Below are 50,637 nucleotides of genomic sequence, written 5' to 3' on the forward strand. Positions count from 1 at the left end.
AAACCCGAACAAAAGTATGGCAGATAAAATGCTCATCTAAATTAATTTTCCTCCTTTATTTCTCAACTTCTTATATTCTTAATTTCTTGTCTCGCTGTTTCCCTTGCCCACCTGTCTGCCTCTAAGATAACATCGATATCATCGGCAGACTGCAGTTTGCCGATGGCTCGATTAGAGTGGGAGTCCATCACTTTTTTTATTATAACAGGTATGCTGTTAAAACCGATAATGCCGTCAAGGAATGCTGCCACAGCAATCTCATTGGATGCATTAAGCACAGCAGGCAGTGTGCCGCCTGTCTTTAGTGCAGAATATGCGAGGGAGAGGCATGGAAATGTCTTGTGATCCGGTTTCTGGAAGGTCAGTCCTGAAAGGCTTTCCCAATCAATGGGCTCAATCGCATCATATAGTCTTTCGGGGTATGAGAGGGCATAAGCGATCGGACCTTTCATATCAGGCTTCGAAAGCTGGGCTATATAGCTTCCATCAATGAACTCCACGACGGAATGCACGATACTCTGGGGATGGATAAGGACATCTATCCTTTCCGGAGGAAGACCGAAGAGATAATGCGCCTCTATGACCTCAAGCCCCTTGTTCATGAGGGTTGCGGAGTCTATGGTTATCTTTCTGCCCATGTTCCAGTTGGGATGCTTGAGGGCGCTTTCAGGAGAAACCTTCTCCAGCTCCTCTATGGTTTTACCCACAAAGGGGCCACCTGATGCCGTAAGTATTATCTTTTTTATGGAGCATTTTTCATATCCCCTTATGCATTGAAATATGGCGCTGTGTTCGCTGTCCACAGGTAAAAGGGTTGCACCGTACTTTTTAACCGATGACATTACAAGATCGCCTGCCATTACGAGCGTCTCTTTATTTGCAAGGGCTATGACCTTGCCTGCCTTTATTGCTGCAATGGTGGGCAGAAGTCCGGCAGAGCCTACTATTGAGGATATGACTGTATCGGCATCCGGCATTGCAGCCACACGGCTTATGCCCTCTGTGCCGAAAAGTATTTCTATATTTTGGGATTTAAGATTTAAGATTTGAGATTTGAGATTTTTGTATGTATTTTCATCGGAAACAGCAACTATTTCTGGCCTGAACTGTTCTATTTGTTTTATCAGCAGCGATATGTTCCTTCCCGCTGCCAGTCCGATTATCTTGAACCTGTCAGGAAACTTTGAAACAACATCCAATGCGCTTTTGCCTATGGAACCTGTAGAGCCGAGGATTACGATGTTTTTCATAAAATTAATGTTATCCAGTAAAGTACAGGCCCTGCAAAGAGGACGCCGTCTATTTTGTCGAGGATGCCGCCGTGTCCAGGAATAAAGGAGCCGGAGTCCTTAACCCCTGCGTCTCTCTTGAACATGGATTCAACGAGGTCTCCCACAATTGTGACAGAGCCTATTGCACCGCCCATTAAGAGTAAGGCAGGGATATTACCATGTTCAGGAATAAGCAGCAGCCTGCCCAGCAAGAGAGCGGAAAATATTCCTCCTGCTACCGAGCCGAATGCGCCTGCCACAGTCTTGTTCGGGCTTACCTCTTTATAGAGTTTTCTCTTCCCCACGCCCTTGCCTATGTAATAGGCAAGACTGTCAGATGCCCACACGCAGCCGTATAAAAATAGTATCCATTCATGGCCCTGAAGCCTCAGATACCACTGGGTAAGCAGAAGGTTAGGAATGTACAGAAAACCTGTGACAGCCGGAGATATATCTCTTAATGATGATGAAGGGTCTTTTACGAGGAACAGTCGAGTTGATGACATGAGCATGAATGAGAATATGAATATCATTCCGGCAGCAAAGATGGAATAATCGGCATTGAAAAGCGATGAGACAAAGAGCAGGATACCGCTGATTATTCCTGTAAAAGAGAGCCATCTTTTTGTTTTATACATTGCATGGAACTCCATCTGTGCGAGAGCCGAGACCGCGGTTAAGAGAAAAAGGAAAAAAACAGGCGGTAATTTTGTTATATAGAGATAAAAAATGGGCAGTGCAATGACAGCAACAATTATCCGCTTCAGGTTCTCTTGACTAAAAAGCACTCCGAACTCCGAATCCCGAACCCCCTGAACCTGCCAATGGGCCTGCCAATGAGCCTGAAGAATTAGAAACCTTTCCGAACCTTCTATCCCTCATCTGGTATTCGTGTATTGCCTCTAAAAGCTCTTCCTTTGTGAAGTCAGGCCATAATGTGCTGGTGAAATAGAACTCGGAATAGGCTGATTGCCAGAGCAGAAAGTTACTCAATCTCTGCTCTCCGCTTGTCCGTATTATGAGATCGGGATCAGGCGTTCCTGCGGTATCCAGAAGTCCGCCTATGTGATCTTCCGTAATATCTTCAGGAATTAACTCTTTGTTTATTGCTTTTCTCATTGCCCTTATTATTTCGTCCCTTCCGCCGTAACTGAGTGCGCATTGTAAAATCAGCCTGTTGTTCTTCTCTGTTGCCTGTTCCACGGTTTCGATAATTGACTTAATATTTTCGGGCAGCTTATCCCTGTTGCCGATGACCTTGAAGCGGATTCCCTCCTTTATGAAATTCAGGAACTCTCCTCTCAGGGATTCCTCAAGCAGTCCCATGATCACGGAAACCTCATCCTCGGGCCTCATCCAGTTTTCTATGGAAAAGGCATATAGTGATAAGACCTCTACCCCTATGCCGCTTGCCGCCTCTGTGATTTCTTTTACCCTTTGCACTCCCATTTTGTGTCCTTCAAAACGAGGCAGGCCTCTCATCTCTGCCCATCGGCCGTTTCCGTCCATTATTATGCCGATATGTCGTGGAATAGTCCTTTTTTCCAAAGTAAAAACCTCCTATAATAAGTCCAATAAGACGTATAAGACCTATTATCTTCCTTTCAGTGAAAATATATACAGCATAGTGCCGAATGGACTTTCGCCTTTCAGTATATTCTGAGCCCTTATGCCGAACAGGGGTTTTGAAAGTACTGCCAACCTGTCGCCCACAACAGCATAATCGAGGATTTCCCCGCCTATCTCCTCAAGCAATCCCCTTTCCTCAACTGTAATGCCGTTCCACCAGAAGCTCCGTATTTCCGAGGACTTGTATCCAAGACCCTTTGCTATGCCGAGCAAAGGCTTCCGTTTCGGTGCAAGGACTTCGTTGCTTTTAACAAAGAGCCTGTCCTTTACAGACCAATCTCCCCTGTCGACCATCACTGTTGGGGACTCCCTTTTAAATTTTGCTGAGAAACCTCCGAAATCCTCCCTGCTGATCCATATCCTTACCCCCTTCTCATTGTAAAGGTTAAGATAACCTTTTTCGTCCCATGATAGGATGGCCTGTTTTCCGTCCGAGGAATTGACAGGCTGGAAATCATAGATATCTACACCTTCCGGAAGTTTGATATTGTCGCCTTTTTTGTATGTCCCGCCGGAATATACGAGGTAGAACACACTTCCATCATAACCGTTACTTTTAGTGTATCCCTGACCTGCAATTGTAATATTATTATCTACTCTGGTGAGCTTTCTTATGAAGGTATCCTTTACCTTGTAAAGCTGGACAAATCCTGAATCCTTTAATTCGTATATATATGAATTAACCTCTCCACCCTGTATGGATGTGACAACTATTTCGTCTCTCTTGTTCTTGTTAGCGTCAACAACATCGAGCCAGAGTACCTCACTGGTTGACGGCACTTTGAATTCCCATAACAGCTTCAGGTCAACACCAAGCTTGTAAACCCTTATGGCGTCTCCAGATGCAATGACTATATCCGGGTTCTCATCACCGTCCATGTCTCCAACTGCAATGCGGCTTGCTCTAAAGGGAAGTTGGAAGGACAGGAGTACCTCTCCTTCTCTGGGCCCGAAAAATCCTGATTTAAATCTCAGTTCTTTGACATAGGCGGTGTTCACCGGGATCTTTTTTTCCGAAAAATGTTTTGAATCGCTTGCCCAGAAGAGTTTCTGTGTCAGATTTATATGGTCTGTAAAGTCCTCTGCGTTCAGGACTAACACCGCCTCTGCGCCCTTTGCCCTTGCCTCAGAGACTATCTTCTGCATGTCGTCGGTTTCGACCCCTGTATCCATCAATTCGAATCTCCCGCTGTCCTTGAGCATCTGGTAATAGGCATCCCCCAAAAACCAGTCGACATTTCCCTGAAAGAATAATACCTTTATCTTTGTCCCGGGGATCTTGATCTTTGCATTTAAAAAATCCTCGGGTTTTCCTTTGGTTATTATGCCTGAAGCATCATTCGGCGTTGTTGCTGTGATTTCAATACTTCCAACTGGTATTTCAATCCTGCCCAGGGATTCTTTCGTAACAGGATGGACGAAGCTCACACCCTCCTTGAAGGCATGAAGCCTCATTCCCGCCTTGACGGATTTTTGTGCCCCGACGTCTATTTTAATCGAGTTTCCATCAACGGAAATAATCTTACCTGTAACAGGTTCGAAGTAAGAGAGGATTTCGTTTTTCAAGGCATCCAGGGATGCCTCTTGCCCCGCTTTCGGTTCCTTTGTCTGGGCATTGACAGGCTGCGTATTGAAATACAAAATGCAAAATGAAAAAATCAAAATTATGGAATACATTAATTTTGCATTTTGTATTTTGATTTTTGGTTTTATGGTTATCACCAAATTTACCCTCCTGCAATTAGTTCATGGTGCTTATGAACATGGACGATGAGCCAAGAACCATGTTAGACAGTTTAAAATATAGGTCGTCTATAAGTCAAAACCCCCTTGACTAAAAAGGACGTTAAAGGTTTTAATAAACACTATGAAAAAATGGCAAATGGCAAATGACAAATGGCTTTTTCTTTTCTTTGCTCTCTGCTCTCTGCTTTTTATTCTTACCTCATGCGGGGGCGGCAAGGCGGTGAAGAAGGAGGAGGGCTTTGATCCCGAAAGGTACCTGTCGCGGGCTGATATCCTTATTAATGACAAGGAATACGAGGAGGCGAGGAAAGTTCTCCTTGAAGTGAAAAACAGGGACAATACGAAAAAGCATGCACCGCAGGCACAGCTTAAGATTGCCGAGTCCTACATAAGGGGTGGCGACATAGATATCGGCATTGAGGAGTACAGGAAATTCATGGAGCTTTATCCGGATAATCAATATGCCTCATATGCCCAGTATCAGATCGGCATGGCATATTTTTCACAGATAGAATCTCCTGACAGGGGATCCGGGGCAGCACAGAAGGCACTGCTGGAATTTATAAGATTAAAGGAAATATATCCGAGAAACCCTTACAGGGAGGTATTGGAGCTCAGAATAGAGAAGTGCAGGAATGTGATTGCAGACGGCGAACTCATGGTCGGCGAGTTCTACTATAAAAAGAAATCGTATAATGCAGCCATAAACAGGATTGAAGGTCTGCTCAAACAATTCCCTGAATATAAAAGAGGTGATGAGGCATTGATTCTCCTGGCAAGGGCCTATAAGTCGGCTAAGATGGACGAGAAGGCCAGAGAGGCATTTAATAAATTAATCGAGAAATACCCTTCAAGCAGATTCGCCCCTGATGCAAAAAAAGAATTAGAGAAGTTTAAGGGCAAATAACCGTTAACCGATGACTAACTACTATCCTGCCTTCATAAATTTATGCGGAAAAAATTGCATTGTCGTTGGCGGAGGAAAGGTTGCTGAAAGGAAGGTTGCAAGTCTTCTCGGTACAGAAGCCGAGGTTACTGTAATAAGCCCTGACCTTACCGATACCCTTGAAAAGCATAAAAAGAATGGAAGGATAAAGCACGTAAAGAGGGATTATAAAAAGGGAGATCTGAAAAACGCATTTTTGGTTATTGCTGCTACATCCGACGAAAAAATAAATAGCAGGGTATCAGGGGATGCCCCATTTCTTGTCAATGTTGTTGACAGGCCTGAACTGGCGAATTTCATTGTTCCTTCTGTTGTGAGCAGGGGGCCTATGATTATAGCAATTTCGACTTCGGGTGCAAGCCCGGCTATGGCAAAGGCAGTGAGAAAAGAGCTTGAACTCCTTTATAATAAAGACTTCGGGCACTTCCTTGCATTTTTAAGGCAATTACGAAAGAAGGCAATGAGAGACATTCCTGATAACAAAAAAAGGGAGAGGCTTTTAAAGGAAGCTGGTTCAAAGGAGATTTTGAGTATTTTGAGAAAGAACGGCTTTAAAGCGGCAAAAAATAAGGTTTTGGAGAAGATAAAGATTTAAACATGATAAATGTCGGTGTAATAGGCGTTGGGTATCTGGGGCAGCATCATGCCCGTATTTATTCAGAGCTTGGCTCTGAGCTGGGCAGTGTCAGGCTTGTGGGCATTGTTGACACGGACAGGAACAGGGCCGGGGAAATATCGGATAAATATGGGTGTGAGGTGTTCAGCGATTACAGGGACATCCTCGGAAAGGTTGATGCATTGAGCATTGTTACTCCCACGACAATGCATTATCAGACAGCTCTGGACTGCATAAAGGCTGGCAAGGATATCCTTATCGAAAAGCCCATTACCGCAACCGTTGAAGAAGCGGATAAGTTGATAGATGCAGCCGATAAGGCAGGGACAATAATTCAGGTTGGACATCTCGAACGGTTTAATCCGGTGTTCCCTGCTGCCTGTTCACTGGTGGATAAACCGATGTTTATCGAGACAGAGAGGTTATCCCCTTTTCTTGGCAGGGGAATAGATGTGGATATAACCCTTGATCTGATGATACATGACATTGATATAATCCTTGCCCTGATAAGTCAGAAGCCAGAAAAGAACCCCGATTCACCCATTCACTTATTTGCCCATTTACCGATAAAGGACATGAAGGTAACAGGAGCAAAGGTGCTGACCGACAATATCGACATTGCCATGGCATGGCTTGAATTCAGCAACGGTATCCAGGCCTTAATGAAGGCGAGCAGGGTCTCGTTTGAAAAATCCAGAAAACTGAAGATCTTTCAAAAGGACTCGTACCTGCTCGTGGATTACCAGAATATGGAGATGAAGAGGTTTTATAAAAAAGGGTCAAATGAAATTATTCAGGAGACCATAAATATCGAGAAAAAGGAGCCTCTGAAGGAAGAGCTAAAGGATTTTACTGAATGTGTTATTTCAAGACGCAGGCCTGTGGTTTCTGCAACTGAGGGCAGGGATGCACTAAAAATTGCACTACAGATAGGAGAAAAAATAAAGAAATGAAGCCGATGATCGACCTTAAAAAACAATACATGGAAATCAAGGATGAAGTCCTTTCAATGCTGAATGAAGTACTGGAGAGTTCCCAGTACGTACTCGGCAAGAAGGTCGTGGAATTCGAAGATCATATTAAAAAATATCACGGCGTGCAGGAGGCCATAGGCGTTGCATCCGGAACGGATGCACTGCATCTCTCTTTAAAGGCGCTGGGCATAGGAGAAGGGGATGAGGTTATAACCACGCCTTTTACATTCTTTGCTACGGTAGAGGCTATTTTGCATACGGGTGCAAAACCGGTTTTTGTCGATATAGAGCCGGACACATACAATATTGATGTATCTCTTATCGAACAGAGGATAACAGAGAGAACGAAGGCACTACTTCCTGTTCATATATTCGGCCATCCGGCTGACATGAAGAATATTATGGATATTGCAGCGAAATATAATCTCAAAGTGATAGAGGACTGCGCACAGTCTTTTGGTGCATATTTGAATGGAAAGAAAACAGGAAGTTTTGGTGATGCCGGATGTTTCAGCTTTTATCCGAGCAAAAATTTAGGGGCGTACGGTGATGGCGGTATGGTTACGCTGAACGACCTCCAAGCTGCCGATGAGCTAAGGAAGCTGAGAAACCATGGCTCCAGAGGCGGATACAGGCATGAATGTCTCGGATATAACAGCAGGCTCGATGAGATACAGGCCGGGATACTTCTTGTCAAGCTCAAGAGGATCGATGCATACAACAAGAAGAGGCGTGAGAATGCCTCGCTGTACAACAGCCTGCTTTTAGATGTGGTTGGTTGTCCTAAGGAGAAGGAAGGTGCTTATCACGTTTATCACCAATACACTATTAGAAGCAACAAAAGGGACTTTATACAGCAATGTCTGAAGGAACATGGCATACCATCGGTTGTTTATTATCCTATCCCCCTTCATCTGCAGGAGGCTACTCGATTTTTGGGGCACAAAGAGGGAGATTTTCCGGTGACAGAACAGGTCTCACAGGAGGTTCTTTCCCTGCCGATCTATCCTGAGCTGGGGAGGGAAGATATTCGCTTTACCTCTGAAATAATCCGCAAATGCTTGAAAGGTTAATGATAGTCTCAGGGGAGAGCTCCGGAGAGCTCTATGGCGCCTTACTCGCGAAGACACTGAAGGATAGAAATCCCGATATAACCATTATTGGTGTCGGAGGGGATAGGATGCAAACCGCAGGAGTTAATCTTATATCGAGGATATCCAGTTCATTTGGCATTACAGAAGCGATAAAGACTTACAGTGAGATCAAGAGGACATTTAAGAAGGTCGTATCTGCCCTTAAATCTTTCAATCCACAGGTTATTGTCTTAATAGATTATCCTGATTTCAATATGAAGGTTGCGAGGGAGGCTAAAAAGCTCGGGATAAAGGTGCTTTATTATGTGAGTCCACAGGTATGGGCATGGAGAAAGGGAAGGGTAAACACCCTCGGTAAATTGGTTGATAAAATGGCCGTGATATTGCCGTTTGAAGAGGAAATATACAGAAATGCCAATATCCCATGCGAATTTGTCGGGCATCCTATCCTTGACGAAATCAGGGAAGATATTCGGACTACAGGCTACAGCTTACAGGATACTGGAACCACTGAACTAAAAGCAGCGGTCAGGAAAGAGCTTGGACTCATACCTGACAGGCCTGTGATGGCACTCATGCCCGGCAGCAGGGCGCATGAGATTAAAAAGCTTCTCCCTGTAATGTCTGATGTTATCAGGGAAATGAAGGAACGCTATCCTGACTACCAGTTTGTGATGCCTATTGCGCCGAATTTAAGTCATGATGCATTATCCGGAATGAATGAATTAGAGAAGAATACCCATCACGCATTACGCTTCACGCATCACGCAATAAAGACCCTTATCGCATCGGACCTTGCGGTTATTGCATCAGGGACATCTGCCCTGCAGGCTGCCCTCGTGGGAGTTCCCACTGTGGTTGTATATAAGCTTTCGCCGCTGACGTATTTCATAGGCAGGCTTATTGTGAAGGTGAAACATATATCCCTTGTGAACATCCTGCTCGATTATATAGAGGGTCAAGGGTCAAATCGAAGACCCATGGGGGTCAAGGGCCAAGGGGAATTTTTCCATGGCCTCCGCATTAAAGAACTATTGCAAAAAGAGGCCCATAAAGAGAATATTATAATGGAACTGGATAAAATTATGTACGATGCAGACTACAGGAATGAGATGGCATCACAGATGAAAAGGGTGAGGAAGTTGTTCCTGGACAGAGAGGCATCTTCAAGGGTTGCGGGTATTGTAGAGGAACTGGGGGCCTATAGCAATGTTTAAAAGGATACTGCTCCTTGTAAAGCCATATTGGGGCAGGATAGCTGCTGCCGCTCTGATGAGTCTTCTCATTTCAGGAGTGAATGGCGGTCTGGCATGGCTTGTCAAGCCTGCGCTCGATGGGATATTTGTTAAAAGAGACACAGTCCTTCTGACCATCCTGCCGTTTGCAATTCTTGCGCTGTATTTGCTGAGAGGGGTCTTTTCATTTTTTCAGTCTTATCTTATGAGGTCGGTAGGAGCAAAAGTTGTAAGAGATATAAGAGGCGAACTGTACGGACACTTATTATATTTGCCGGTTAATGATTTTAAAAAGGAGTCATCGGGTTTATTGTTGTCAAGAACAATAAACGATACAGGCCAATTGCAAGGACTTCTTGCGCATACTGTTAAAGACATTTTTGTAGAAGGCGCTACAATAATAGTTTTGCTTTTCATTGCATTTTACAGGAGATGGGACCTTTCATTGATAGCAGTTACCGTTCTTCCATCAGCTTTTTATGGGGCACAAAGGCTCGGAAAAAGACTTAAGAAGATCAGTAAAGAGGCCCAGAAAAAGATTTCAGTAATAACGGAATTTCTTTCGGAGACATTTTCTGGGATAAAAATGATAAAGATTTTTGGCAGGGAGAGTTCTTTAATAGAGATATTCAGGCATAGAAATCAGGATTACTACAGGGAACTCATGCGCTCTACAAGGGTTATAGAATTTACATCATTAATGATGGAGATAATCGGCGGGCTTGGAATTGCCTTTGTCTTGTGGTATGGCGGAAGACTCGTGATAAAAAATGTTATTACACCCGGAGAATTCTTTTCCTTTTTAACAGCGATATTTATGATTTATACGCCTGCAAAGCGGCTTGTAGCGGCAAATAACGGCATTCAGCAGTCAAAGGCAGTAATTGAGAGACTCGATGAACTCTTTAAGAAAGAGAAGGAATCCGAGGGAAAGGGCGATATAAAGCCCATGAACGGCTACATAGAATTCAAGAATGTATCCTTTAAATATCCAACATCAAAACATTATATTCTCGATGACATAAATCTCACCGTAAAAAAAGGGGAGATTATCGCCATTGTGGGAAGGAGCGGTGCAGGAAAGACAAGCCTTGTTGATTTGATACCGAGGTTTTACGACCCTGTGAGCGGTGCTATTTATATAGACGGAGTAAATATTGCAGATGTCAATCTTAAGTCATTAAGGCAGCAGATAGGGCTAGTCAGCCAGGACGTCATACTCTTTAATGACACGGTAAGGGCAAACATAACCTTCGGCAATCCGGATGCCTCAGAGGATGATATAATCAGGGCTGCAAAGGCAGCGTATGCCCATGACTTTATCCTTGAAATGCCCAAGGGTTATGACACAGTAATAGGGGAGAGGGGAATTATGATTTCAGGCGGCCAGAGACAGAGGCTCTCCATAGCGCGCGCAATACTCAAAAACCCGCCCATATTGATCCTTGATGAGGCAACATCAGCCCTCGATGCAGAGTCAGAAGCAATGGTTCAGAAGGCACTGGATACCCTTATGGAAAACAGGACTACCTTTGTTATTGCACACAGGCTTTCCACAGTGCAGAAGGCAGACAGGATTATAGTACTGGAAAAAGGCGGAATATTGGAGATGGGAACGCATGAGGAGCTTTTAAAGAATGGCGGTATTTATAGGAAACTTTACGACCTCCAGATTTCATCATCAGGACATGCTATTTAACCTAAATTGAGCGATTTTATATGTCAGGCACGGCTCAAAGACTTTAAAAAGTGTTGATTCAAGTGTATATGAGAGATAATAAATGCGTTATCCATCAAGTATCCAATGTAGTAGATGACGGATACAAGATAAAAGTTTTAACAAGTGCGGAGTTTAAAGTCTTTTCGTCGCACCTGACATATATTTTCTAAATTAGAATCGCCTAATTGGTGTTAAAAATGTATCTGGCATATAGCATACTGTATCTGATAGCCCTTCTTTTTTTATTTCCGTTTGAATATCTGAAACGGCCGAAGGAATTGCGCAAGAGATGGATCAGGGAGAGATTCGGTCTTTATAAGACAACACTCCAACACTCCAATACTCCAGTCTCTTCTGTCTGGATTCATGCAGTCTCTGTCGGAGAGGTAATAGCAGCAGTGCCGTTAATAAAGAAGATAAAGGAAAGGCATCCTGCTACAGAGGTTATCGTTTCAACTGTTACGGATACAGGACAGAAAATCGCAAGGGAGAAAGCAGGCGATACAGCAAGAATTATTTATATGCCTTTTGACCTGCCGTTGTCAATAAAAAATGCTGCCAATCGCTTCAATCCTTCAATTTTTATTATCATGGAAACCGAGTTATGGCCCAATGCTATCAGGACACTGAACAAACTCAATGTTCCTGTACTGCTGATGAACGGAAGGATATCTGAAAAGTCATTTATAGGCTATAAGGGAATAAGATTTTTTATAAAAAATACTTTGAGAGACATGAGTCTTTTTTGTGTACAGAATGAGTTGTACGCGGATAGACTTAAAGCACTGGGTGCAAAACCTGAAAAGGTAAGGGTAATCGGCAGCCTTAAATTTGATACAGGACATTCTTCTCCTGTTCCTGAATGGACAAAGATATTCAGAAGACAGAAGGGGACTGTCCCAGATTTACGGACTGAGCAAAGCGAAGTCGTAGAATCGGGACTGTCCCCGAACAGACAACAGATAATAGACAACAACAAAGAGTTTGTGATTGTTGCAGGCAGCACGCACAGGACAGAAGAAGACATAATTCTTGACGCATACATAAAATTGAAAAAGGATTTTCCAGAAACAAATCTTATAATTGCACCCAGACATCCTGAAAGGTTTAAAGAAGTGGAAGAACTGATTAAGAAAAAAGAGCTGGAGTATATAAAGAGGTCGGATGTCACAGGTCACGAGTCACGGGTCACTGGAGTCGTTATTCTCCTCGACGTTATTGGAGAGCTTTCATCTGTTTACAGTGCATGCGATGTTGCAATAATGGGAGGGAGTTTTATTGAACATGGCGGTCAAAACCCCCTTGAGCCTGCATATTGGGGGAAAGCCATTGTCTGCGGCCCGCACATGGAGAATTTCCCTTTTATAGATGATTTTTACAGAGGCGGCGGGGCATTAAAAGTAAATGCAGAAAATTTGTATCAAACAGTGAAGGAACTTCTTAATTCGCAGGAAAAAATATTATCGATGGGTAAGATCGCAAAAGAGCTGTATGAAAAAAATGCAGGTGCAACAGACAGGGCAATGGAGATAATAGGGAAATATCTATGATGCTATTGGAATTTTTTTACTACATCGGCTATTTTCTCGACAAGCGTTATAAGCTGAAACGACAAAAGCGCCTTCCTCATAAAGTCATCAGCATAGGAAATATAACAGTCGGTGGCACTGGCAAAACACCAGCAACTATTGCCATTGCAGAGGAGGCAAAAAGGAGGGGCTTCAGTCCAATAATATTGACAAGGGGATATAAGGGAAGGGCAAAAGGGCCGTGTTTTGTTACTCCATCACTCCACCACTCCATCGCTCCATCACTGCTTTTTGGCGACGAGCCGGTATTAATGGCAGAACGGCTGAAAGATGTGCCAATTGTAAAATGTTCTGATAGATATGAGGGAGGAATGTTTGCACTTCAGCACTTATCTACCAATTCACCCATTCTTTTCATCCTTGATGACGGGTTCCAGCACCGGAGGCTTTACAGGGATATGGATATTGTTTTAATAGACGGCTTGAATCCCTTCGGGAACAGGAGAATGCTTCCAATAGGCCCGATGAGAGAGCCGTTAAAGGAATTAAAAAGGGCTGACATATTTGTCGCGACAAAAGCAAAAAACAAGGCATTGTCAGACGAGCTTGGAAATATTAATCCCGAAGCACCTGTTTATTTTTCCGAGTACAGGATACATAAGGTCAGAGATATGGATGGCAATGAATATCCGATTGAAATGCTAAAGGACAAAAAGGTTTACGCCTTCTGCGGCATAGCAAATCCGGATTCATTTAGGCAAACGGTTTTATCCGTTGCAGAAGAGGCAAGGGGATTCAGGGCATACAGAGACCATTATAAATATACAAAAACCGATATGGATTATTTGAAAAAACAGTGCAAATATCTAACTTGTGACTTCTTGATTACAACAGAGAAAGATATGGTGAAACTAAAGGAGTTAAATCTCCCGGAAAAAATTTTATGCATCGAAATCGGATTTTTTATAGATAAGGCTTTTTTCGATTATATTTTTAATTGTTTAATTGAAAATTTTGATATAATTGCAACGTGACCAGATGGGGAGAATACAGGCTTGAATGGTTGATTGTAGCGGCCGGATTGCTGGCATTTGTTATATTCGCATCCTTTTTCCTTGCCGATAAAAAGGCCGCAAAGGAGTCCGGAGAAGTAACATCCACGGATAATATCTCTGAAAAAGAGCAGGAGGAATATGTTGTTGAAAAGAGGCATTTGCAAGAAGGACATGTAAGACTAAAAATGGAAGAGCCGCATGAGGCAGGGAAGGTTGAAGATCAGCATGTCAAAATCACGGTGGAACAGGCGGATAATAAGACCGAAATAATAAGGCAGGAAGACACCACTAAGAAAATCGCTGAAGAAAACATCGTTGTGGACAGGTATGAAAAGATAGTTTATTTGGGAGGATTGACCTTACATCACATATTCGAAGAAAAGGCCAACGGCATGACTGTCCATAAGGCATTTTTGGATGTTTATCCGAATATTTCTGTCAGCGAGACGCTGTATGCCAAGATGCAGCAGATTAAAAAGGAAGCATCAAAGTATGCAAAGGGCACGACAACTAATATAGAAGCCGAGGTGCTTTCGCTTTTAAATAAAGAATTAAACAGACTCTTTCAGAATGGACAGATGAGAAGGCTGCCCACTCCCGATGGCCGCATTGTTGTTGGGATTAAGGTTGTAGCCGGAGGGGACGGTCATGAGCATCTGTATTTCGGGTTTAATAATGGACAGTGGTTTCCAATCAGCGATGAATTTCTTGTTAAACTCATCCATTCTGCTCCTCTGTAATATTCATCTTTTAGGCGGTACATACCACAATGGAGGCGGAGGATAATAATCCCTCTACCATGGGTTATACCAGTAGGGGTAAGGGGATGGATAGGGATACTGATAAGGATAATAATAAGGCGGATATGGCGGGGTCAAATAATAGGCCTTTTTCTCTTCCCATAAATAGAGATCTTTAATCTCAAAAACAGGATAGGCGTACTCCATGTCGCCTATCCTGCCGGTTTGTGTTTCTATAAATTCTCCTGCAATGGTTACCTCCCTGCCCTCCTTGTAAATAAGGGGATCCAAGATTCCTCTATCCTTTGGATAGATTGCCATGAACCTGCCATTTGTGGGCCTGACGTCCTTTAAGTAGCCTCTTGTATCTGCAGAGATGTAAACTGCCTCAATAAGAGAGCCTCTTTCTGTGAGTTTTGTGCTAACAATTAATCCGCCGAGAATGAAAACCTTTCCTCTGTAAAGGTCTGGATGTTGCCTGATGCTGGAGAATTGTACATCCACTGTGGCTTTCTCAATGATTTCCTGCCTCAGGACAGGAGCGCAGGAGATAAGTGTCATTAAAATGATAAGAATTATTAAGGAAAACCACTTTATAAAAAAAATTTAACACTGTGCAGCAAATCTTGCCAGGGTTAATATCAAGGTTAATAATATTCCTTTAAGTATTGTCCGGTGTATGAACCTTCTGCCCTCTTCAATTCTTCAGTGGTGCCCTCAAATAGTATATTCCCGCCTTTATCGCCACCCTCGGGTCCAAGGTCTATAACCCAGTCAGCCTGACTTATCACATCGAGATTGTGCTCGATGATGACCACTGTGTTCCCCGATTCAATCAGCTTTCTTATAATCTTCATGAACTTCAAAACATCATTGTGATGTAGACCTACGGTCGGCTCATCGAGTATGTAAAGCGTATTTTTTGTCCTTCTTTCGCCCAATTCTGCACATATCTTCAATCTCTGTGCCTCTCCGCCTGAAAGGGTTGTGGCAGGCTGTCCGAGCCTGAGATAGCCGAGACCGATGTCTTTCATTAATGCGAGTTTTGAACTTATTTCGGATACTCCTGAAAAGAAGTCGAATGCCTCGTCCACTGTCATCTCGAGTATATCGCTTATATTTTTGCCTTTATAGGTGACCCTTAGCGCCTCTTCTTTGTATCTCCTTCCTTTGCAATCCTCGCACCTTACAAATATATCCTCAAAGAAATACATTTCCATTTTTTGATAACCTTCTCCCTTGCATGTCTCGCATCTCCCGCCAGGGACATTGAACGAGAAAAAGCCGGGGGCATAACCGTGTGCCCTTGCCTCCATCTGCTGCGCAAAAAGCTTTCTAATGGGATCGAACATCTTGAGGTATGTCAATGGATTCGATCTCGGGGTCTTACCGATGGGTGACTGGTCGATGAGCCTGACCCCTTTGATCTTTTTAAGTCCACTGATACTTCTATATGGCAGCGGATGCTCAGACTCAATCCTGAAATGTCTTGCCATGGCAAGGTACAGGGTCTCGACAATAAGACTGCTCTTTCCAGAGCCTGATACCCCTGTAACAACAGTGAGGGTTTCGAGGGGAATTTTCAGGGTTACATTTTTGAGGTTGTTCCCTGACGCACCGTGCAGTGTTAAATAATCAATGGTTCGCGGCCTGAAATCTTTAGTTTTATGTTTCATGGATGCTGCCTGTTGATCGGCGATGCCCTTTATATATTTAGCAGTAAGCGTATCGGTTTTTAAAAATTCTTCCATTGGTCCTGAAAATACGACCTCGCCTCCCATGTGTCCTCCTCCAGGCCCCATCTCCACAACCCAGTCGCTAAGAGATATAATGTCCCTGTCGTGTTCCACAACGATTATGGTATTGCCGAGGGAAGACAGCTCCCGCATTATCTCCGCAATCCTCCTCGTATCCCTCGGATGGAGCCCAATGGTCGGCTCGTCAAGGACATATAGGGTCCCTGTAAGTGCAGACGCCAACTGGTTGGATAGATTTACCCTCTGGTATTCACCGCCTGACAGGGTCTTTGCCTGTCTGCTCAGCGTGAGATAATCAAGACCGACCCTTTCAAGGAACTGGAGCTTTATGATAATCTGCCTCACAGCCTCTTTCGAAATTTCCTTTTGCATGGGCGATAGTTGAAGTGTCTTAAACCATTGTAGAATCCTGGATACAGACATATTGGAGAGTTCAGCTATGTCGGTGCCGTCTATCCTGTATGCGAGGGCATTTTCGCAGAGCCTTCTGCCCTTGCATTTCGGACATGTTACCGGACTTCTATATCTGCTCAGAAATACCCTCACATGGAGCTTGTATCTCTTGCTCTCCAGTTCTTCAAAGAAGTCATTGATGCCGTAAAAGTGCTGGTTCCCCCTAAAGATAGTGTCTTTTTCTTCCTTTGTCAGTTCGCTGTAGGGCTTGTTTACATCTATGCCGCTTTTCTTAGCCCCTTTTATCATCTGGTCTTTCCACCATCTGGCCATAGGCTTTTCCCACATTTCGATGGCGCCTTCAGACAGCGATACATATTTGTCCGGCACTATAATATCCTCGTCATAAATGAGGACATTTCCGAACCCCTTGCATTCAGGGCATGCGCATACAGGATGGTTGAAGGAAAAGAGTATCGGAGTCGGCTCAGGCAGTTCTATATTGCAGTCGTCGCAGGAATTTTTAGAAGAAAAATTTAATACCTCTTTACCTGCTTCTTTAAATATGACTATTTTCAGCCTCTCTTTACCCTCTTTCCATGCCATCTCTATGGAGTCAGACAAACGCGGCTCGTCTCTTATAACAAGCCGATCAAGGACGACCTCCACGAATTTGAAATTTGAAATTTGAAATTTGAAATTATCAATGTCTCTGACTTCTCCGTCTATCCACACCCTATGAAACCCCCTCTGTTTGAGGCCTTCCATGGATTCCCCCGTCTCGAATAAGATAACCGCTTTTCCATCCCGATATTTTTCCAAAAGCTCAGAGACTATCTGTGACGGGTCCCATTTCCTTATCTCTTTGCCGCAATTTGGACAGTGGGGAATGGCGACTCTCGAATATAAAACTCTTAACAGATCATAAATCTCTGTTAATGTCCCGACAGTGGAGCGGGAGCCTTTTACAGGGTTTTTCTGCTCAAGGGCAATGGCAGGTCTGATATTATGGATTGCATCAACATCGGGCCTGTCGAGTTTTTCAAGGAAAAGACGTGCATAGGTTGACAGCGATTCTATGAATCTCCACTGGCCTTCAGCAAAGATGGTGTCAAATGCAAGGGAAGATTTTCCAGAGCCCGAAACACCAGTGATCGCAATGACTTTGTTGTGCGGCAGCCTGAGGGAGATGTTTTTGAGGTTATTCTGTCGAGCTCCTTCGATTATTAATTCACGGTTTGACATCCAAATATTTTAACATTTTAGCATCTTTGTTTTATAATGATAAATGCTCGATTCCATAAGGAATAAAGTCCTTTCAGGACAGAGGCTGACAAAGGAAGATGCCATTGCATTATTTCAAAGCGATGACATCTTCGACATTGGCAGGCTTGCATCCCATGTAGCAGAAAAGAAGAACGGTAAAAATGCATATTTCATAGTAAACAGGCATATCAATCCAACCAATATCTGTGTCAACAGGTGTAAATTCTGCGCCTTCAGCCGCTCAAAGGGCGAAGAAGGCGCTTATGAATTGACAGTTGAAGAGATTATAAAAAAGTTAAGAAAAGGTCAAAGGTCAAGGGTTAAGGGTCACGGTTTTTCGGAAGTCCACATTGTGGGCGGTCTTCATCCAGATTGGCCTTTTGAGTATTATCTGAATATGCTTTTAACAATAAAAAAGGAATTCCCATTCATTGCTATTAAGGCATTTACAGCAGTTGAGATTGATTATATGTCAAAGCTAAGTGGTTTAGGCCTTGAAGAAACCTTGGTGGAACTTAAAAAAAGCGGCCTTGATCTCATGCCGGGCGGCGGCGCAGAGATATTCGCAGAAGGCATAAGAAACAAGCTCTGTCCCGAAAAGATCTCCGGTGACAGATGGCTTAAGGTAATGGAGATTGCACACAGGGTTGGAATAAAGACTAATGCAACAATGCTTTACGGCCATCTCGAAAGCATCGGGGACAGAATTGACCATCTTTTGAAGCTCAGGAACTTGCAGGACAGGACAGGAGGCTTTCAGGCATTTATCCCTCTTGCATATCATCCGAAAAATACAGAAATAGGCGGATTTTATTCTTCGGGAATAGACGACTTAAAGACCATTGCAGTAAGCAGGCTTGTGCTCGATAACTTCGATCATATCAAGGCTTACTGGATAATGCTTGGCGAAAAGGTCTCTCAGGTTGCCCTTTTATTTGGTGCAGACGACATTGACGGGACAATCATAGAGGAAAAGATAACACATTCGGCAGGAGCAATGACCGAAGAGGGAATGACGAGGGAAGAGTTGATACATCTTATAAAAAAGGCAGGTAAGATCCCTGTGCAAAGGGATGCGTTTTATAATGCGATATGGACAGAATAGATAAAAATACTGCATTAAATCTTCTAAAAAACTCCGACCTTCTTGGGCTTGGAGAGCGTGCTGACAATATCAGGAAAAATCTCCATCCCGATGGTATTGTCACATTCATTGTCGACAGGAATATCAATTACACAAACGTCTGCATCAATAAATGCAGGTTCTGCGCTTTTTACCGTGATGTGGAAAGCCCTGATGCATATCTTTTAGATAAGGATGAGATATTTAGAAAGATAGACGAGACCATTTCCCTCGGCGGCACGCAGATACTCCTTCAGGGGGGGATACATCCTGAGCTTGGATTGGATTACTATACTAATCTCCTGAAATCCATTAAGGACAGGTATTCTATAAACATACACGGTTTCTCACCACCAGAAGTAAACTACCTTGCAGAAAGGCATGACATTACAGTAAGGGAGACCTTGCTGATATTGAGACAGGCAGGGCTGGATTCGATACCGGGAGGCGGAGCAGAGATACTTTCAGACAGAGTGCGAGAAGTCTTAAGCCCGAAAAAGATGAGATCATCTCAATGGCTGAATGTCATGGAAGAAGCCCATAAAATAGGGATGAGGACAACAGCGACCATGATGTTCGGCAGCGTTGAAGAACCTGAAGATATAATCGAGCACCTCGATGCAATAAGGACTCTTCAGGACAAAACAGGAGGCTTTACCGCATTTATCCCGTGGTCTTTTCAGCCGAGGAATACGGAATTAGCTCAGAAGTCAGCAGAGGCATGGGGAGCTACTGCTGTGGATTATTTAAGAGTGCTTTCGCTATCGAGGATATATCTCGATAATGTGAGAAACATTCAGGCATCATGGGTTACGCAGGGACTGAAGCTTGCACAGGTTGCATTGAGATTTGGAGCCAATGATTTCGGCTCTACAATGATAGAGGAGAATGTTGTCAGGGCAGCAGGCGTGAGTTACCGTGTATCGAAAGAGGACATAATACAGGCAATAAAAAGCGCAGGATTCAAGGCTGCGCAGAGGGATACGTATTATAATCTAATAAAGGAATTTTTTTAGGAGGTCTTATGTCGGAGTTATATGATGTAATTATAATCGGCGGCGGCCCTGGTGGCCTTAGCGCTGCCCAGTATGCATCGAGGGCAAAGCTTAAGACAGTTGTTATTGATAAATCTGCAACTGCAGGCGCACTTGCATTTGCAAGCCTGATAGAGAATTATCCGGGCCTCGAAAGGCCTGTGACAGGCAAGGAACTTCTTGGCATATTTAGAAAGCAGGCCATTGATTTCGGTGCAGAGTATGTTGAGGCGCAGGTCATAGGCGTTTCGCTTGAAGGAGAGACAAAACAGGTCTTTACAATGGATAAAACGTATGAAGGGAAGACCGTTATTATTGCTACAGGTTCTATGGGAAGGAAGCCTACTATTAAAGGCGAGGCTGATTTTCTTGGCAGGGGCGTAAGCTACTGCGCTGTCTGCGATGCCGCATTTTTTAAGGGTAAGACCGTATGCGTTTTAGGCGATTCCGAAGAGGCCGCCAAGGAGGCAGCGTATTTGTCGAAGTTCGCAGAGACGGTTTATCTCATATCGCCGTCTAAGAAATTGAAGGTGGATGACGACTATCCTGCATTAAAGATTCCGAATTTAAAAGTTATTTTAGGCAACACGGTAACATCAATAGAAGGAGATGAGCTTGTTGAGAGGATAAGGCTGAAAGATGCAGAAGGAAGTGAAAGAGCTATCGAGCTTTCAGGAGTATTTGTCTATCTTCATGGAAGCAAGCCTGTAATCGATTTTCTTCAGGGTGCAGTAGAGGTCTCGGAGGAGGAGTGCGTGTCCACAAACAAGATGATGGAGACAAATATCCCGGGTGTGTTCAGTGCAGGGGATGTGACATGTACGGAGGTGAGGCAGGTTGTGGTTGCAGCAGCGCATGGGTGTATTGCTGCGCTTTCGGCGGAGAAGTATATCTTCCACAGGAAGAGGAGAAGGTACGACTGGCATGGATAATGAATTAAAGGCAATGGTTCTGGATTACATGGAAAAAGGGTTTCTTGAGAACATCATCGATATGTTCAGGCATGATGAAAGCCTTTTCCCAATGATAATCGATATGATGAAGGATAAAAGAGTGCGTGTGAGGCTTGGGGCTACTGCCCTCGTGGAGGAGTTGATAAAGCTTAAGCCAGAGCCGCTCATAAGGATGATTCCAGATATTGCGGAACTCCTGAAGGATGAAAATCCGACTGTCCGGGGCGACGGGGCAAATCTTCTTGACATTATAAAACATCAGGATGCACTTCCTTTTCTTTTAATTGCCGGAAACGATGCTGATTCAAATGTGAGAGAAATCGTCAAAGACGCAATTCAGAATATCCAGCCGCTGCCTTAATCTTTGTTTAATTTTTATTTAATGGCAGGTTGATTTTTTTGTAGGCGAATGTGCCATATAAATACGGAGTTTCAGAAGTTTTTGAACTGGTAAGGCCACAAAGACTTTTAGCTTTGTGGCCTTTTTTATTAAGGTAACAGTTTCTGGGGCTTTAGTTTGTAAGTAAGGAGGTAAAAGAAATGGCTAATGGAACAGTGAAGTGGTTCAATGAATCCAAGGGTTTTGGCTTTATAACAAGCGAAGACGGCAGTGATGTCTTTGTCCACTATTCTTCCATCCAGAGCAATGGATTCAAGTCCCTTGCCGAGGGTGACTCAGTCAGCTTTGATACTGAAAAGGGACCGAAAGGCCCCAAGGCGATCAATGTAGTGAAGCTGTAATTGACAATATCCCCCTTGCTACTGCACTGCAGGGGGATTTTATTTTAGAGGAGATAATGACTAATAGAAATAATTATGCTGCAAAGATGGCATTAAAAAGGCAGAGCAGGTCTGCTGCCGGTCTTGTTTCAGAACGGTTCCCTCAGGTTTTAGACATTGTAATCCATATGACCTATTATCAAAAGGGACCAAATCCGGTTCTTATGCTGCGTACTGTAAATATCTTTCCTGCCTCTTATGCCTATTTTAAGATGGATTGTGTGATAAAAGGCTGTGATGGGGGCGGTTTTGACCTGACATCTGTAGTTGACGACATGGTTAAAACCCATAAGAGGGTGAAAAAAGGGGCTCTTGTTTGTCGTGGAAAAACCGATACTCATTCTCCTGACCATGCAAGTATCGAGTATGACATAGCGATAAAGTATAACAAAGCTTAGACAAGCATAAAGACGAATTTCACTGAGAGGAGGACCCTTGGCAAGAGCCGGAGCATATAAGAGCGAGAAGAGAAAAAAGGAATTATTGAGGCAAAAAAACAGGAAGAAAAGAGACAGCGGCGATTAAAAAAGGACTCGACAACAGACGAAAAAGATGAACAGAAGACTATCGAAGAAAAAAGAGTAACAGCCAGGCCCCTGAGTAACACTCCTTAATTTAAATCCTTGCCTTTGCCGATTTTACGGTATTCTCAAGAAGCATTGCGATAGTTACAGGTCCTACACCGCCGGGCACAGGCGTAATCAGGGACGCCTTTTTCGATACGCTATCGAAATCTATATCACCAACCACGCGGCTGTTTTCGAGGACATTTATTCCTATATCAACAACAACGACGCCGTCTTTTACCATGTCACCAGTGATGAGATTCGGCCTTCCTGCAGCAACGCATAAAATATCTGCCTGCCGCGTCATCTCTGCAAGATTCTTTGTCTCCCTGTGGCAGACAGTGACAGTTGCCTCTTTTGTCAAAAGCATGAGGGACAGGGGTTTTCCCACCGCGAGGCTCTTTCCTATTACAACGGCATGCTTTCCTTTTATTTCCACATTATAATATTCAAGCAGCCTTATTACACCAAATGGCGTGCACGGCAAGAAACCCAGATGTTGTGTTATTGCTGGATCGTACTGTTTTGAGCAAAGCTGGAGCGTTGATTCCTCAGCAGCAAACTTTCCTATTGGAATTGAGCCGAGGCCGTCAACATCCTTTTCAGGAAGTATTGAGTTTACGATTTTCCTGCTGTTTATCCTTCTCGGAAGGGGAAAGAACACGAGCAGCCCGTGAATGCGTTCATCGTTATTTATAGCATGTACAGAATTTAATAGTTCGTTCATGCTGACCGATTCTGGAAACCTGTATTCGTAAGGTGTTATGCCTGTGCTTTTGCATGCCTTTAAGATGGCAGAAAGATATTGCTTTGATGATAGGTTATCCCCTACGAGCATTAATGCGAGTCCTACATCAATGCCCATGCCGTCGAGCATCTCGACTTTCTGCTTTACATTGCTTTTTATCTCCTCTGCAAGTCTCTTTCCTTCCATTATCTTTGCCATGCTATACCCCCTTTATTGCCTTTAAAAAGGCATCTGTATCTGAAAGGTCTTTCATTACCAAATCTGCGCCGGCTTCCACAAGGCTGCTGACAGAATAAGGCCCGGTGGCAACTGCAATGCAGGATGCACCGTATGGCTTTGCACAATGGACATCCCGTGGCGTATCGCCGACTATTATGCAGTCGTTGAAATTTATTTCTTTACCGGAAATGCCTTTAAACCTTTCTAATGCGATTGGGAGCAGTTTATTTCTGTCCTCGTCATCATTGCCGAATGCGCCTGAAGGGAAATAGCTGTTCAATCCGAAAGGATCGAGCTTTATCCGCGCCCCCTGTTCGATATTTCCTGTAAGAAGTCCGAGTTGGTAATTGCCATTTCCGGATGTAAGCATTTTTAAAGCCTCTTTAATGCCGGGTTTGACATGCTTTTTGTCATTATTTATCTCTATGACGAGATTTTTTATGTATGTATTGATAATCTCGGAAAGTATTCCGTTTTCTGACGGCAGATTGTGTTTGGCAATGCCCTCCTTCATTATCTGGATATCCGTCTTTCCTGCCATGCTGATGCCTTCGAAGGCATTGTCAATAGAAAAAAGTTCCTTGAATGCAAGGTCTAAAGAGCGTGTTCCTGCACCTCCTGAATCGATGAGAGTGCCGTCAATATCGAAGAGTATGAGCTTCATGTGTTTACAATAATCGGTTTTCTTTCTGTAAGTCAACGGATATGCGAAGATGTTATAATAATGCCTGAATTCGACAGGAGGTTTTATGAGGGACAGACTTATACGATTAATTTACGAAAGGGCATTTAAATACAGCGAAGAACCGATATTCAAGCTGGTTTCGGGTCGCATGAGCAATTATTATTTCAACTGCAAGATGGTAACGCTTAATCCCGAGGGGATGTATCTCATAGGCAATATCGTATTTGATATGATAAAAGACATGAAAGTTAAAGGCATCGGAGGCCTCACCCTCGGTGCAGACCCGATAGCGGATGCTGTTGCCTATACGTCATATCTCAAAGAAAAACCAATCGAGGCATTTGTCGTCAGAAAGAGTGCAAAGTCCCACGGAACAATGCAGTGGATAGAAGGCGATGTAAAGGCAGGGGATGGAATTGTTATTGTTGACGATGTAATTACCACAGGCAAATCAACGATTGAGGCAATAACAAGGGCAAAGGAGGCAGGGCTTGAGATTGTTAAGGTAATTGCCCTTGTTGACAGGCAGGAAGGCGGATACGAAAACATAGCCGAGGCACTGAAAGATATTAAGGCCGATTACAAACTCATTGAATCCGTAGTAACAAGGGATGATGTGATGGCGTTGTATAAATCAAAATAAGGTTTATTAAGGGCTGTCCAAGTCGCTTCAATATCATGCACCGCCTTGTTCTATATGTTCTAACAAAAATCTCTGCGCATTCCCCGCTGCTTTGATAATGGTTGCTTTATTGAGCGGCTCTGCTGTCCTATCCTCGATAATATTGCTTATACCTCTTATCTCTGCCACAGGAATACCTGATAATGCACATATATTGGCGATTGCAGCACCTTCCATATTTTCGCAAATTGCATTGAATCTTTTTTCTATCTCTTTCCCCTTTTCCAATGTGCCAGTGCATGTTGACACAGTAACAAAGTTACCCTTTACCATGGAGTTACTCAATTTTTCTGGAACGAACATGGGAAAATCGTTTTCAGTATATCCGAGAATCTCTTTTATGGTGAAAAAGCCATTCTTCGCCATTAATCCTTCGTCGCCGTAAATCTCTTTTTTCGCAATGACTACATCTCCGATTTTTAATCCTGATGACGGATATGCGCCTGCAATGCCGATGTTCCACACAAAATCGGGCTTGAATTTTTCTATTAGGAGTGCTGTCCCGTGAGCGGCATTAGCCTTGCCTATACTGCATATGCAAATAACTGCATGAATATTTTTACCTAACGAACCTTTATAGAAGTACTTTCCCTGTATAGAGATCTCTTCTTTTTCTGAAAGCTGTTTTATGACTAAATCAGCTTCTATTTGTGTTGATGCAATAATTCCTGAGAGCATCAATCGCTTATCTCTTTTGCCGGCTCTTTTTCTTCGAGGATGTATTTCACCTTTACATCCATATCCTTCCTCAGAGAGTTATAAACAGAGCAGTACTTTTCGTGGGAAAGCGATATTGCACGCTCAACCTTTTTGTGGTCTAAGTTTTTCCCTGCAATGTTTAATATCATCTCAACTGCCTTGAAATATTGTGGAGGGGTTGGATTTCTCTCTCCAATAATGTCCATCTTAAAATTGGCTATTTCTGCCCTCATCTTTTGAAGGAACATCACCACATCGATTCCCATGCACCCTGCAAGGCTCAGGAGTAATGCGTCTGTTGGTTTGCATCCCCACTGCACATGGGCATCGAACTCTATCTCATATCCCTCATTGGTTCTGCCTACAAATATAAGATCTCTATCCCACGATAATGTGGCTTTTACAACCGGACTGATCTTTTCTTTATATCCTTTCAGGGATTCTTCGAGTTTTTCCTCTGACATCTTAAAATCCTCCTCCGATAAAATTTCATGGATTTTATTTAAACCTGTAAGGCGTAGTCAAGATGCACTTTAATTCCTTAATGTTCTATGATAAATTATCACATCTGCTTTTACGGAAAATAATAACATTACACATATATTGCGGAGGGGAGAGATGAAGATTTTGGCAGGCCGGATTTTGACTATAGTGCTGATAATGTTTTTTCTTGTTGGTGTTGCTACGGCGGTTCCAATTGGAAGGGTTCTGGAATGGAAGACAGGGATAAGCACGGTTGTTTTCGACGGCGGCATCCATGCTCAGAAAGGTTTTAAGTGCAGCGACTGCCATCCCGACCCGTTCATGATGAAAAAGGGATATGCAAAAAATGAAGATGGCTGAGATCATTAAGGGGAAATACTGCGGCAAATGCCATGACGGCGAAAAGGCATTTGCTTCAAATAAGGCAGAATTTTGTGCACGGTGTCATAAGAAGATGTAATTAAAAGGAGCAGGCAGGCGATAAAATGCAAACCATCGATACAGATTTCCTTGTCATCGGCAGCGGCGTTGCAGGGCTCAGGGCAGCTATAGAGCTTGCTCGGCACGGCAGGGTTACTGTTGTCACTAAAGACATCCCCACAGAAAGCAGCACAGAGTATGCACAGGGAGGGGTAGCAGTTGCATTAAGCGATGAAGACGAAGTAGGCATTCACTTCGAAGACACCATAAAGGCAGGCGACGGCCTCTGCAGGGAAAATGCAGTGAAGGTGCTCGTGGAAGAAGGGCCTGCAAGGATCCTTGAGCTTATAGAGTGGGGCGCGGAGTTCGACAAGGAAGGGACAAAGCTTTCCTTTACCATAGAGGCAGCCCATTCAAGGAGGAGGATACTCCATGCCCACGGAGACTCAACAGGCAAGGAACTGGAAAGGGTGCTCATAAATAAGGTCAAAACATTCAAAAATATACAGAGACTTCAATTTTGCACGTCAATCGACCTCATTGTTGAAGATGAAAGATGTCTCGGGGTATATGCGTTAAAAGACGGCGATATTATTGCTGTTCATGCGAAGGCAACATTGCTGGCAACAGGCGGCGCAGGGCAGGTGTTTTCGAGGACAACAAATCCTGCTGTTGCGACCGGTGACGGCATGGCCATTGCGTACAGGGCAGGAGCTATTCTCGAGGATATGGAGTTTGTGCAGTTTCATCCCACCGTGCTCTTTGCACCGGCTGCCCCGCAGTTTCTATTGAGCGAGGCAATGAGGGGAGAAGGAGCAATTCTGAGAAATATATTTAAAGAGCCGTTTATGAAGAACTATCATCCTGATGCAGAGCTTGCACCGAGGGATGTAGTCTCAAGGGCGATTATATCGGAGATGGTGAGGACAAACAGCAGCAATGTATATCTTGATCTCACGCATCGGGATTCGGAATTTGTTAAGAAAAGATTTCCGAGGATTTATTCCACATGCCTTCAGTATGACCTGAACATAACAAGGGAATTGATACCTGTATCGCCTGCAGCTCATTACATGATGGGGGGAGTAAGGACAGACCTCAATGGTGCAACGAATATAGATGGCTTGTATGCAGCAGGAGAGGTTGCATGCACAGGCGTTCACGGCGCAAACAGGCTTGCAAGCAACAGCCTCCTTGAAGGGCTTGTGTATGGGTACAGGGCAGGAGTTGCCGCTGCGCAGCAAGGAGGTCAAGGGCCAAAGGTCAAGGGTCAAGAAAGAAAAACCTCTGATATATCCGCGCCTGATTTTGATCTGGAAGAGGTGAGGACATCGCTCAGAAGACTCATGTGGGAAAAGGTCGGGATAATAAGGTGCGGCGTTTCTCTTAATGAAGCAATGGAGAAATTATCGGAGTGGAAGCATATACTCGAAATGGATTTTAATACGAGGCGCGGGCTTGAGTTAAAGAACATGCTTACCGTGGGATTTTTGATAACCGGGACAGCATTGGAGAGGAAAGGCAGTGTCGGTGCTCATTACAGGTCTGACTTCAAAGAAAGGGGCGAAAACTGGCAGAGGCATATAAGTGTGAGAAGGTAGAATGAGGCGTATGCTTTTTTGTGATATACTGTATTTAAAGTAAGTTGGCTGGAGGTTTTGCATGCTAACAGAATACATTGAAGAGGCTTTAAAAAGGGCTCGTTATGAGATTATAGACGATGAGGAGCCGTATTACGGAGAAATAGAAGAACTGAGAGGCGTTTGGGCTTCCGGGAAAACCCTCGAGGAATGCAGAAATAATCTTAAAGAAGTTATAGAGGGATGGATACTTCTAAGTATTAAAAAGGGACTTCCAATCCCGCCTTTAGGAGAAGTCGAAATAAAAGAAATGCCTGAAGAAGCCCTTTCATAGATGTCTAAACTGAAGCCTGTCTCTCATGATGAACTTATAAAAAGACTCAGAGAATTTGGGTTTAAAGGCCCGTTTAGCGGTGGCAAGCATCTATACATGGTTAAGGACACTTTAAGACTTACTATTCCCAATCCTCATAAGAAGGCCATCGGAATTGATCTTTTAATAAAAATCCTTAAGCAGGCGGGCATTGCAAGAGATGAATGGATAGGAGAAGAAGAGTAGAAAATCCTCTCGGAGTGATGACATGCGTAAAGCAAAGATCGTCTGCACAATAGGCCCTGCATCCGGCAGCAGGAAGGTAATTAGCGAATTGATTAAAAGCGGCATGGATGTCGCCCGCTTGAACTTTTCCCACGGAGATCATGAAACCCATCAAAAAGTTGCATCCATTGTCCGTGAAGAATCGTCAAAACAGAACAGGATAGTATCTATCCTTCAGGATTTGCAGGGCATAAAGATAAGGCTGAGCGATATGGAGGGCGGAAGCGCGACTCTGAAAACAGGAGATGATGTCTTTCTTCATCCGGGAAAGGAAATAAGCGATAAAAAGAATTTGTTCATTACTTATTCCGCCTTGTTAAAGGATGTGAAAGCCGGCGACAGGATACTCATAGATGACGGACTCATAAAGCTCGGTGTGACAGGCAGGACAAAGGATGCCCTAACTGCAAAGGTTTTGGAGGGAGGAGTTCTAAAATCGAGAAAGGGCGTTAATCTGCCTACTTCAAAGACAACACTGCCTGCATTTACAGAAAAGGACAGGAGAGACCTCGAATTCGGACTCAAAATGGGTGTTGATTATGTTGCGATATCATTTGTGAGAACGGCAGAGGATATAAAGCTTGTACTGGATTGGGCAAAAAGGAAGGGAGTAAAGCTGCCACCCATAATAGCCAAGATAGAAAAACCGGAGGCTCTGGATAATATCAACGAGATTATGGACATGGTTGACGGTATCATGGTTGCGAGGGGTGACCTCGGCGTGGAAATGCCCACAGAGAAGGTCCCCATGATCCAGAAGATGCTCATAGACCTCGCAAACAAAAAGGGTAAACTTGTCATAACAGCCACGCAGATGCTTGAGTCTATGACGCAGCATACACGGCCCACAAGGGCTGAGGCAACGGATGTTGCAAATGCCGTCCTGGATGGCACGGATGCATTGATGCTTTCTGCAGAAACAACGGTCGGTAAATATCCTGTTGAGTCTGTTAGGATGATGGATATGATAATAAGATACACAGAGGCAAGTTTCACACGCAGGGCTGTGTCTCCATATGAGATAGGAAATACGTTTCCTGAGGCTATTGCCGATAGTGCGTGCGAAGCTGCACACGATATCGGTGCAAAGGCGATTGTTGTTTTTACCGGTTCTGGATTTACCGCAAAATTAATCTCAAAACTCAGGCCGGATGTGCCAGTAATAGCCTTTACTCCAGATGAAACGGTTTTGAGGAGAATTTCGCTTTATTGGGGGACATCTGCGAAATTGATAAGGCGCAGCGATATGGAAATCCTCGATGAGAAGTTTATGTCAGAGATAGAAAAATCCCTCGTAAAAGAAAAATTGGTCAAAAAAGGCGACAGCATTGTATTCGTCGCAAGCTCTCCATTTTTAGGCAAGCCGAATATTATAAGGCTCCACAGGCTTTAAGCATTGAAAAATCAGCATATATTGCTGTATCATTAAAAACTATGTCCGAGAACAAAGAGATAAACGCCAGCCTCGAAAAACTCAGGGAAGAGATAGACGGAATCGATGCGGGGATACTCGAGCTTTTAAATAAAAGGGCTAATATAGCCATAGATATAGCCAATATAAAGAGAAAGACAAGTCTCAAATTTTACTCCCCTGAACGTGAGAGGGCAATCCTTGAGCGCATCACTGAATTAAATAAGGGACCGTTCCCCAACGATGCATTGAAGGTCATTTTCAGGGAAATAATGTCAGCATCGCTCTCCCTCGAAGAACCCCTCAAAGTGGCATACCTTGGGCCTGAAGGGACATTTACCAACCTTGCTGCAATGAGACATTTTGGTTCTTCCGCCAGATATATCCCTGTTGACAGTATAAAGGCTGTGTTTGATGAGACAGAGAGCGGGATGGTGAATTATGGAGTTGTTCCCATCGAGAACTCCAATGAAGGCGTTGTCAGCTATACCCTCGACATGTTCATGGATTATGACCTGAAGATATCAGCAGAAGTGCTTCTGGAGGTTTCGCACAACCTCCTGTCAAAAAGCGGGGAAAGGGAAAAGGTGAAAAAGATATATTCACATCCACAGGCTACTGCCCAGTGCAGGGTTTGGCTTGAGGCAAGTATGCCAAACATCCCGATACTCGAATCCACGAGCACTGCGAGGGCAGCAGAGATTGCTTCGCAGGACGAAGAAGCCGCTGCTATTGCCAGCGAGCTTGCTGCAAGGGTCTATGACCTTCAGTTTGTGGAGAGACATATAGAGGACAATAAAAACAACTATACAAGGTTTCTGGTGATATCAGAGGATTACCCGTCAAAATCAGGTAAGGATAAGACATCCATACTGTTTTCTGTGAAGGACAGGCCGGGGGCCCTTTATGATGTGCTGCTTCCATTCAGAAAATCGAAGATAAACCTCACGAAAATAGAATCGAGGCCTTCAAAGAGGAGGGCATGGGAGTATATCTTCTTTGTTGACATGGAAGGTCATATAGAAGACAAAAAGGTTAGAAAGGCAGTAGAAGGAATAAAAGAGACATGCCTCTATTTAAAACATCTTGGCTCATATCCTATCGATGAAAGAACTGAAAGGGAATAGCGCTGTGCCAAAAAATAAGATAATGCCTCTGGAGTATGTATCCAAGATAAAGCCGTATGTGCCCGGAAAGCCTGTTAAGGAGCTTGAGCGTGAACTTGGTATAAAGGACAGCATAAAGCTTGCATCCAACGAGAATCCTCTCGGCCCGTCTCAAAAGGCACTAAAGGCATTGCGGGACTTCCTTCACAACGGCAGCGAGCTGAGCCGTTATCCTGACGGAGAAGGTTATTACCTGAAAAGTGCCATTTCCGAAAAACTAAGTGTAGGGACGGACGAGATAATTCTTGGCAACGGCTCCAATGAGCTGATAGATATAGCTGTCAGGACATTTATGGGGCCTGGGGATGAGGCTATTATGGCAGCGCCGTCGTTTGTTGTCTATTCCATGGCGACAAGTTCTGTTGGGGCTAAATCATTGGAGATACCTCTTACAGATTACAGGCATGATCTGGCGGCAATGGCTGATGCGATTACAGGGAAGACAAAGATTGTCTTTATCGCAAACCCAAACAATCCAACAGGCACAATAAATAAAAGGGACGAATTCGAGAGGTTTATGGATAAGGTTCCCGATGGCGTGTTTGTTATTATTGATGAGGCATACTACGAGTATGTGGCGGATTCCGAATATCCCGATACCATTAAATATTTTATGGATGGAAGGGATATCCTTATTCTCAGGACATTCTCAAAGGCTTATGGACTTGCAGGGCTGAGAATAGGCTACGGCATAGCCAGGAAAGATATAGCAGCAGAGATGAACAAGATCAGGAATCCCTTTAACGCAAATACACTGGCACAACTTGCAGCAATGAATGCATTAACGGATGACGAGCACCTGAGAAAATCGGTTGAAATTAATAGGCAAGGAAAGGAATTCCTCTATAGGGAGCTTGATTCCATGGGAATCACGTATGTTCCTACAGAGGCGAATTTTATATACATGCCCCTGCATGTGGAATCGAAGATCATGTATGACGCCCTTTTGAGAATGGGCGTGATTGTAAGACCTGTGGGGCCGAGGGAAATAAGGGTTACCATAGGACTGCCCGAGGAAAACAAGCGCTTCATTGAAGCATTAAAAACAGTCATAAAATCGTTGAGTAATTAAATAATAGAGGAGGAAGTTATGGATATCATAGTGCTGAGCCCGGATACGCCTGAAGAGGATGTAAGGCATGTCCTTAAAAAGCTTGAGAGCAAAGGACTGAAGGCAACCGTATCCCAAGGGACAGAGAGAACTATCATCGGCGTAATTGGAGATACATCAAAGGTTACGGAAGAGGAAGAAGATGCCATCCGTGCAATGACCGGCGTTGAAAATGTGGTGAGGATTCTCAAGCCTTACAAGCTCGCAAGCCGTGAATTCAAGAAGGAAAATTCAGAGATAAATGTGAGGGGAAATATTATCGGAGGCAAAAAGATTCCTGTGATGGCAGGGCCTTGCGCCGTGGAGAATAAGACCATACTCATGAACATAGCAGAGAAGGTGAAAGATGGTGGGGCAACATTCCTCAGAGGCGGTGCTTATAAGCCGAGGACGTCTCCATACTCATTCCAGGGACTCGGTGAGGAGGGTCTGAGATACCTCGCAGAGGCAAGGGAAAGGACAGGGCTCCCCATCATTACAGAAATAATGGATCCGAGGGATATGGATGTAATCGTTGAGTATGCGGACATCATCCAGATAGGCGCAAGGAACATGCAGAACTTCAGACTGCTTCTCGAAGTCGGCTCTGTTGACAAGCCCGTACTCCTTAAGCGCGGACTTTCCGCAACCATAAAGGAATGGCTTATGTCCGCAGAATATATAATGTCCAGGGGAAACCAGGATGTCATGCTGTGCGAAAGAGGGATAAGGACATTCGAGACAGCAACAAGGAATACCCTCGATCTGAGCGCAGTGCCTGTACTTAAGAAGCTGACCCATCTCCCTGTAGTCGTTGATCCGAGCCATGGCGTCGGGAAATGGGATCTGGTTGCGCCGATGGCAAAGGCAGCAGTTGCAGCAGGCGCAGATGCGCTTATTATAGAGGTTCACTCAAATCCTGAAGAGGCGCTTTCAGACGGTGAACAGTCATTAAAGCCTGATATGTTTGCGCAGCTTATGAAGGAGCTCAAGCCCATAGCACAGGCAGTTGGAAGGGAAATGTAAAGACAGTGAAAAGTGGATAGTGAATAGTGAATAGTGAGAAAAATATATTTTTTAATAAAGTATCCATCATCGGCGTTGGCCTCCTTGGCGCATCTTTTGCCCTTGCATTAAGAGAAAAAGGTTTATGCAAAACTATAATTGGCTTTGGCAGGAGCGAGGATAATCTAAAAAGGGCAAAGGAAAGGGGGATAATAGACGATTACAGCCTTGATGTGAGGAAGGCCTGTGAAGATTCCGACCTTATACTCCTTTCAACACCTGTCGGTGCATTCAGAGAGATTGCCGAAAGGATAAAAGATACTTTAAAGCAAGACGCCCTCATAACAGACGTGGGAAGCGTAAAAGGCAGACTCGTCCATGAATTAGAGTCATTAATGCCGGATAGGGCGCATTATATCGGCTCGCATCCCATAGCAGGCAGTGACAAACCAGGCATTGATGATGCAAGGGCTGATCTATTCAACAATGCAAGGTGTATCGTTACGCCTACCGAAAAATCCGACGAACCGGCTAAAGAGAAAATTATATCGATATGGGGAGCAGTCGGTGCAAAAGTAGAGGTGATTGACCCATTTACTCATGATGAGATATATGCGGCAGTAAGCCACTTCCCGCATATTATTGCCTACTCCATCGTGAATACAGTCGGAGATATCGATTCAAAATATATAGGATACGCTGGAAAGGGTTTTAAAGACACAACGAGGATTGCCCTCAGTTCTCCAGAGATGTGGAGGGACATATCCATATTCAATAAAGAGAATCTCATAAAGATGATGGATGTTTTCAGGGAAAACCTCGATAAGATAACAAAATGCCTCATGGAAAATAATGCCTCCGGGATCGAAGAGGAGTTTTTAAGGGCACAGACATTAAGGAAAAAGCTGAAATAGTGAATGGAAATCGTAGAATTAACAAAGGCAAAATCCTTAAAAGGCGAGATAACCCCTCCACCTGATAAATCCATTTCCCACAGGGCAATTATGTTTGCCTCCATTGCAGATGGCAAAAGCATTGTCAAAAATTTCCTCAGGGCAGAAGATCCCATAAGCACCATGAATGCATTCAGGATGATGGGAATCGAGATAGAAGAGAAAGCCGGCAATGAGCTTGTTATTCATGGCAAAGGACTATATGGTTTAAGAGAGCCATTTGATGTTATAGACTGCGGCAATTCAGGAACGACTGCGAGACTCATATCAGGGATACTCTCAGGGAATCCATTCTTCTCTGTTCTTACCGGGGATGATTCTTTAAAGCAGAGGCCTATGGCAAGGGTCATTAATCCATTGAAGGAAATGGGAGCGGATATCTCTGCAAGAAGCAGCGATAAATACCTTCCAATGGCGATTAAAGGCAAAGGGCTTAAGGCAATAAATTACAATATGCCAGTGGCATCGGCACAGGTGAAGTCATGTCTGATACTGGCAGGGCTATATGCAGACGGCACAACCATTATCATAGAGCCGCAGAAATCCAGGGATCATACAGAGAGGATGCTCAGGGCAATGGGTGCGGAGATCGAGGTTGAAGGTCTTACAATAAAGGTAAAGGGTGAAGGGTCAAGGGTCAAGGGATTGCAGCCAATTGATATAACAATTCCATCTGATTTCTCATCTGCTGCATTTTTTATTGCAGGCGCATTGATCGTCCCTGATTCAGAAATCTTAATCAGAAACGTCTGTATAAATCCAACAAGAACAGGTTTGCTCGATGTGATAAAAAATATGGGCGGAGATGTAAGAATTGAAAATATGAGGGATATCTCCGGAGAACCTGTTGCTGGTATGTATTGCAAAAGTGCAGGCAGTTTAAAGGCAGTTAAAATAGGCGCTGATATTATGCCTTCTCTGATAGATGAATTCCCAATACTCTGCGTTCTCGCTACACAGGCAGATGGAGTTACCGAGATAAGAGGCGCAGAGGAGTTAAGAGTCAAGGAGTCGGATAGAATTAAGGCTATGGCAACGGAACTGAAAAAATTAGGCGTCGAGCTTGAAGAATATCCTGACGGCATTGCAATTAAAGGCAAGGCATCTCTGAAAGGCAATGTAGTGGAAAGCTATCATGACCACAGAATAGCCATGTCCCTTGCAATTGCTGCACTTGTTGCAGAAGGCACAACAACCATCAATAACCCATCCTGCGTAGACATATCATTCCCCGGATTTTTTGAGGAATTAAAGAGGATAATGCGATGAAGTTTTTAGATAGAATTTCATAATATGCGGATTGTTCTAAAGAGGCTATTGATTAATGTGTATATAATTATATAATATACACATGGAGGTGATTAACTATGCAGACAACAGAAAAAGTTAGAAAGCAGTTTATCCTTGACCCTGCCAAGATCAAGATGGTTAAAAAGATTACCCGTGCAGCAACCGACACAGAGGCTGTTAACAGGGCATTAGACATGGTTATCGCAAATGAAAAAATCGAAAAAGCGCTTGCGGCAGTAAAGGGCAAGGGCAAGATCAGAGATGTCTACGGCAGGGCATCCGTTTAAAGCCCTTTGCGACACCTCAATATACATTCCTTTTATCAATAAAGGAATGACCCATCCTGTATTTGCCGGGTCCGCCAGACCCGTGCTTTATATGAGCATGGTTGTGCTTGCAGAATTGTACGCTGGCAGCCATGACGTTAATTCTATAAAACTTGTCGATAGATTGCACAACACATTTTTAAGTGTTAGAAGGCTTTGCGTTCCGAATAATGAGGACTGGAGAAAAACAGGAATAATAATGGCAAAGCTCGGGCAGAAATATGGATTTGAAGCAAAATATATCTCAAGAATCCAGAACGATATCCTGATTGCATGTTCAGCAAGGAGAATCGGCGCTTTCGTTGTCACAAGCAATAAAAAAGATTTCTTACGTATAAAAGAGTTCATGGATTTTCGGATTTATGAATAAAATGGGTAATGAACTGGGTAATATATAATGTGTCCAGATTTTGAGGTTTTTGGGAAATGAATGTTTTATATGGGCGGGATGGGGAGATGTTATCAAATTAGAGACTTTAGGGGAGCTATGCAAGGCAGAGCAGATAAAGGCCTTTTCATCACAACAGGCACCTTTACACGTGATGCAATAAGAGAGGCAACAAGAGATGGGGCTCCGCCTATCGATCTTATAGATGGCGAACTGTTAACTGATAAATTAAAAGAATTAAAACTCGGATTAAAAATCGAACTTGTTGAAAAAAATTGATGTAGATGAAGAGTGGTATAGAAAAATATAAGATTGCCGCCAATAGGGGACACCCGATGTTCACAATTAAGTCTGAACGGGGATACCAGGAAAAAAGGGGATGGTTCTATTTTTAAAATTCCGACAAAGTCCTTTGCCTTACACCCTCAGAATCCTCTGCCGTAATAGGTCTTCACAGTTTCGACGGCCGTCAAGCAATATTCCCTGAAACATTCCAATAAAATTCCGTCTGTTTGACACTTGTATATATATGATATACAATATATACAAATTATGCAGCGGAGGTAAAAATATGTCAACACAGATGATCATAAGGATAGATGACGAGGTCAAAAACAGGCTCAAAAGGCTTGCAAGGCTTGAGGGAAAAACAACGAGCGAAATTGTCAGGGAGTTGATAGAAGAACGCATTAAAGAGCGTGATATAGGCGCATATGTTGATGACCTGTGGAACAGAATCGGGAAAAAATTGAAATCAAAAGGCGTAACGCCAGCAGCCATAGATAAGGCGATAAAAGCCTCTCGAAAACAGGGATGAAGGTAGTAATTGATACAAATATCTTCGTCTCATCTTTTTTCGGAGGCAACCCAAAGAAGATTATAGACTTGTGGAGAAAAGAGAAAATAACGCTTTGCCTGTCTCGTGCCATTCTTGATGAATATATTGATGTCCTCGGCAGAATCGGCTTGAAGGACGAACAAGAACTCGAAGAGTTGTTGTCTCTTTTCTCAAAAGGGTTTAACATTCTGTTTACCACAAAAACATCACAGTTAAAGATTGTAAGAAATGATCCCGATGATAATAAGTTTATTGAGTGCGCTGTGGCATTAAAGGCAAATGTTATTATTTCAGGGGATAAGGAAGTCCTTGCCGTAAAGGAATACATGGGCATCAAGATATTAACACCGCAGCGGTTTTTGGAGGGCGTTCTTAAATAGTCCGTAATCGAGACATCTTTTAAATTTTCTGCAAAGTCCTTTGTCTTATTCCCTCAGAATCCGCTGCTGCAATAGCTCTTCGCAGTTGCGCCGGCCGTCAAGCACGGCGTGGATGAAAACGGTTTTGCCCTTGATTTCATATATGATATGATATGGTTTGAAAAATATTTCTCTGAAATCGAGTATTCCCAATCGCTGCATCTCAGGCGGGTGATTGCCCCGTGCAGGCATTGTTTCAAGGGAAGTCATTGCCTTTTGTATGTTGTCAAGCAGATGCTCCGCCTTCGCAGGCGAGTCATTATTTACTATATACCTGTAGATTGTTAACAATGACTGGGGTCAGGTCTTGCTTCTTGCCATTTCATCATTTATTAAAAACTCGGCTTGGCAGAGTCTTGCTGAAGCACTCAAACAGTGCAATAGAGCAGAAGCGCGGAGGGGGAATTTAAAATTACTGAGCGTGTAACGCGAGGTCTTCGAGTGTAACTTTCTTGAACACGTCCTTTGTCCCAAAACGCTTCACTGCATCTAATATCTCAATGCCTGCTATTTTACCTTCGGCATCGTAATCCACTGCGATCCCTTCAGCAACATGCTTGGTTGTTACTGTTGTCTCTATGAAACGGATGTACAGAGCATCAACCTCAGAGTCATATGTTATTCTCACCCTTATCCCTCCTTCTCAAAGAAATAGGTATATACTGTTACAACAACAATCTCCGTGTCCTCTTCAACGAAGATCGGCCTGACCTGCTTTACTTTATAATACTTCTTATTCCACTCTTTTTCAAAGGTAAAGTTTTTTCTGCTTTCAAGCCTTCCCAGTTCTGCTGTTTGCCACAAAGAAGTCCTGATTGTCTCGACGACTTCTTCCTCTGTGGTTCCTCTGAAAATAAGTTGTTCTTTTGCATGTCCTGATAACCTTATTGGTTTCATTGCAAGCACATTTTATACTAAACGCGTCAATTTTTCAGCACTAATCTTTGCCTTCTTCAATCTCATCACAGTGTTTGGGATCAGCTTTTGATTTTATATTTACATAATTTTTTAGAAACCCAGCTTGTCGATACTTGAATTACGCCCTCAGAATCCGCTGCTGCAATAGCTCTTCGCAGTTGCGCCGGCCGTCAAGCACGGCGTGGATGAAAACGGTTTTGCCCTTGATTTCATATATGATATGATATGGTTTGAAAAATATTTCTCTGAAATCGAGTATTCCCAATCGCTGCATCTCAGGCGGGTGATTGCCCCGTGCAGGCATTGTTTCAAGGGAAGTCATTGCCTTTTGTATGTTGTCAAGCAGATGCTCCGCCTTCCGCGGTGAGTTGTTATTTGCTACATACCTGTAGATTGCGTAAAGGTCGCCTGACGCTACATTATCTATGCGGACTTCATATTTCATGCCTTCCCGGCAGAGCGTATTTTCTTTTTCAATTCTCCGAATGCCTGATGAAGGGGTTTATGCCTGCCTTCAAGCATATCTTTTCTTCCCATTGCCAGGATCTTCAGCATAGCCATGCTTTCGCGGTCTTTTTCATATTCCTTTATGTCCTGAATTATTGCCCGTGCCTCTCCGTTTACGGTTACGACAACTGGATTGCCGGTTTCGGATATTTCTCCGATTATTTCCGACGCGCGAGATTTAATATGGCTTATGGGTTTGACGGCTGCGCTCAGTTTCATCTCTTCCTCCTTAAATGACTAAAATTAAGTCTTTATTCAGTCTATTAAATTTTAATGAGAAATTAAAGCATTTTTTGAGCGCAGGGACCTGGCTGAGGATAGCCGAAGCATGCCTGCCTTACATAAATCGTTTAATTTAGGTTAGAATACCCCTTATTCTTATGGGTAGGGTAATAGCTATAGACGGGCCTTCAGGCGCAGGAAAGAGCACAATATCGAGGCTTGTAGCAGAAAGGTTGGGCTTTCAATTTCTCGACACAGGCGCATTGTATCGTGCTACAGCCCTGCATTTAAGGAGAAAGGCAATAGAGCCTGAAAGCCATGATATCGAAATCCTTGATGCGCTTAACGGCGTCACCATAAACTTTAAAAATGGCCGCGTCTTCCTAAACGGCGAGGATGTCTCAGAGGAGATAAGGACAACCGAGGCAGGCCATTATGCATCCGTATTTTCGGCTAAGAAGGCTGTAAGAGATTTCCTGCTCCAGATCCAGCGTGATGCTGCTATTGAAAACGATATTGTGGCAGAGGGCAGGGATATGACGACTGTCGTATTTCCCTCTGCATGGAAGAAGTTTTTCCTCGATGCCTCAGAGGAAGGAAGGGCAAAAAGGCGTTATCTTCAGTTAAAGGAAAAAGGCATGGGTATAACAATGGAAGAGGCATTGAGGGACGTGCAGGAGAGGGACAAAAGGGACAGCAGCAGGGATATTGCTCCGCTTAAAAGGGCTGATGACGCCATTTATATAGATACCACGGATTTGAATCTCGAAGATGTTCTAAAAAGGGTATTGGAGGCAATAGGCAATTAAAATCCTTCATCTTCTTATCCGGCCTGTAGGCTATCTCTTATTCAAGGTATTTTTCAGGCTCAAGGTTTACGGCTCGGAATTTATTCCTGAAAAGGGCGGTGTGATAATCGCTGCCAATCATGTAAGCTTCCTCGACCCTCCTCTTCTTGGGGTAGTTTTAAAGAGAAGGGCGACCTTTATCGCAAAAAGGTATCTCTTTTCTATGCCGATCATAGGGCATATAGTGAAGCTTTATTCCATTCCTGTTGATGCTGGCAGGACACGGCCTTCAACCATAAAGGAGGCGGTGAAGAGGCTTAAGATGGGAGAATTGGTCGTTATATTTCCTGAAGGGGGAATAAACCTGAATGGAAGTTTCATCGATGCAAAGAGGGGGATAGGACTGATTGCTGCTATGAGCGGCGTCTACATAGTCCCCGCCTTTATTGACGGTACGCAGAGGGCGCTGCCTGTTGGTTCGAAGTTTTTGCGGCCAGCGAAAATAGAGTTGCATTTCGGGCATCCTTTAAAATTAGAAGAAAACGAGGATGCAAAGGAGTTTGAGGAAAGGATATGCATGGATATAATGGGCAAAATAAAGGCATTGTCCTCTTGCCTATAGCCTGTTCAATCCTGTATCCTATATCTGAATTGTATTATGGGTACCAGTCTTAAAATAATTACCGCGAAACGGGCAGGCTTCTGCTTCGGTGTAAAAAGGGCTATTGACATGGCCTTTGATGCTGCCCATAAAAACGGCCAAAAAGATGATAAAGAATGCTGCGATGTATATACCCTCGGCCCTGTCATCCACAACCCTCAGGTGATAGAGAAACTGAAGTCAGAAGGCGTACAGCCTACAGATGATATAGACAACCCAAAGATAAAAACCATTATAATAAGGACTCACGGCGTTCAGCAGGAAGTATTGGACAAACTGTCCAAAAAGGGATATAAAGTGGTGGATGCCACATGTCCCTTTGTTAAAAAGGCGCAGCAATATGCTAAACTCCTGAAGGAAGACGGCTATCAGGTTATTATCATTGGAGATAAGGATCATCCGGAGGTTAAGGGCTTGATGAGCTATGCAGGTGAAGATGTGGTTGTTGTTAATAAAGATGACGGCTTGCCTCATCTTAAAAGCAGGGTTGGGTTTGTCGTGCAGACAACGCAGCCTCTGAGCGTCCTGAAAAAATTTATATCCGAGGCAGTAGAGCAGGTAAAGGAGCTGAAGGTGTTCAATACCATTTGCAATTCCACTGCCCTGAGGCTTAAAGAGACCGAGGAGATGGCAGGGAAGGTGGATGTGATGATCGTTGTGGGCGGCAAAAACAGCGCCAACACAACCCAGCTTGCGCAATTATGTGCTTCCATGTCTATTCCAGCGTACCATATAGAGACGGCTTCGGAGATAAAGGACGAATGGTTTTCAAATGCAGATAAAGTCGGAATAACTGCAGGGGCATCGACCCCTGATTGGATCATAAAAGATGTGGAAAAAAGAATTAGGGATATAAGAGGAGAGGGATCATAATGGAAACACAAACAAAGGAAGAAACAAAAGACCTTGAGAAGCTCTATGCCGAGACGCTGCACAGAGTAGAGAGGGGAGGCATCACAAAGGGCAAAATCATTGCGGTGAAGAGCGATGTCGTGGTGGTGGATGTGGGGTACAAGTCAGAGGGGATAATTCCTGTTGCCGAGTTTACCGAAGATGAGCTTTCGAACTTAAAAGAGGGCGATAACGTAGAGGTATTTGTAGAAAGGATAAACGACCAGGAAGGTGTTGTAATTCTTTCCAGGGACAGGGCAGCAAAGATAAGGACATGGGAGATGTTGACCGAGGCGCACAGCAGCAATGTCAGGGTGGAAGGAAGAGTGGTTGGAAAGACAAAGGGAGGATTGTTTGTTGATATAAAGGGCATAAAGGCATTTCTTCCGTCTTCGCAGATAGATATCAAGGCGGTTAAAGATATGGATTCTTATATAGGACAAACTATGGCCGTGAGAATACTCAAGATAACGCCGCCGAGGGGGTATGCCAATGTTCTCGGTAATCAGGCATCGGTGATTGTATCCCGAAGGGCTGTGATAGAGGAAGAGAGGCATGTAAGAAAGGAAGAGACGCTTAAACTGCTGAAAGAGGGTGCTCTACTGAAAGGCATTGTAAAAAATATTACCGATTACGGCGTATTTGTCGACCTCGGCGGCATCGACGGTTTTCTTCATATATCGGACATATCATGGAGGAGGGTTAATCACCCTTCGGAATTCTTCTCTGTAGGCGACGAGAGGGAGTTTGTTGTACTTAAATACGACGAGGGTACCGAGAAGGTTACCCTCGGGTACAAGCAGAAAAAGCAGGATCCGTGGATTTCTGTGGAAGATAAGTATAAAGCCGGGATGAAGCTCAAAGGGAAGGTTGTAAGCATAACGGATTATGGTGTTTTTGTTGAGATAGAGGAAGGACTCGAAGGCTTTATCCATGTATCGGAACTGGATTGGGCCCCGAGGCCAAAGCATCCTTCAAAATATGTCTCCGGCGGAGACGAGGTAGAGGCAGCAGTTATTAATGTCAATAAGGACGAGAGAAAATTATCCCTTACCATCAAGCAGTTGAAGCCCAGGCCGTGGGACCTTGTAGGCCAGAATTACAAGGTCGGACAGAGGATAACCGGAGAGGTAAAGACTGTCACCGATTTCGGCGCCTTTGTGAGGCTCCCGGAGGGTGTTGACGGGCTTATACATATTTCGGACCTGTCATGGATAAAGCACATAAAGCATCCGTCAGAGGTATTGAAAAAGGGCCAGAAGATCGATGCTGTCATCCTCGGCCTTGAGCCTGATAAAGAAAGGATGGCCCTTGGAATAAAACAGATGACCCCGGACCCATGGCAGAGCGAAATCCCGGCAAAATTCAGGCTCGGGGATGAGTTCAAGGGAAAGGTGTTAAGGATTACTGACTTCGGGATTTTTGTAGAGCTTGAAGGAGGAGTGGAAGGACTCGTTTATTCGTCAGAGGTGGATGCCTCCATGGAAATTAAAGAGGGCGATGAAATATGGGTGAGGATTATAAAGGTGAATGTGGAGGAAAGAAAAATAGGTCTCAGTATGAAGAACCTGAAAAGTGCAGCAGTGGAGCGATGAGTAATGAAGGTTAAGAAGACCTGCATTTTCATAATACTATTTTTGGTGATTCTAATAGCCATCAGCGCCCTCTTTACGTTTTTTCAGAAAGAGGTCCCGCTGAAGGAAAAAGTGGCGCTGGTTAATGTTGAGGGGCCTATACTCCAGGCAAAGCACACGGTGGATGAAATCAAGGACTATGTAAAGGACAAATCCATAAAGGCCATAGTCCTGAGGGTTGACAGCCCTGGAGGAGGCGTTGTCCCTTCTCAGGAGATATACGAAGAGGTCAGGAAGGCTGCTGCCCAGAAAAAGGTCATCGTATCCATGGGCTCTGTTGCAGCCTCAGGAGGCTACTACATATCGGCCCCTGCGAGCAGGATTATCGCAAATCCAGGCACTATAACAGGCTCCATAGGTGTAATCATGGAGGTTCCGAACATTAAGGGTCTTATGGATAAAATCGGAGTAAAGACCGAGGTCATAAAGAGCGGAAAACATAAGGATATAGCTTCTGTATTCAGGGAAATGGGGAGCGAAGAGAAGGAGATAATACAGGGAGTGATGAACGACGTCCATGAACAGTTTATCAAGGCCGTATCCGACGGAAGGAGAATCCCCATCGAGGATGTAAGGAAGATAGCAGATGGGAGAATATTCTCAGGGAATCAGGCAGCAAAGATCGGCCTTGTGGACGAGATCGGAAACCTTGAATATGCAATCAAGACAGCAGCAAAAATGGCCGGCATAAAGGGCGAGCCTGATGTGGTAACAAAGAAAGAAAAATCTCCTCTTCTTGAACTGCTTAACGGAAAGATTTCTGAAAGTGTTTCGAAGGTTGTTCCTAAAATAGAACTGAAATATATGTATATACCATAGAAAAGTAATAAGCACTAAGTCCAAAATTCAAATTTCGAAATTAGGATTTGGAATTTGTTTTAATAGGAGGTATTTTATGACAAGATCGGTCTTAATAGAGAAGGTGACGGAAAGGCTGGAAGGGCTTACCAAGAAACAGGTGGAGACGATTATCAACACGATCTTTGACGGTATGAAAGATGCCCTTGCACGTGGAGAAAAGATAGAGATAAGGGGCTTCGGGAACTTCAGGCTTAAACAGAGGAATGCAAAGACAGCGAGAAATCCGAGGACTGGAGAAAAGGTTCAGGTGCCTGCCAAGCAGGTGCTGCACTTCAAGGTCGGCAAGCCGTTCCATAATGCACTCAACTCAGCTAATGAGTAGATGAGTAGATGGGTACACCATTTACTCATTCACCCATTTACTCATAGTGAAAAGAAGGGATTTTCTAAAGAGGGCAATAAAGGTTTTTTTCTCGATCCTTGCTGTTGCTATCCTTTCCGCCCTTGTTTATATATACCCCTCAAAAATCAAAAATAGAAAACTCCATTATATGTACCTCATGGATGAGGATGACCTGCCGAGGAAGGGTGTAAGGAAAATAGAATTCGAATATAAGCTGGAAGACAGGACAATCACCAATCGGGTTTTTGTCGTTGCCGGCAATGACGTATTGACTGCATTTTCACCGGTGTGCACTCATTTAGGATGCCTGGTGAACTGGGATAACAATAAAAAGGAATTTCTCTGTCCGTGTCACGGCGGCAAGTATAATATGAACGGCGAAGTGATTGCAGGGCCTCCTCCAAAGCCTTTGACGAGACTGCCGCTTGAGATTAAGGATGGAAAAGTTTATGTGGGGATTAAGGTGTAATGGGTAAAATCTTCGATTGGATAGACAGCCGTTTCGGAGTAAAGGAGCCTCACAAGAGGTTTTTGCAGAGGCCTGTGCCTTCAAATGTAAATTACTCTTACTGCCTCGGAGGCATGGCATTCACATATTTTCTGATACTTGCATTTACAGGCCTATTGCTGTCCATATATTATGTGCCTTCTGAAAAAGAGGCATTCAAGAGCGTGGTGGCTATTACCAATGAAGTTACTCTCGGATGGCTTGTGAGAAGTCTTCATAAATGGTCTGCGAATCTCTTTATCATTTTCACAATCCTTCATACCATCAGGGTCTTTGTGTATAAGGCATACAGACCTCCGAGGGAATTAAACTGGATGGCGGGTGTTTTGGGTTTTGTAATAGCAATGGCATCGGGCTTTACAGGCTATCTATTGCCGTGGGACCAGAAGGCATACTGGGCAACAGAGGTTGGTACATCAATGTTCGGGACAGTGCCTTTGATAGGCGACTATCTGATGTATGCTGTGAGAGGCGGACTGGACATCAACGGCACAACACTTATAAGGTTTTACAGTTTTCATGTCCTTTATCTGCCTGTCTCAATGGCGGTGATTCTCTGGGCGCACTTTCATATGGTTAAAAAACAGGGGATAGCTGGAGGACTCTGAGAAATTCAGTGGAGTGATGGAGTATTGGGAGTAATGGGGGAACAGAAAAAAGATAAGAAATTCTATCCTGATTATCTTTCGGAAATAATAGTCGCTATCTTAGTTGCTTCAGAAATCTTGATAATTTTGGCACTGCTTTATTATCCTTCCATCGGAAGGCAGATAGACTTTACAAGGCCTTTTCAGCCAAAACCCGAATGGTATTTCCTCTGGCTCTACCAGCTTGTGAGGTATTTTCCGGGCAAGAGCGCATTTATAGGCACGGTGGCGATTCCGGTAGTTTCAGTGCTCTTGCTGCTATTGATTCCATATATTGATAGGGGTAGAAATGGAAGATTAAAGGCAATCGCAGCGGGGAGCATTCTCTTGCTTATGTTTTTGATACTTACACTGCTCAGTGTGCTGTAGATATATTGACAACTAATCAAATAAACCCTTATCATCCTCTGCATGTCCGTTTCGCTTCTTAATATAAACAACCTCTCTGTATCATTCAAGACAGACAAAGGCCCCATCAAGGTTGTGTCTAACCTTTTTTTTGACATTAAAAAGGCAGAAGTCTTTGGCCTTGTTGGAGAAAGCGGATGCGGTAAGAGCCTTACTGCCTTGTCCATTTTGGGAATCCTTCCGAGCAATGCATTTGCAGAAGGCGAAATCTCGTTTAATAATAAAAATCTTCTGACACTCAGAGATGCTGAAATGCGCAATCTGCGCGGCAAGGATATATCAATGATCTTTCAGGAGCCCATGACATCCCTGAATCCTGTTTTAACCATCGGCTACCAGATAGCAGAGGCATTGGTTACGCATTTTGGTATATCAAAAAAAGAAGCCATGGACAGGACTGTGGAATTGCTGAAGGCTGTGAAAATACCGTCTCCTGAATTAAGGATAAAGGACTATCCCCATCAAATGTCAGGCGGAATGAGACAGAGGGTAATGATAGCAATGGCAATTGCATGCAATCCATCTCTCTTAATTGCCGATGAGCCGACAACCGCCCTCGATGTTACGATACAGGCGCAGATACTGGAGCTCCTTCAAGGATTGAGAAAAGAAAGAGATATGGCTATCCTTTTAATAACCCATGACCTGAGCATTATCTCGGAGCAGGCAGACAGGGTTGCCATAATGTATGCAGGAAGGATTATGGAGCTTACCGATGTGGATGAACTTTTCAGAAACCCACTCCATCCGTACACGCATGGCCTATTGCAATCCCTGCCCGTGGCTAAGGGAGTTGCATTAAAACCCATAACAGGTTTTGTACCTAATCCTGAAAACCTTCCGGCAGGATGCAAGTTTTCGGACAGATGCTATCTTGCATCTGATGAATGTAGAAGGTCTGAACCAGAGCTGGTGGAAATCTCTGGAAATCATTTTGTCAGATGCATAAAAATCAGGCAATAGGCGATAGATATTATGGAAAACAATATTATTTTGAAAGTTGATTCCATTAAGAAATATTTTCCGGTAAAAGGCAGAGGCTTTGGTAAACCGCATAAATGGCTTAAGGCTGTCGATAATGTCAGCTTTGAGGTGAAGAAAGACAGCGTCTTTGCTATCGTTGGCGAGAGCGGATGCGGCAAATCAACAATTGCACGGCTTGTGCTGAAGCTGCTTCCGCTCACAGAAGGAAAGATATATTTTAAGGGAGAAGATGTTTCTTATCTTGCAGGCGATGCCCTCAAGAAGTTCAGACGCTCCGTGCAGATAGTATTCCAGGACCCATTTGCGTCGTTGAATCCGAGGATGAGGATTATCGATACGTTATCAGAACCATTTAAGATACATAAGATAATGCCTAAGAATGAGATGAAAGACAGGGTTGTGAATCTTCTTGAGAAGGTAGGTCTGAATGCGGATGCAGCGAACAGGTATCCCCATGAATTCAGCGGAGGACAGAGACAGAGGATATGCATAGCAAGGGCGCTAACTGTTTCGCCTGAACTCATAGTTGCCGATGAGCCGCTGTCGGCCTTGGATGTATCGATTCAGGCACAGATACTTAATCTGCTACAGGACATTAAAAGAGAATCAGCCATATCATTGATTTTTATAAGCCACGACCTTAAGGTGGTTCACTATCTGAGCGATGAGGTTGCGGTTATGTACTTGGGGAAGATTGTGGAAAAGGCAAAGACAGAGGACTTATTCAAATCGCCAAAACATCCGTATACAGAGCTATTACTTTCATCTGCACCTAAAATTAGAGTTCAGAGTGATGAGTCAGGAGTTATGGATAAAGAATCTAAACTCAAAACTCTTAACTCTAAACTCATAACCGACGTTCCCAGTCCTATCGATATTCCAACCGGCTGTCCGTTTCATCCAAGGTGTCCCAAGAGGTTTGATATCTGTGATAGGGTAGTGCCCGAGCTGAAGGATATAGACGGCAGGCTTGTATCATGCCATCTGTATTAATATCAGAGGTTGTCGATATTCTTGAGAGAACTGAACATCATCTCGGCAGTATCCTGTTTTAGCCTTACCACGGCATCCACCAAGGAAAGGAGCGTGTCTGCATCCATCAATGTCCGTGCTGTTAAAACTATTTTTCTGTCTTGACGGTTTTCGGATAACATCCTGATTATTACATCAAGTGCATCTTTGCTCATGTTATTAATGTCGTCGACAATCAATAGAGGTTGTTCGGATTTTACGGAATCGAAATCTCTGACATTATGGAGGACAGTTGCCGAATCATTATACTTGCTGATATTTGGTTGAGTATTAATCCCCGATTCGGTGTAATAGTACACATCCCACAATCCTCTGGTTGACTTAAGAGTTGCAACAGTTTTCCCTGTGCCTTCCCATCCCGATACAGGATCCTCGCGTGCATTTTTATTGTATTCCTCAGGATTTCTTCTTTTGCAGCGAACGCTATTTGTGGGTCCATATAAAAAGTGTCAAAGTTTCAGAGTGCCGGATACCTTTAAATTCAGTATCCCTGTATCTGTTTTATCACCATAACTGTCTGGTCACGGAGTATCTTGAGGTAATTCAATTGTCCGCTTGATACCGTTTGAAAGCCCCCTTTATCCCCTTCGATATAAAACATGCCTATCGGTTTGTTGTTGATGATGATGGGCAGGAGGATGATGAATGCCTGGGAAGGTGCCTTGCTCCTGTACCAATCGGGCAGCAATCCCTTTATATCGCTTGCAGTAATGTCCTTTATGACCAGATCCTTCTGCTTTAAGGCAGCAACAGCAAATACATTGTCCGTATTTTCAAAGCCTATCTTGAACCATTTTTTTATTTCTTCGATACTGCCGCCGAACCCAAACCGTATGCTCATGACAGGAAGCTTTGTATCTTTTATGAAGAATAACACATTGGAGAGCCCTGACAACTGCATTCCCCTGTACATGGTTTCAAGGACGATCCTGATGATGTCATTCAGAGAGAAGTTGCTCATGATTGCACTGTTGACATCCTGAATGCCCTTTGTAAATATGCTTTCCGGTGTATCTGCCTTTTCGTCTTCAATGATGCTGTCGATCGTCTTAAGGGAATCTGTTGTAAAGTCAAACTGTGCAAGGTCTTCAGCACTCCCGGTCTCCCTGTCTTTCGGCAGGCCTAAAAGCTGTCTGCTGAATGGAACATTGTTCAGGTTGAGATTAAAGACATTTGAGAACTCGACCAAATCCTGTATTGATGCATCTATTATATCAACTATTTTATTGGCGATTACCCCGAAATGGTCTTTAAATGATTTTATGAGTTTGTCTATCTTTTCGCTCCGCTCTTTTTTGTCCGGATACATTGCCATGATGCGCGAGATCTTATTCGAAAATGTGGAAAGGCTCCGCAATTTATCCATTTCAGAGGGTTTGGGGGTAATCTCCGATATGCTGAAATCGGGCATGCACTGTATGATCTTAGATGGGAAATTCCATTCCTTCGCGAGGGACATGCCGATCCCCTCATACGATGTCCCTAAAACAGAATGGGCTGCAAGATCTCCGGAAATCCCCTTTTCGTGACTGAAATGCTTTATCTCATCGATCTTCTCCGGAATGGAGAATGCAACCATGAGTCTGCCGAATGTATGAAATAGGGAGCATATGAATACCTCTTCCTTATCTCCGAAATTGATGTCCTGAGATATTTTTTGTGACAATATTGCACTGTAAAAAGACTTTACGACCGTATCCATGAGTTCGCTGTCGGAGCTGTGCTTTTGCAGGTGATCGAAAAGTACGAGGGTAACGGCAATGTTCTTTATATTCTCAAAGCCCAGAAATATAATCGCCCTCGAAATTGTGGTCACTTCTCCGAACTGTGCATAATTGACGCTGTTCACTAGCTTTAGAATCCTTGTGGTTAATGCGTAGTCTTTTAAAATGATATTCGCAAACTCGGAGATTGAGGCATCCTCCGAGGACTTGAATTTGTTCAGGAGATTGACAGTGTTTGACATTGCAGGGAAATCGCTGTTCCGCTGCAGACGGAAAAGGATGGTATCTTTTATGTTTTGATTGTCCACTATAATCCGTAAGGGGGACTTTGTCCCCCTTACGAAATCCCCCTTTTAAAAATTCTTTGGTTTTTAATCACTTTTAATATATCTTACAGCAGGGCTTCTATCTCTTTTATTATCTCGGGGTCTGTCCAGTCCTGTTCTCCGAAGTACTTTTCAACAATGACCCCTTTTTTGTCGATGAGAAAGGTTGTGGGCATCATAAATACTTTATAGAGAGAACGCGAGACAGAGAGGTTGTAGTCCACAACTATGGTGAAAGTGACAGGATTCTTCTTGAGGAAATCCTTTACATCCACCACTGCCCTGTCTGTGGATACTGCGAGTATTACCAGCCCTTTGTTTTTCAGCATTTGCTGGAGTTTATTCATTGACGGTATCTCTGCCCTGCACGGGGGACACCACGTTGCCCAGAAGTTCAGGAGCACTACCTTGCCTTTGAACGAGGAAAGGGATACAGGATTCCCGTTAATATCCTTCAGGGTAAAATCCGGCGCCTTCTGCCCCGAAAGCTTCTCAACAGCATAAGGCGAAGGAGGCTGGGCATTAACGGCAGTGAAGAACAGCAGGCAAATGGTAAATGGTAAAAGGCAGAAGATAATGGAGTAATGGAGTAAACGGCTTGGAGTGATGGAATGATGGAGTAATGGAGCTATTTTCTTGGAGTATTGGAGTATTGGAGTATTGGGAATAGTGCGTTCTGGAGACGAAAAGCACTTGAGAGCGTATTGGAGTATTGGAGTGTTGGAGTGTTGCTGTTTCCCATTACTCCAATTCTCC

At 43.8% G+C, this 50,637-nt stretch carries 60 protein-coding genes and 1 pseudogene; 43 read left to right on the forward strand and 18 right to left on the reverse strand.

Annotated elements, in window-relative coordinates:
* Positions 1 to 62 precede the first annotated feature (62 nt).
* The 4 genes from V7L97_RS01765 to V7L97_RS01780 are packed head-to-tail and all read right to left on the reverse strand — an operon-like array spanning position 63 to position 4,541.
* Positions 63 to 1,250 (reverse strand): 1-deoxy-D-xylulose-5-phosphate reductoisomerase, encoded by a 1,188-nt coding sequence (locus V7L97_RS01765; protein ID WP_333652828.1) that lies wholly within the window; start codon positions 1,248 to 1,250, stop codon positions 63 to 65.
* Positions 1,247 to 2,059, reverse strand: a complete 813-nt coding sequence (locus V7L97_RS01770) for a phosphatidate cytidylyltransferase (RefSeq protein ID WP_333652831.1) — start codon at positions 2,057 to 2,059, stop codon at positions 1,247 to 1,249. The genes V7L97_RS01765 and V7L97_RS01770 overlap by 4 nt, the downstream gene beginning before the upstream one ends.
* On the reverse strand, positions 2,049 to 2,819 hold the full coding sequence (locus V7L97_RS01775) for an isoprenyl transferase (protein ID WP_333652833.1): 771 nt from the start codon (positions 2,817 to 2,819) through the stop codon (positions 2,049 to 2,051). The genes V7L97_RS01770 and V7L97_RS01775 overlap by 11 nt, the downstream gene beginning before the upstream one ends.
* Before the next feature lie 45 nt (positions 2,820 to 2,864).
* Positions 2,865 to 4,541, reverse strand: coding sequence for an FG-GAP repeat domain-containing protein (locus V7L97_RS01780; RefSeq protein WP_333652836.1), 1,677 nt, complete (start codon positions 4,539 to 4,541; stop codon positions 2,865 to 2,867).
* Between the two features lie 226 nt (positions 4,542 to 4,767).
* Here V7L97_RS01780 and V7L97_RS01785 point away from each other — a divergent pair, with 226 nt between their 5' ends.
* From V7L97_RS01785 to V7L97_RS01825, 9 genes are all read left to right on the forward strand, one after another.
* A complete protein-coding gene (locus tag V7L97_RS01785) occupies positions 4,768 to 5,553 on the forward strand; it encodes an outer membrane protein assembly factor BamD (RefSeq protein WP_333652840.1) in 786 nt (261 codons plus the stop codon).
* A gap of 10 nt (positions 5,554 to 5,563) precedes the next feature.
* A complete protein-coding gene (locus V7L97_RS01790) occupies positions 5,564 to 6,187 on the forward strand; it encodes a precorrin-2 dehydrogenase/sirohydrochlorin ferrochelatase family protein (RefSeq protein ID WP_333652842.1) in 624 nt (207 codons plus the stop codon).
* Between the two features lie 2 nt (positions 6,188 to 6,189).
* Positions 6,190 to 7,161 (forward strand): Gfo/Idh/MocA family oxidoreductase, encoded by a 972-nt coding sequence (locus V7L97_RS01795; protein ID WP_333652844.1) that lies wholly within the window; start codon positions 6,190 to 6,192, stop codon positions 7,159 to 7,161.
* Positions 7,158 to 8,255 (forward strand): DegT/DnrJ/EryC1/StrS family aminotransferase, encoded by a 1,098-nt coding sequence (locus V7L97_RS01800; RefSeq protein ID WP_333652847.1) that lies wholly within the window; start codon positions 7,158 to 7,160, stop codon positions 8,253 to 8,255. Before V7L97_RS01795 ends, V7L97_RS01800 begins: the two co-directional genes overlap by 4 nt.
* Positions 8,240 to 9,493, forward strand: coding sequence for a lipid-A-disaccharide synthase (gene lpxB / locus V7L97_RS01805; protein ID WP_333652850.1), 1,254 nt, complete (start codon positions 8,240 to 8,242; stop codon positions 9,491 to 9,493). The genes V7L97_RS01800 and lpxB overlap by 16 nt, the downstream gene beginning before the upstream one ends.
* Positions 9,486 to 11,210: an ABC transporter ATP-binding protein gene (locus V7L97_RS01810; protein WP_333652852.1), complete on the forward strand. Its 1,725-nt coding sequence runs from the start codon at positions 9,486 to 9,488 to the stop codon at positions 11,208 to 11,210. The genes lpxB and V7L97_RS01810 overlap by 8 nt, the downstream gene beginning before the upstream one ends.
* A 218-nt stretch (positions 11,211 to 11,428) precedes the next feature.
* Positions 11,429 to 12,781 (forward strand): 3-deoxy-D-manno-octulosonic acid transferase, encoded by a 1,353-nt coding sequence (locus tag V7L97_RS01815; protein WP_333652854.1) that lies wholly within the window; start codon positions 11,429 to 11,431, stop codon positions 12,779 to 12,781.
* Positions 12,778 to 13,794, forward strand: a complete 1,017-nt coding sequence (gene lpxK, locus V7L97_RS01820) for a tetraacyldisaccharide 4'-kinase (RefSeq protein WP_333652857.1) — start codon at positions 12,778 to 12,780, stop codon at positions 13,792 to 13,794. The genes V7L97_RS01815 and lpxK overlap by 4 nt, the downstream gene beginning before the upstream one ends.
* The gene (locus V7L97_RS01825) at positions 13,791 to 14,555 is read left to right on the forward strand and encodes a hypothetical protein (protein WP_333652860.1); all 765 of its coding nucleotides are present in this window, start codon (positions 13,791 to 13,793) and stop codon (positions 14,553 to 14,555) included. The genes lpxK and V7L97_RS01825 overlap by 4 nt, the downstream gene beginning before the upstream one ends.
* Positions 14,556 to 14,609: 54 nt before the next feature.
* Here the strand turns inward: V7L97_RS01825 and V7L97_RS01830 are convergent, their stop codons facing one another.
* Both V7L97_RS01830 and uvrA read right to left on the reverse strand, forming a co-directional pair.
* Positions 14,610 to 15,116: a Slp family lipoprotein gene (locus V7L97_RS01830; protein WP_333652863.1), complete on the reverse strand. Its 507-nt coding sequence runs from the start codon at positions 15,114 to 15,116 to the stop codon at positions 14,610 to 14,612.
* Between the two features lie 86 nt (positions 15,117 to 15,202).
* The gene (gene uvrA, locus V7L97_RS01835; protein WP_333652865.1) at positions 15,203 to 17,950 is read right to left on the reverse strand and encodes an excinuclease ABC subunit UvrA; all 2,748 of its coding nucleotides are present in this window, start codon (positions 17,948 to 17,950) and stop codon (positions 15,203 to 15,205) included.
* A 43-nt stretch (positions 17,951 to 17,993) separates the two neighbouring features.
* Here uvrA and mqnE point away from each other — a divergent pair, with 43 nt between their 5' ends.
* From mqnE to V7L97_RS01865, 6 genes are all read left to right on the forward strand, one after another.
* The gene (mqnE, locus tag V7L97_RS01840) at positions 17,994 to 19,076 is read left to right on the forward strand and encodes an aminofutalosine synthase MqnE (RefSeq protein WP_333652867.1); all 1,083 of its coding nucleotides are present in this window, start codon (positions 17,994 to 17,996) and stop codon (positions 19,074 to 19,076) included.
* Positions 19,064 to 20,110: a cyclic dehypoxanthinyl futalosine synthase gene (mqnC, locus tag V7L97_RS01845; protein ID WP_333652869.1), complete on the forward strand. Its 1,047-nt coding sequence runs from the start codon at positions 19,064 to 19,066 to the stop codon at positions 20,108 to 20,110. The genes mqnE and mqnC overlap by 13 nt, the downstream gene beginning before the upstream one ends.
* 8 nt (positions 20,111 to 20,118) lie before the next feature.
* Positions 20,119 to 21,060: an FAD-dependent oxidoreductase gene (locus tag V7L97_RS01850; RefSeq protein ID WP_333652872.1), complete on the forward strand. Its 942-nt coding sequence runs from the start codon at positions 20,119 to 20,121 to the stop codon at positions 21,058 to 21,060.
* Positions 21,053 to 21,442 carry a HEAT repeat domain-containing protein gene (locus V7L97_RS01855; protein WP_333652874.1) on the forward strand — a complete coding sequence of 130 codons (390 nt, stop codon included), beginning with the start codon at positions 21,053 to 21,055 and terminating at the stop codon, positions 21,440 to 21,442. The genes V7L97_RS01850 and V7L97_RS01855 overlap by 8 nt, the downstream gene beginning before the upstream one ends.
* A gap of 179 nt (positions 21,443 to 21,621) precedes the next feature.
* Positions 21,622 to 21,822 (forward strand): cold-shock protein, encoded by a 201-nt coding sequence (locus tag V7L97_RS01860; protein WP_333652877.1) that lies wholly within the window; start codon positions 21,622 to 21,624, stop codon positions 21,820 to 21,822.
* A gap of 56 nt (positions 21,823 to 21,878) precedes the next feature.
* Positions 21,879 to 22,259, forward strand: a complete 381-nt coding sequence (locus V7L97_RS01865; RefSeq protein ID WP_333652879.1) for a hypothetical protein — start codon at positions 21,879 to 21,881, stop codon at positions 22,257 to 22,259.
* A gap of 217 nt (positions 22,260 to 22,476) precedes the next feature.
* On the opposite strand, the gene V7L97_RS01870 is transcribed toward V7L97_RS01865, so the two are convergent.
* Positions 22,477 to 23,373, reverse strand: coding sequence for a bifunctional 5,10-methylenetetrahydrofolate dehydrogenase/5,10-methenyltetrahydrofolate cyclohydrolase (locus V7L97_RS01870; RefSeq protein ID WP_333652881.1), 897 nt, complete (start codon positions 23,371 to 23,373; stop codon positions 22,477 to 22,479).
* Between the two features lies 1 nt (position 23,374).
* The gene (locus tag V7L97_RS01875) at positions 23,375 to 24,094 is read right to left on the reverse strand and encodes an HAD family hydrolase (RefSeq protein ID WP_333652883.1); all 720 of its coding nucleotides are present in this window, start codon (positions 24,092 to 24,094) and stop codon (positions 23,375 to 23,377) included.
* Positions 24,095 to 24,143: 49 nt separating this feature from the next.
* Between V7L97_RS01875 and pyrE the strand changes: the two genes are divergently transcribed.
* On the forward strand, positions 24,144 to 24,722 hold the full coding sequence (pyrE, locus tag V7L97_RS01880; RefSeq protein WP_333652885.1) for an orotate phosphoribosyltransferase: 579 nt from the start codon (positions 24,144 to 24,146) through the stop codon (positions 24,720 to 24,722).
* 33 nt (positions 24,723 to 24,755) lie between these two features.
* On the opposite strand, the gene mqnB is transcribed toward pyrE, so the two are convergent.
* Positions 24,756 to 25,439: a futalosine hydrolase gene (gene mqnB, locus V7L97_RS01885; RefSeq protein WP_333652887.1), complete on the reverse strand. Its 684-nt coding sequence runs from the start codon at positions 25,437 to 25,439 to the stop codon at positions 24,756 to 24,758.
* Complete coding sequence (locus V7L97_RS01890) at positions 25,439 to 25,924, reverse strand: OsmC family protein (RefSeq protein ID WP_333652890.1); 486 nt, start codon at positions 25,922 to 25,924, stop codon at positions 25,439 to 25,441. Before V7L97_RS01890 ends, mqnB begins: the two co-directional genes overlap by 1 nt.
* Before the next feature lie 154 nt (positions 25,925 to 26,078).
* Here V7L97_RS01890 and V7L97_RS01895 point away from each other — a divergent pair, with 154 nt between their 5' ends.
* From V7L97_RS01895 to V7L97_RS01970, 16 genes and pseudogenes are all read left to right on the forward strand, one after another.
* Positions 26,079 to 26,303 (forward strand): cytochrome c3 family protein, encoded by a 225-nt coding sequence (locus tag V7L97_RS01895; protein ID WP_333652893.1) that lies wholly within the window; start codon positions 26,079 to 26,081, stop codon positions 26,301 to 26,303.
* On the forward strand, positions 26,296 to 26,403 hold the full coding sequence (locus V7L97_RS01900) for a cytochrome c3 family protein (protein ID WP_333652895.1): 108 nt from the start codon (positions 26,296 to 26,298) through the stop codon (positions 26,401 to 26,403). Before V7L97_RS01895 ends, V7L97_RS01900 begins: the two co-directional genes overlap by 8 nt.
* A 25-nt stretch (positions 26,404 to 26,428) precedes the next feature.
* Positions 26,429 to 27,964 (forward strand): L-aspartate oxidase, encoded by a 1,536-nt coding sequence (nadB, locus tag V7L97_RS01905; protein WP_333652898.1) that lies wholly within the window; start codon positions 26,429 to 26,431, stop codon positions 27,962 to 27,964.
* A 61-nt stretch (positions 27,965 to 28,025) separates the two neighbouring features.
* The gene (locus tag V7L97_RS01910; RefSeq protein ID WP_333652900.1) at positions 28,026 to 28,277 is read left to right on the forward strand and encodes a type II toxin-antitoxin system HicB family antitoxin; all 252 of its coding nucleotides are present in this window, start codon (positions 28,026 to 28,028) and stop codon (positions 28,275 to 28,277) included.
* Positions 28,278 to 28,502, forward strand: coding sequence for a type II toxin-antitoxin system HicA family toxin (locus V7L97_RS01915; RefSeq protein WP_333652903.1), 225 nt, complete (start codon positions 28,278 to 28,280; stop codon positions 28,500 to 28,502). It abuts the gene before it with no gap.
* A gap of 22 nt (positions 28,503 to 28,524) precedes the next feature.
* A complete protein-coding gene (gene pyk / locus V7L97_RS01920) occupies positions 28,525 to 29,934 on the forward strand; it encodes a pyruvate kinase (RefSeq protein WP_333652906.1) in 1,410 nt (469 codons plus the stop codon).
* Between the two features lie 41 nt (positions 29,935 to 29,975).
* Entirely contained in the window at positions 29,976 to 31,079 is a 1,104-nt protein-coding gene (gene pheA, locus V7L97_RS01925) for a prephenate dehydratase (RefSeq protein WP_333652908.1), read from the forward strand.
* Positions 31,057 to 32,190 (forward strand): histidinol-phosphate transaminase, encoded by a 1,134-nt coding sequence (hisC, locus tag V7L97_RS01930; RefSeq protein ID WP_333652911.1) that lies wholly within the window; start codon positions 31,057 to 31,059, stop codon positions 32,188 to 32,190. The genes pheA and hisC overlap by 23 nt, the downstream gene beginning before the upstream one ends.
* 18 nt (positions 32,191 to 32,208) lie before the next feature.
* Positions 32,209 to 33,234, forward strand: a complete 1,026-nt coding sequence (gene aroF, locus V7L97_RS01935; RefSeq protein WP_333652913.1) for a 3-deoxy-7-phosphoheptulonate synthase — start codon at positions 32,209 to 32,211, stop codon at positions 33,232 to 33,234.
* A 26-nt stretch (positions 33,235 to 33,260) separates the two neighbouring features.
* Positions 33,261 to 34,127 (forward strand): prephenate dehydrogenase, encoded by an 867-nt coding sequence (locus tag V7L97_RS01940; protein WP_333652916.1) that lies wholly within the window; start codon positions 33,261 to 33,263, stop codon positions 34,125 to 34,127.
* A 3-nt stretch (positions 34,128 to 34,130) separates the two neighbouring features.
* On the forward strand, positions 34,131 to 35,435 hold the full coding sequence (aroA, locus tag V7L97_RS01945; RefSeq protein WP_333652918.1) for a 3-phosphoshikimate 1-carboxyvinyltransferase: 1,305 nt from the start codon (positions 34,131 to 34,133) through the stop codon (positions 35,433 to 35,435).
* A 98-nt stretch (positions 35,436 to 35,533) separates the two neighbouring features.
* Complete coding sequence (locus V7L97_RS01950) at positions 35,534 to 35,743, forward strand: hypothetical protein (RefSeq protein WP_333652920.1); 210 nt, start codon at positions 35,534 to 35,536, stop codon at positions 35,741 to 35,743.
* Positions 35,718 to 36,152, forward strand: coding sequence for a type II toxin-antitoxin system VapC family toxin (locus V7L97_RS01955; RefSeq protein WP_333652922.1), 435 nt, complete (start codon positions 35,718 to 35,720; stop codon positions 36,150 to 36,152). Before V7L97_RS01950 ends, V7L97_RS01955 begins: the two co-directional genes overlap by 26 nt.
* Positions 36,153 to 36,245: 93 nt before the next feature.
* Positions 36,246 to 36,480 (forward strand): annotated as a pseudogene (locus V7L97_RS01960) (restriction endonuclease); the annotation flags it as partial.
* Positions 36,481 to 36,741: 261 nt separating this feature from the next.
* Complete coding sequence (locus V7L97_RS01965) at positions 36,742 to 36,987, forward strand: ribbon-helix-helix protein, CopG family (protein WP_333652926.1); 246 nt, start codon at positions 36,742 to 36,744, stop codon at positions 36,985 to 36,987.
* Positions 36,984 to 37,388: a putative toxin-antitoxin system toxin component, PIN family gene (locus V7L97_RS01970; protein WP_333652928.1), complete on the forward strand. Its 405-nt coding sequence runs from the start codon at positions 36,984 to 36,986 to the stop codon at positions 37,386 to 37,388. The genes V7L97_RS01965 and V7L97_RS01970 overlap by 4 nt, the downstream gene beginning before the upstream one ends.
* A gap of 45 nt (positions 37,389 to 37,433) precedes the next feature.
* Here the strand turns inward: V7L97_RS01970 and V7L97_RS01975 are convergent, their stop codons facing one another.
* From V7L97_RS01975 to V7L97_RS01995, 5 genes are all read right to left on the reverse strand, one after another.
* On the reverse strand, positions 37,434 to 37,718 hold the full coding sequence (locus V7L97_RS01975; RefSeq protein ID WP_333652931.1) for a type II toxin-antitoxin system RelE/ParE family toxin: 285 nt from the start codon (positions 37,716 to 37,718) through the stop codon (positions 37,434 to 37,436).
* Positions 37,719 to 37,839: 121 nt separating this feature from the next.
* Positions 37,840 to 38,055, reverse strand: coding sequence for a DUF2283 domain-containing protein (locus V7L97_RS01980; protein ID WP_333652933.1), 216 nt, complete (start codon positions 38,053 to 38,055; stop codon positions 37,840 to 37,842).
* Between the two features lie 2 nt (positions 38,056 to 38,057).
* Complete coding sequence (locus V7L97_RS01985; RefSeq protein ID WP_333652935.1) at positions 38,058 to 38,324, reverse strand: hypothetical protein; 267 nt, start codon at positions 38,322 to 38,324, stop codon at positions 38,058 to 38,060.
* A gap of 139 nt (positions 38,325 to 38,463) precedes the next feature.
* Complete coding sequence (locus tag V7L97_RS01990) at positions 38,464 to 38,790, reverse strand: type II toxin-antitoxin system RelE/ParE family toxin (RefSeq protein ID WP_333652937.1); 327 nt, start codon at positions 38,788 to 38,790, stop codon at positions 38,464 to 38,466.
* Positions 38,787 to 39,071 (reverse strand): type II toxin-antitoxin system Phd/YefM family antitoxin, encoded by a 285-nt coding sequence (locus tag V7L97_RS01995; RefSeq protein ID WP_333652939.1) that lies wholly within the window; start codon positions 39,069 to 39,071, stop codon positions 38,787 to 38,789. The genes V7L97_RS01990 and V7L97_RS01995 overlap by 4 nt, the downstream gene beginning before the upstream one ends.
* A 161-nt stretch (positions 39,072 to 39,232) precedes the next feature.
* Here V7L97_RS01995 and cmk point away from each other — a divergent pair, with 161 nt between their 5' ends.
* The 11 genes from cmk to V7L97_RS02050 all read left to right on the forward strand — a co-directional run bounded on the left by cmk (position 39,233) and on the right by V7L97_RS02050 (position 47,792).
* Entirely contained in the window at positions 39,233 to 39,883 is a 651-nt protein-coding gene (gene cmk, locus V7L97_RS02000) for a (d)CMP kinase (protein ID WP_333652941.1), read from the forward strand.
* 16 nt (positions 39,884 to 39,899) lie between these two features.
* Positions 39,900 to 40,484: a lysophospholipid acyltransferase family protein gene (locus V7L97_RS02005; protein ID WP_333653002.1), complete on the forward strand. Its 585-nt coding sequence runs from the start codon at positions 39,900 to 39,902 to the stop codon at positions 40,482 to 40,484.
* 36 nt (positions 40,485 to 40,520) lie between these two features.
* Entirely contained in the window at positions 40,521 to 41,396 is an 876-nt protein-coding gene (gene ispH / locus V7L97_RS02010) for a 4-hydroxy-3-methylbut-2-enyl diphosphate reductase (RefSeq protein WP_333652943.1), read from the forward strand.
* Complete coding sequence (gene rpsA / locus V7L97_RS02015) at positions 41,396 to 43,009, forward strand: 30S ribosomal protein S1 (RefSeq protein WP_333652944.1); 1,614 nt, start codon at positions 41,396 to 41,398, stop codon at positions 43,007 to 43,009. The genes ispH and rpsA overlap by 1 nt, the downstream gene beginning before the upstream one ends.
* A 3-nt stretch (positions 43,010 to 43,012) precedes the next feature.
* Positions 43,013 to 43,867, forward strand: a complete 855-nt coding sequence (sppA, locus tag V7L97_RS02020; RefSeq protein ID WP_333652946.1) for a signal peptide peptidase SppA — start codon at positions 43,013 to 43,015, stop codon at positions 43,865 to 43,867.
* A gap of 76 nt (positions 43,868 to 43,943) precedes the next feature.
* Positions 43,944 to 44,231, forward strand: coding sequence for an HU family DNA-binding protein (locus V7L97_RS02025; RefSeq protein WP_333652948.1), 288 nt, complete (start codon positions 43,944 to 43,946; stop codon positions 44,229 to 44,231).
* Between the two features lie 46 nt (positions 44,232 to 44,277).
* Entirely contained in the window at positions 44,278 to 44,721 is a 444-nt protein-coding gene (locus V7L97_RS02030; RefSeq protein ID WP_333652951.1) for a QcrA and Rieske domain-containing protein, read from the forward strand.
* Positions 44,721 to 45,368: a cytochrome b gene (locus tag V7L97_RS02035; RefSeq protein ID WP_333652954.1), complete on the forward strand. Its 648-nt coding sequence runs from the start codon at positions 44,721 to 44,723 to the stop codon at positions 45,366 to 45,368. Before V7L97_RS02030 ends, V7L97_RS02035 begins: the two co-directional genes overlap by 1 nt.
* A gap of 33 nt (positions 45,369 to 45,401) precedes the next feature.
* Entirely contained in the window at positions 45,402 to 45,776 is a 375-nt protein-coding gene (locus V7L97_RS02040; RefSeq protein ID WP_333652957.1) for a hypothetical protein, read from the forward strand.
* 42 nt (positions 45,777 to 45,818) lie between these two features.
* On the forward strand, positions 45,819 to 46,778 hold the full coding sequence (locus V7L97_RS02045) for an ABC transporter ATP-binding protein (protein WP_333652959.1): 960 nt from the start codon (positions 45,819 to 45,821) through the stop codon (positions 46,776 to 46,778).
* Positions 46,779 to 46,790: 12 nt separating this feature from the next.
* Entirely contained in the window at positions 46,791 to 47,792 is a 1,002-nt protein-coding gene (locus tag V7L97_RS02050; protein WP_333652961.1) for an ABC transporter ATP-binding protein, read from the forward strand.
* Positions 47,793 to 47,794: 2 nt separating this feature from the next.
* Here V7L97_RS02050 and V7L97_RS02055 read toward each other — a convergent pair whose 3' ends face one another.
* The 3 genes from V7L97_RS02055 to V7L97_RS02065 all read right to left on the reverse strand — a co-directional run.
* Positions 47,795 to 48,130, reverse strand: coding sequence for a hypothetical protein (locus V7L97_RS02055; protein WP_333652963.1), 336 nt, complete (start codon positions 48,128 to 48,130; stop codon positions 47,795 to 47,797).
* 182 nt (positions 48,131 to 48,312) lie between these two features.
* Positions 48,313 to 49,797 (reverse strand): HDOD domain-containing protein, encoded by a 1,485-nt coding sequence (locus V7L97_RS02060; RefSeq protein ID WP_333652965.1) that lies wholly within the window; start codon positions 49,795 to 49,797, stop codon positions 48,313 to 48,315.
* Positions 49,798 to 49,946: 149 nt separating this feature from the next.
* Positions 49,947 to 50,637: peroxiredoxin family protein (locus V7L97_RS02065; RefSeq protein ID WP_333652967.1), on the reverse strand; the 691-nt coding region annotated here is incomplete at its 5' end.

This window comes from Dissulfurispira sp. (assembly GCF_036745535.1).
Classification (GTDB): Bacteria; Nitrospirota; Thermodesulfovibrionia; order Thermodesulfovibrionales; family Dissulfurispiraceae; genus Dissulfurispira.

What these genes read in the sequence shown, in the direction of transcription:
- V7L97_RS01995 (WP_333652939.1), bottom strand. Translation starts at nt 39,071, where the DNA reads ATGAAACTGAGCGCAGCCGTCAAACCCATAAGCCATATTAAATCTCGC.
- V7L97_RS02035 (WP_333652954.1), top strand. Translation starts at nt 44,721, where the DNA reads ATGGGTAAAATCTTCGATTGGATAGACAGCCGTTTCGGAGTAAAGGAG.
- pheA (WP_333652908.1), top strand. Translation starts at nt 29,976, where the DNA reads ATGTCCGAGAACAAAGAGATAAACGCCAGCCTCGAAAAACTCAGGGAA.
- V7L97_RS01965 (WP_333652926.1), top strand. Translation starts at nt 36,742, where the DNA reads ATGTCAACACAGATGATCATAAGGATAGATGACGAGGTCAAAAACAGG.
- V7L97_RS02045 (WP_333652959.1), top strand. Translation starts at nt 45,819, where the DNA reads ATGTCCGTTTCGCTTCTTAATATAAACAACCTCTCTGTATCATTCAAG.
- pyk (WP_333652906.1), top strand. Translation starts at nt 28,525, where the DNA reads ATGCGTAAAGCAAAGATCGTCTGCACAATAGGCCCTGCATCCGGCAGC.
- V7L97_RS01955 (WP_333652922.1), top strand. Translation starts at nt 35,718, where the DNA reads ATGTCTACGGCAGGGCATCCGTTTAAAGCCCTTTGCGACACCTCAATA.
- ispH (WP_333652943.1), top strand. Translation starts at nt 40,521, where the DNA reads ATGGGTACCAGTCTTAAAATAATTACCGCGAAACGGGCAGGCTTCTGC.
- lpxK (WP_333652857.1), top strand. Translation starts at nt 12,778, where the DNA reads ATGATGCTATTGGAATTTTTTTACTACATCGGCTATTTTCTCGACAAG.
- mqnE (WP_333652867.1), top strand. Translation starts at nt 17,994, where the DNA reads ATGCTCGATTCCATAAGGAATAAAGTCCTTTCAGGACAGAGGCTGACA.
- V7L97_RS01860 (WP_333652877.1), top strand. Translation starts at nt 21,622, where the DNA reads ATGGCTAATGGAACAGTGAAGTGGTTCAATGAATCCAAGGGTTTTGGC.
- V7L97_RS01790 (WP_333652842.1), top strand. Translation starts at nt 5,564, where the DNA reads ATGACTAACTACTATCCTGCCTTCATAAATTTATGCGGAAAAAATTGC.
- V7L97_RS02040 (WP_333652957.1), top strand. Translation starts at nt 45,402, where the DNA reads ATGGGGGAACAGAAAAAAGATAAGAAATTCTATCCTGATTATCTTTCG.
- V7L97_RS01815 (WP_333652854.1), top strand. Translation starts at nt 11,429, where the DNA reads ATGTATCTGGCATATAGCATACTGTATCTGATAGCCCTTCTTTTTTTA.
- V7L97_RS01915 (WP_333652903.1), top strand. Translation starts at nt 28,278, where the DNA reads ATGTCTAAACTGAAGCCTGTCTCTCATGATGAACTTATAAAAAGACTC.
- hisC (WP_333652911.1), top strand. Translation starts at nt 31,057, where the DNA reads ATGAAAGAACTGAAAGGGAATAGCGCTGTGCCAAAAAATAAGATAATG.
- aroA (WP_333652918.1), top strand. Translation starts at nt 34,131, where the DNA reads ATGGAAATCGTAGAATTAACAAAGGCAAAATCCTTAAAAGGCGAGATA.
- V7L97_RS01985 (WP_333652935.1), bottom strand. Translation starts at nt 38,324, where the DNA reads ATGAAACCAATAAGGTTATCAGGACATGCAAAAGAACAACTTATTTTC.
- V7L97_RS01910 (WP_333652900.1), top strand. Translation starts at nt 28,026, where the DNA reads ATGCTAACAGAATACATTGAAGAGGCTTTAAAAAGGGCTCGTTATGAG.
- V7L97_RS01785 (WP_333652840.1), top strand. Translation starts at nt 4,768, where the DNA reads ATGAAAAAATGGCAAATGGCAAATGACAAATGGCTTTTTCTTTTCTTT.
- V7L97_RS01970 (WP_333652928.1), top strand. Translation starts at nt 36,984, where the DNA reads ATGAAGGTAGTAATTGATACAAATATCTTCGTCTCATCTTTTTTCGGA.
- mqnC (WP_333652869.1), top strand. Translation starts at nt 19,064, where the DNA reads ATGGACAGAATAGATAAAAATACTGCATTAAATCTTCTAAAAAACTCC.
- uvrA (WP_333652865.1), bottom strand. Translation starts at nt 17,950, where the DNA reads ATGTCAAACCGTGAATTAATAATCGAAGGAGCTCGACAGAATAACCTC.
- V7L97_RS01765 (WP_333652828.1), bottom strand. Translation starts at nt 1,250, where the DNA reads ATGAAAAACATCGTAATCCTCGGCTCTACAGGTTCCATAGGCAAAAGC.
- V7L97_RS01810 (WP_333652852.1), top strand. Translation starts at nt 9,486, where the DNA reads ATGTTTAAAAGGATACTGCTCCTTGTAAAGCCATATTGGGGCAGGATA.
- V7L97_RS01795 (WP_333652844.1), top strand. Translation starts at nt 6,190, where the DNA reads ATGATAAATGTCGGTGTAATAGGCGTTGGGTATCTGGGGCAGCATCAT.
- rpsA (WP_333652944.1), top strand. Translation starts at nt 41,396, where the DNA reads ATGGAAACACAAACAAAGGAAGAAACAAAAGACCTTGAGAAGCTCTAT.
- V7L97_RS01830 (WP_333652863.1), bottom strand. Translation starts at nt 15,116, where the DNA reads ATGACACTTATCTCCTGCGCTCCTGTCCTGAGGCAGGAAATCATTGAG.
- V7L97_RS01850 (WP_333652872.1), top strand. Translation starts at nt 20,119, where the DNA reads ATGTCGGAGTTATATGATGTAATTATAATCGGCGGCGGCCCTGGTGGC.
- V7L97_RS02060 (WP_333652965.1), bottom strand. Translation starts at nt 49,797, where the DNA reads ATGTCAAACACTGTCAATCTCCTGAACAAATTCAAGTCCTCGGAGGAT.
- V7L97_RS02050 (WP_333652961.1), top strand. Translation starts at nt 46,791, where the DNA reads ATGGAAAACAATATTATTTTGAAAGTTGATTCCATTAAGAAATATTTT.
- lpxB (WP_333652850.1), top strand. Translation starts at nt 8,240, where the DNA reads ATGCTTGAAAGGTTAATGATAGTCTCAGGGGAGAGCTCCGGAGAGCTC.
- V7L97_RS01950 (WP_333652920.1), top strand. Translation starts at nt 35,534, where the DNA reads ATGCAGACAACAGAAAAAGTTAGAAAGCAGTTTATCCTTGACCCTGCC.
- V7L97_RS01990 (WP_333652937.1), bottom strand. Translation starts at nt 38,790, where the DNA reads ATGAAATATGAAGTCCGCATAGATAATGTAGCGTCAGGCGACCTTTAC.
- V7L97_RS01890 (WP_333652890.1), bottom strand. Translation starts at nt 25,924, where the DNA reads ATGTCAGAGGAAAAACTCGAAGAATCCCTGAAAGGATATAAAGAAAAG.
- sppA (WP_333652946.1), top strand. Translation starts at nt 43,013, where the DNA reads ATGAAGGTTAAGAAGACCTGCATTTTCATAATACTATTTTTGGTGATT.
- V7L97_RS01900 (WP_333652895.1), top strand. Translation starts at nt 26,296, where the DNA reads ATGGCTGAGATCATTAAGGGGAAATACTGCGGCAAATGCCATGACGGC.
- V7L97_RS01855 (WP_333652874.1), top strand. Translation starts at nt 21,053, where the DNA reads ATGGATAATGAATTAAAGGCAATGGTTCTGGATTACATGGAAAAAGGG.
- aroF (WP_333652913.1), top strand. Translation starts at nt 32,209, where the DNA reads ATGGATATCATAGTGCTGAGCCCGGATACGCCTGAAGAGGATGTAAGG.
- pyrE (WP_333652885.1), top strand. Translation starts at nt 24,144, where the DNA reads ATGAGGGACAGACTTATACGATTAATTTACGAAAGGGCATTTAAATAC.
- nadB (WP_333652898.1), top strand. Translation starts at nt 26,429, where the DNA reads ATGCAAACCATCGATACAGATTTCCTTGTCATCGGCAGCGGCGTTGCA.
- cmk (WP_333652941.1), top strand. Translation starts at nt 39,233, where the DNA reads ATGGGTAGGGTAATAGCTATAGACGGGCCTTCAGGCGCAGGAAAGAGC.
- mqnB (WP_333652887.1), bottom strand. Translation starts at nt 25,439, where the DNA reads ATGCTCTCAGGAATTATTGCATCAACACAAATAGAAGCTGATTTAGTC.
- V7L97_RS01800 (WP_333652847.1), top strand. Translation starts at nt 7,158, where the DNA reads ATGAAGCCGATGATCGACCTTAAAAAACAATACATGGAAATCAAGGAT.
- V7L97_RS02025 (WP_333652948.1), top strand. Translation starts at nt 43,944, where the DNA reads ATGACAAGATCGGTCTTAATAGAGAAGGTGACGGAAAGGCTGGAAGGG.
- V7L97_RS01895 (WP_333652893.1), top strand. Translation starts at nt 26,079, where the DNA reads ATGAAGATTTTGGCAGGCCGGATTTTGACTATAGTGCTGATAATGTTT.
- V7L97_RS01870 (WP_333652881.1), bottom strand. Translation starts at nt 23,373, where the DNA reads ATGGCAAAGATAATGGAAGGAAAGAGACTTGCAGAGGAGATAAAAAGC.
- V7L97_RS01865 (WP_333652879.1), top strand. Translation starts at nt 21,879, where the DNA reads ATGACTAATAGAAATAATTATGCTGCAAAGATGGCATTAAAAAGGCAG.